Source organism: Bradyrhizobium sp. ORS 285, assembly GCF_900176205.1.
In the GTDB taxonomy this organism is placed as follows: domain Bacteria; phylum Pseudomonadota; class Alphaproteobacteria; order Rhizobiales; family Xanthobacteraceae; genus Bradyrhizobium.
In genome coordinates, this window is the sequence record NZ_LT859959.1 from 402,392 (window position 1) to 460,062 (window position 57,671).

A 57,671-nucleotide genomic window follows, 5' to 3' on the forward strand; every position below is an offset into this window, starting at 1 on the left:
CAATCTCTGGCGCAACTTCGCCTTCACGCCGCTCGCCAATCTCTGCGGCATTCCGGCGATCTCGCTGCCGCTCGCCACCAACGAGCACGGCCTGCCGCTCGGCATCCAGGCGATCGGCAAGCAGGCCGATGACGGCCTGCTGCTGCAACTGGCCGCTCAGATCGAGCGGGCCATTGATGGCCAATGGAACGGCGGCGCCACGCCGGCGGTGCACGTCACCAAGGGCTGACGCTACGCTTCGGCAGGACGGTTAGTTGGTTGCGGGCACCGAGGCCGGTGCCTGCGAGTCAGGCGCGCTGCTCATCGCGGCCATTGCCGGCGCAGCCTGCAGGATCGACAGGCCGGTATCGTCGATGACGAAGCGCGGCTGTATCTGTCGCGCATCGCTGTCCTGGATCATCGCCATGCGCTGATTGTCGAGCAGCAGCCAGTGTCCGTCGAGCCGCGCTGCGGCCACGGCATGATCCTCGTCGCGCGCAGTGTCGCGGACGATGAGGATGCGCAGATCCTGTGGCGCGATCCCGGCCAGTCGGAGCGCCACGAATTTGGCAATCGCATAGTCCTCGCAGTCGCCCGCGAGGCGGCCGAAGGTGGCGAGCGGAGACGCCCAGAGGTCGATCTCGCCATATTGGGCGAGGTCGCTCATCGGCCGGATGGCCAGGTTGATCGCGCGGTTGATCTCGCCGAGCCGGGCGCGACCCGCCTTGGCGCGGGCCTGATCGACGATGGCGAGAAGGCGCAGCGCGGCCGGCGAGACGCAATGCTCGCGGTCGCCGTCGCAGAGTGCGAGCTGCACGCGCTCGTCCTCTAGCTTGTGCGCCAGCGTCAGCCACTTGGCCTGCAGCGGGCCGGCTCCGAGCTCGGCGTGTAGCAGGCCGAACGGCTCCGCATCGCCAATGACGGCCCCGAGCTCCGAGGCCTGCGCGACCGGCGCGGCCTTGACCGGATTGCCCATCAACACAGCGCCGACGGCGGCAGCCGCCAACGATGCGCGGATCAGCGCGAAAATGTTCATTAGACGCCCCGTGCCCGGAGCTCGCCCTGCGCGCTGCCGCGCAGGTGGATCCGGTGCTTGTTGGGGCCAGCATGAGAGCGGGAGCTTTGCCGCTGCTTAAAGCGGCGGTCCCGCCTGAGAAATCGCGGCAGTCAGGCTGAACGTTGTGTTGCCTTGATGCGACAAATCTTAGCGAAAGCTGAGTCGGGGTCGCGAGCCAGACAGTGAAATCCCGTTCAGGTTGTGGTGCCTGGCTGTCCGCAGCTCCGGCATCAATTGATGCAAATTGTAGATTTCTGTCGATCCGATCCCCATCCGCCGTCCGAAATTCCCCTTGGGAGTATGGGGGTGCGGATGTGATGGTCGGAGCATGTAATTGTTGTCAGGCGAATACGTCGATTTTCTTGGATGAGGCCGATTGGTGCCAATGAATACTTATTTATACTCACGTGTTCCTTGCCATGAAGAAGGCGGGAACTTGACGGGATCGAAGCAAACCAGTGGGAGCGGCGGTTTCCAGGCCCTGAGGGCACAAGCTGAAGATGGTTCCTCCAGACACTTGCCAGTGATATGCACGGCTTGAACACGAATTGTTATGTAATAATTAACCATAGTCGGTGGCCCCGTGAATTACGCTGGCAAGTCTGACGCCGCGCTTTTCTCCCACGGCCTGAGCCCGTCCGCGCCGGCACATTTGAAGCTGGACGCGCCGCCTGCCCATGCGCCGGCGGGTGCGATCGTCGTTCCCGACGCGCATTTCCTGTTCAACGCCGATTTCAAGCGGTCGGGCCTCGACCTCGTGCTGTCGTCGGACGGCCGCGAGCTCGTGCTGCCGGATTATTTCAGGGGCGAGAAGCGGGCGGCTCTGGCCTCGCCCGATGGCGCGCACCTGACCGGTGACGTCGTCAACGCGCTCTCCGGCGCGGTCCAGGTCAGTCAGGCCGGCGGCGCGGCCAGCGTCAGCAAGGTGATCGGCCACGTCACCAAGCTGCAGGGCACCGCGACCGTCATCCGCAACGGCGTCTCGATCCTGCTTCACAACGGCGACAATGTCGAAAAGGGCGACGTCGTCCAATCCGGCTCCAATTCGACACTCGGCATCACCTTCATCGACGGCACCGTGTTCGGTCTGTCCTCGAATGCGCGGATGGTGCTGAACGAGATGGTGTACGACCCGAACGGGTCGAACAACTCCTCGCTGATCAGCCTCGTCGCCGGCACCATCTCGTTCGTGGCCGGCGAGACCGCCAAGCATGGCGACATGAAGGTCGATACGCCCGTGGCGACCATGGGCATTCGCGGCACGGCCGTGCTGGTCGAGATCGATTTCTCGGTGCCGGGGCAGGGCGGTCTGCCCGATGCGAAATTCCAGGTGCTGGTCGAGCCCGACGGCCGCACCGGCTCCTACGTGCTGTTCGACAAGACGACGCTACAGCCGATCGCGGTGGTGAACCAGGCCGGCCAGCAGATCCAGATCAGCAACGGCGTGGTGAACCAGAGCGCGGTGCCGCTGACGCCGGACATCCAGAAGCTCATCAACGACGTCTTCACGCTCAAATTCACCGACAACACCAATCCGAAGTCGACGACCCACTTCACCGACATCGGGGTGCCGCAGCCGCTGGCACCGGTGACCCTGCCCAACGGCACCAGCGCAACGCCGATCGTCCGCGTGGTCGATGTGAGCGGCCCGACGACCGGCACGAGCCAGACCGGGGACCAGCTGACGCACGTTCCCGGTGCGCCGGAGGTCAGGATCCTCGACGCCGACGGCCGGCTGACGTCAGCCTTCGGATTTACTGAGCGCGCCGGTCAGACCGGGAACGGCACCGATCTCGACACCGTGCTCAGCCGCGTCAACTTCGTCGATGTCAACGGCATCGATCGGCCGACGGTGTCGGTGAGCTTCAAGTCCTATACCTACAAGAGCGCGCAGCAGACCGATGTCACGACGTCGCTGAACGCCCTGCAGATGCAGGACGTCATGGCGACCGCGGTGCAGATCAAGGTCGCAGCCGATCCCAACAACAAGAATTACGGCACGGCCACGCTGACCTACAGCGTTCCCGACAACTATTTCGACTTTCTCGGGGCGGGCGAGACGCTGACGCTGACCTACCTCGTGCGCGTCGACAACAATTTCGCGCCGTCGAACGAATTCACGGTGGTGCCGATCACGATCACGGTGACGGGCACCAACGACAGGCCCGTGATCACGGCAGTCGTCCAGACCATCGCATTCGCGGGCGGCACCAGCGTGCCCGGCGGACCACTGACATCTAACGATCCGACCTCGGGCACGCTGACGTTCAAGGATGTCGACCTCACCGACACGCATACCGTATCGGCGAAGCTGACCGGCGCAGTTTTGGACGGCGGCGGCAGCATCCCGCCGGCGCCGCTGGCGCTGTTCCAGCAGGCGCTGACGGCACAGCTGGCCGCCGACAGCACCGGCAGCGGCACCGGCAAGATCAATTGGAGCTTCGCCAACCTGCCGGTCTACGTCGCGGATTTCATCCCAGCGGGCCAGAAGGTGACGCTCACCTACACGGTGACCGTGACGGACTCCCAGGGCGCCACGTCGACACAAACGATCACGGTCACGATCACCGGGACGGATGATCCCGCGGTGGTGTGGATCGCGACGACGCAGCCGGGCGACAGCAGCGGCGCGCAGGTGCATTTGTGGAGCGATGGTGCGAACTGGGCGACCGGTCTGGCTCCGACTGCGACCGACGATGTCATCATCATCACCGATCAGCTGCACGGCCTGACGCCCGCCTTCCCCGTGACCATCGACACGGCCGCCTTCGCCAAATCGGTCACGCTAAACCATTTTGGCGGCGGAGCCGTTCCCGAACTCGACAATTACCGCACGCTGTCGATCAGCGGCGCGCTGACTGCCAAGGTCGATTCCCGTATCGCCAATTTCTCGGGCGCGACCATCACGGTGAACGGCTCGGCGCAGATCCTGGACCAGAGCGAGCTGCACAATGCGGGCGCGGTGGTGCTCGCCGGCGGCGGCGTGTTTGGGGTGGCGGCTGGCATCGTCAACACTGGGACGATCGAGCTGTCCGCTGGCACGCTCACCGTGCACGGCGATGTCACGAATGTGGATGAGGCCAGCTCCGGCCTGATCCAGGTCGATGTGGGCGCGACCTTGACCCTCGAGGGCGGTAGCATCGACGGCGGCGCCATCCTGATCCAGGGTGCGCTCGTCATGCAGATGTACGGCACGTTGGGCGAAAGCGGGGATACGCCCCAGCCGGCTCCTGGCCTGCTCGTGTTGAAGGACGGGGCAGCGCTCAGCCATGGTGAGCTGACCAATTTCGGCATGATCGAGGTGTCGGGCAGCGGCAACGTGCTGACCGACGAGACTGTCACGAATGCCGGCCAGATCAATGTCAACGGCCAGCTTGCGCTGGACGGCTATACGAGCATCGACAATGAGGACGGCATCGTCACGGTCGAACAGTCCGCGACGCTGACGCTGGCGCGGGCTGATATCACTGGCGGCACGCTGACCAACATGGCCGGCGGCGCCGTGGCGCTCACGGGCCACGCCGCACTGATCGGCGGGACGCTCGACAATTTCGGCACGGTCACTGTGTCCGGCAGCGGCAATGCGTTCGAAGACGAGACGATCACCAACGCGAACGCGATCACCATTGCCGTCGGCGGTGCGCTGTCGCTGAGCGGTACGAGCATCGCCGGCGGCGCCATCACTAGTGGGGGAACGATCTCCGTCGACGGTGACAGCTCGATCGGCGGCAGCGCCGTCTCGGGCGGCGCTCTGCTGATTGGCGAGACCGGTTCGTTTGCGGAGGGCACGGCCACCCTGACCGTCGAAGGCGGCACCTCGCTGACCGATGTCGACCTCACCATCGGCAACGGATCAACGCTCGAGGTTGCGTCACAAGCCGGTGCGACCCTGGTTGGCGTGACCGTCGACAACTCCGGCACGGTCCAGATCGACCACGACGCGCTGCTGCTGATCGAGGACAGTACGATCAGCGGCGGCGATCTCGTCAACCACGGCATCGTGCATGTCGAGACCGCGGCTCCCACCACTTTCGACAATGTGACGATCGACAACACCGACGGTCAGATCATCATCGACGACGATGGTGACACTCCGGTGGAATCGACTCTGGTCCTGGATGGGAGCACGACGCTCACCGGCGGCACGTTGGAGGTGCGGATCGCCGGGACGCTGGAGATTGCCGGCAATGACGTGACCTTGTACGGCGTGGACGTCCAGAATGCTGGCGTCTTCACTGTCGATCTCCACGCGATCGTCGATCTCGCCGGCACCAAGGTCAGCGGCGACGGCACGCTTTATGTCTACGGCACGATCACGGCGAGCGGCCTGAGCGGCCTCAGCGGCACGATCTTCAACTACGGCACGATCGAGATCACGGCCGGTACGTTCGAGATCACCGGTGACGTGAGTGGCTCGGGGACGATCAAGGTCGATGACGGCGCGTCCCTGACGGTGGATGGCCACGTCGACCAGATCATCGATTTCAGCAGCAAGGGCAGCAGCGAGCTCGTCATCGACGACGCGAGCTTCTCCGCCAAGATCGCCGGCCTCGGCGTCTCCGACGAGATCGACCTGCAGACGATCAAATGGAGCCTCGCCACGACGGCGTCCTACGATGCTGAGACGGGCGTGCTGACGGTCGTCGACGGCCAGGGTCACAGCATCGATCTGACGCTCATCGGCGACTACAGCAATGCGCATTTCGCCGGGAGTGATGACGGCCATGGCGGGACGCTGATCACGCTGATGGCGGATGACGCTGCTCCGGTGGTGACCGATCCCGGCAAGCCGGGTGTGATCACCGAGACGGCGGCGCAGATGGGGGCGTCCGATCCGCACAGCGTCACCGGCAGCATTCAGTTCACCGACGTCGACCTGACCGACCGGCCCTCCGCGTCGATCGGCGCGCAGAGCGTGACCTGGACCGCCGTGGATGGGCAGACCGATTTGACCGCCCACCTGACGCCAGGCCAGATCGCCGCACTTGAGCAGGCGCTGCAGCTCAGTCAGAGCGGCAATGCCAACAACGGCAAGATCGACTGGACCTATGCCATTGCCGATGGCAAGCTGGATTTCCTCGGCGCCGGCCAGACTGTGACGGTCACCACCACGGTGACCCTCGACGATCATCAGGGCGGAAAGACGCCGTCGACGATCGTCATCACCATCGCCGGAACCAATGACCTGCCGGTCATGACGGGCAAGGCGCCGTCGGCTGAGGTCGGCGAGCGCACGGCCCTGTCCGGCTCTGACCTGCTCGACAGCGCGAGCGGCACGATCACGTTTGCGGACGCCGATGTCACCGACATGCATGTGCTGAAGGTGGCCGGCGTCGTGACCTCGGGCAATGATAGTGGCCTGCCGTCGGATCCGTCCGTGCTCAAGAACTGGCTGGCGCTCGGCGCGCTCACCGAGTCCGGCACCGGCACGGGATCGCAGGCTTGGACCTTCTCCGCCCAGGACCGGGTGTTCGACTATCTCGGCGCCGATCAGCACGTGACGCTGACCTACACGGTGTCGATCGACGACGGTCACGGTGGCGTGGTCAACGTGCCCGTCACCATCACGGTCAATGGCGCCAATGATGCGCCCGTGATCACCGGCGAAACCAACCCGACCGTCCAGACCGTCATCCTGGCCGAGCAGGCGAGAGTGCTGGGCAGCACCGCCAGCACCAATGCCGAGGGCATGCCGACCGAGACGTTCGATCACGTGTCGGCCGGCAACATCTCCGACAATGGCCGCGGCCATGGCAGCTTCTATAGCGAGGCGCTGCACGCGACCTTCACGGCCAGCGGCAATGCGGGGGTCGTGCACGGCTCCTCGCCGGTGTCGGCGGCTCCCTACATGGCCGACGGTGCCGACAAGACCAACTATCTCAGCATCGGCAACCACGCGCAGGAGACCATCACCTTCGACAACGTCAAGAACAGCTTCGGGCTGTATTGGGGCTCGGTCGACAGCTACAACAGCATCTCCTTCTACAACGGCACCAAGCTGGTCGCGTCCTACACAGGCAGCGACGTCGCGCCGCTGCTCGCCAATGGCGGCCAGGCGTCGCTGGCGTCGAACGGCTATGTCGAGTTCCTCGGCCTGTCGCCGTTCAACAAGGTCGTCCTCGCCAGCAGCCAGAATGCGTTCGAGATCGACAACGTTTCGGCCGGATATACCGCCGATCAACCGGTGAAGCTGGCGAGCAAGATGTCGGGCACGCTGACCGTGCTCGACAAGGATGTCGGCGACACGCTGACCGCGGCCGTGACCGACAATGGCGTCATCAAGTACAATGGCGCCCCGAGCCTGCCCGCCAATGCCCATGTTCAGGCGCTCGCCGATGCCCACGCCATCACTTTCGATCACGTCGCCTCCGATGGCGGCCCCGACGTCCTGCACTGGACATATCGTCCCGATGCCGTGAACCTGGATTTCCTCAATCCCGGCGACACGCTGACCGTCACCTATCAGGCTGAGGTCAGCGACGGCCATGGCGGAACGGCGACCAAGGCGCTGACCGTCACCTTGGCCGGCAACGGCGCGTCCACGATCAACGGCACGGCGCAGGACGACAATTTCGTCAATGTCGGTGGCGGCGTCACGATCTTCGGCAAGGACGGCAACGACACCTTCGTGTTCAACCCGCATTTCGGCAGCGCCACGATCGGCGATCTCGATCTCACCAAGGATAGCGTCGAGTTCGATTCGTCGCTTTTCGCCAACGGCGATGCGCTCCTGGCCGCGGCACAGTCCGCCAACAACGGCCATGACACCGTCATCACCGATGCCGCTCATGACACGCTGATCCTCAAGGGCGTGACGCTCGACCAGTTCAAGGTGCATCACGACGGCTTCCACCTGGTCTGAGTCCGCGCTCGCCGCCCGCGATGCGGATGGCGGGTTTGCCAAGCGCGACATCCCTTCGGGATGATCAGACGTCTCGGATCGTTGGCCTCGGCGTGATATCGGATTCTTTATGAAGCGGTTGAGAGCAGTCCCACGATGGTTCGCGCGCAGGTTCGGCTATGCGCGCGTGATCTGTCTGTTATTGCTGATCGCCTTCGCGGCGTTGCGTGTCGCAGATCCCGCGTTAGTTCAGGAACTGCGCCTGCGGACGTTCGACAATTTCCAGGCGTTGAGTCCGCGGGTTAAGACCATTCGCCCGGTCACGATCGTGGACATCGACGAGAAGAGCGTTGCCGATCCCAAGCTCGGGCAGTGGCCCTGGCCCCGGACGCGAATTGCCGAGATCGTCGACAGACTGACCGAGCTCGGCGCCCTCGTCATTGCATTCGACGTCGTGTTCGCCGAGCCCGACCGGCTCAATCCCGCCCTCGCCGCGGAGACCTTTCCCAATCTCGACGAGGCAACGCGAGAAAAGCTGAAGGCGCTGCCATCCAACGATCAGGTTTTGGCCGACGCCGTACGGCGGTCGCGCGTCGTTCTCGGGGAGACGGCGAGCCGCGACGTCCGGGCCGAACCCGACAAGACGCTGCCGGAGACCGGCTTTGCAGAATTGGGAGACCCGGTCCCGTTCATGGAGCCGTTCCCCGGGCTGCTGCGCAACGTACCGCTGATCGAGCACGCCGCAGCCGGGCGTGGCCTCTTCACCATCGAGCCGGAGCGCGACGGCATCGTCCGCCGGGTGCCCATGGTGATGCGGGCGCAGGACGTCAAGATGCTGGCGCTGAGCTTCGAGACGCTGCGGGTCGTGGCCGGCGTGGACACGGTTCGGGTCAAGGCCGATACAGGTGGTATCACCAGTATCGGTTTCGGCCCCCTTCAGATTCCGACTGACGGCAACGCCAAGATCTGGGTGCATTACGCCAACCACGATCCGTCGATCTACGTCTCCGCGATCGACGTGCTTGAGGGGCGTGTGCCGCCGGAGAAGATCGCAAGAAAGCTGATCCTGATCGGACCATCCGCGATCGGCCTGAGCGACATCAAGACCACACCGGTCTACGCGGCCATGCCGGGCGTCGAGGTGCATGCCCAGGTGCTTGAGTCGGTGCTCACGGGCTCGATCCTGACCAGGCCGTATTGGGGCATCGTGGTTGAATTCTTCGGCGCCGTGCTGCTCGGCCTGCTCGTCATCGTGTTCGCGCCCCGGCTCGGTGCCGTCACGCTGGTGCTCGTCGGAGCCGTGTTCGCGAGCGCGCTGCTGGGCGTCTCCTGGTACTTCTACAAGCAGCACCGGATCCTGATCGATTTCACCTATCCGATGCTGTCGACGACATCAGTCTATCTGACGCTGATCTTCGCGAGCTTCATCCGCGAGCAGCAGCAGCGCAGGGAAATCCGCGGCTGGTTCGCGCAATACATGTCGCCGGTGCTGGTCGAGCAGCTCGCGCAATCGCCGGAGAAGCTCGTGCTCGGCGGCGAGGAGCGCGAGATGACAATCATGTTCTCGGACGTCCGCGGCTTCACCTCGATCTCGGAAAGCTATAAGCACGATCCGCAAGGATTGACGGCGCTCATGAATCGCTTCCTGACACCGTTGACCGACGCGATCATCGCGCGCAAGGGCTACGTCGACAAATACATGGGCGACGCCATCATGGCGTTCTGGAACGCGCCGCTCGACGATCGGGAGCACCATCTCAATGCGTGCACGGCTGCGCTCGACATGCTGGACAGGATCGACGAGGTCAATCGCGAGCGTGAGCAGGAGGCGGCCCACGGCGGTCATGTCTATATTCCGCTCAACGTCGGCATCGGCCTCAATACCGGCATTGGCGTCGTCGGCAACATGGGCTCGGAGCTGAAGAAGAACTATTCTGTGCTCGGCGACAGCGTGAACCTCGCCTCACGACTGGAGGGCCAGACCAAGGAATACGGCTTCCCGATCATCGTCGGCGCGGCGACCGCGATGGCGGTGAAGGACAGGCTGGCGATCCTCGAGCTCGACTTCATCATGGTCAAAGGCAAGACCGAGCCGGAGGTGATCTATGCCATCACCGGACGCGAGGACGTGATGTATTCCGAGCGCTTCCAGCTGCTGCGCAACCTGACCATCGAGATGCTGGCCGCCTACCGCAGCCGCGACTGGGACGAGGCGCTGGCCGCGATCGCGCGAGGCCGCAAGAAAGATGAGGCGAAGGAGCTGGCGAAGCTGTTCGATCTTTACGAAGAGCGTATCCGCGCCTATCAGCAGAACCCGCCGCCGGACAATTGGAACGGCGCCCACGCGCTGACATCGAAGTAGCGCGATGATCCGTAGGGTGGGCAAAGCGAAGCGTGCCCACCATCTTGCCAAGGAATATTGAGCGAGAACGGTGGGCACGGCGCTGCGCGCCTTTGCCCACCCTACGACGCGTTATTGTGGCGAGGCTGAACGCCACAACGGTGTCATACCGTATCGATTGGCGACGACAGCCTCGCCGCGTCATTGCGAGGAGCGGAGCGATGAAGCAATCCAGAGTCGTTGGCGTGGTCCTGGATTGCGTCGCTTCGCTCGCAATGACGGAAGCGGGGGAGCTAGCGCTACTCCGCCCCGATCGTCGTCAGGTCCTGGAACCAGTGCTGGGCCTGGACGAAGGTCTTCACCTTCGGCGACAGCGCATGCGGGTTGGTGTCGTGCACGACCCAGACCAGCACGGCGTCGTCGACGACCTGCGCGTGGGCCTGCGCGATCAACTCGTCCTGCTTCGCCGGATCGAACGTCTGCTTGGCCTCGGCGATCAGCGCATCCACCTTCGGGCTCTTGTAGCCGCCCCAGTTGACGCCGACAGGCGCGATCTGGTCGGAGGCGAAGAAGCGGACGATGGCGTAGAGCGGATCCGAGGTGACATAGGCGATATTGTTCGCGGTGATACCGGCGTTCATCTCGTCGGCGGCACCCTTGCGCCAGTGCGTGTACAGCGTCTCAAGCTCGACGACCTTGAAGTCGATGTTGATGCCGATCTCTTTGAAGCTCTGCTGCAGGTACTCGTTCATCGGCAGCGACAGCATCTGGCCGGTGCCGCCCTGCGCGATGATGAAGGTCGTCTTCAGCGGCTTGGCGGGCGAGTAGCCGGCTTCCTCGACCAGCTTCTTGGCGGCGGCGAGATCATATTTCAGCTCGAAGCTCGGCTTGCCGAACCACGGGCTCGACGGGTCGACCTGGCCCTTGGCCGGCTTGGCGAGACCGTTCATCAGGCCCACGACCTCGTCGCGATTGATCGCGAGGTTGAGCGCCTTGCGCAGCCGGATGTCGGTCCAGGGCGAGCCTGGAAGAACGCTAAGATGATAGTTCCAGACATGCGGCGTGACGTTGTCGACGAGCTTCATGCCGGCGGCCTTGAGCTGCGGCACGGCGTCCGGCGCCGGAGTTTCGATCAGGTCCACTTGGCCGGCGAGCAGCGCGTTGGTGCGCGTCAGCGCCTCCGGCATCGGCACCAGCACCAGCTTGTCCGTCTTCGGCAGGCGGTCCTTGTTCCAATATTCGGAATTCTTTGATAGCTCCGCAAGTTCACGCGGCACCAGCTTGGTCAGCTTGAACGGGCCGGTGCCCGAGGGCTGGCTGGCAAACTTGTCCCAATCCTTGCCGAGCTTCTCATATTGCGCCGGGCTCGAAATCAGGAACCACAGCATCTGATAGGGGAAGAAGGAATCGACGGTCTTGGTCGTGATCTCCACGGTGGAATCGTCGATCTTGGCGTAGCTCGCCACTGACGGGAGCCTCGTCTTGACCTGCGCGCTCTGCCGCTTGTCGAACTGCGGTGCCTTATCGTTGAGCACCTTGTCCAGATTCCAGATCACCGCATCGGCATTGAAGTCGCTGCCGTCATGGAACTTGACGCCCTTGCGCAGGGTGAAGCGCCATTTGGTCTTGTCGGAATCGTCGACCTTCCATTCGGTGGCAAGGCCGGGGATCAGCTTGCCTGGCTTGTCGGCGACGCTCATATCCCATGCGATCAGCGGATCGTAGATCGTGTAGCCGGTAAACTGATAGGCGCCGGCGCCGCGATCGGGCTGACCTGTCGTCAGCGGGATGTCGGCCATCGAGATGCCGTAACGCAGAACCGTTTCAGCACGCACCGCAACGGTGGAGATGCCGAGCGCAAGCGCAGTCGCGAGCAAGGTTAATTTCTTACGCATCAGGAGGAGACTCCATGGAAATCGGATCAAATTCGACGCGGCAAACCTGCAATCCGGGTGCCAAGCCTCCGGCGGGATCGTTTGAGTACAAACGGTTGTGACCACGCGTCGCAGGTGGACCCTCATGGGGCACTGCTGGCATAGGCGTTGCATAATGCTGCCCAGAATTTAGCCAGCTGATCGGAGATCTTGATCGTGCTTTTGCGTCTAGCGACCTCACTGACGAAACGCGCAGCCATTGCGGGCGCCATGATGACGAGCGCCGCCATCCTCATGCTGCCGGCGCAAGCCGGCGCGGAATCCGTGCTGCGCATCGGCATGACCGCGGCGGACATTCCGCGCACGCTCGGCCAGCCCGACCAGGGGTTCGAGGGCAACCGCTTCACCGGACTGACGATGTACGACGCGCTGACGATGTGGGACCTGTCGTCGGCCGATAAGCCCAGCGTCGTCATTCCCGGCCTCGCCACCGAGTGGAAGGTCGACGATGCCGACAAGACCAAGTGGACGTTCAAGCTGCGTCCCGGCGTCACCTTCCATGACGGCGCGCCGTTCAATGCCGACGCCGTGGTGTGGAACGTCGAGAAGGTCTTGAAGCAGGATGCGCCGCAGTTCGATCCGAGCCAGGTCGGCGTCACCGCGTCACGCATGCCGACACTCGCCTCGGCCCGCAAGATCGACGATGTCACCGTCGAGCTCGTGACCAAGGAGCCGGACAGCTTCCTGCCGATCAACCTCACGAACCTGTTCATGGCGAGCCCGGCGAAGTGGCAGAAACTCTATGAGTCCGCGACCGGCGCCGACGACAAGGCGAAGTCGCAAGCCGCATGGGCCGCGTTCGCCAAGGACGCCTCGGGCACCGGCCCGTGGAAGATGGCGAAGTTCACGCCGCGCGAGCGGCTGGAACTGGTCAAGAACGAGGCCTATTGGGACAAGGCCCGCGTGCCGAAGTCCGACAAGATGATCCTGCTGCCGATGCCGGAAGCGAACGCGCGCACCGCGGCGCTGTTGTCGGGACAGGTCGACTGGGTCGAGGCGCCGGCGCCGGATGCGCTGCCGGAGATCAAGCAGCGCGGCTTCAAGCTCTACGCCAATGAGCAGCCGCATGTCTGGCCGTGGCAGTTCTCGCGCATCGAAGGCTCGCCGTGGAACGACATCCGCGTCCGCAAGGCCGCCAATCTCTGCATCGATCGCGAGGGCCTGCGTGACGGTCTGCTGGCCGGCCTGATGGTGCCGGCGAGCGGCACCTTCGAGAAGGGCCATCCCTGGCGCGGCAACGTGACCTTCGAGATCAAGTACGACAAGGCGGCCGCGCAGAAGCTGATGCAGGAGGCCGGCTACGGTCCGAACAAGAAGCTCGAGGTGAAGACGCAGACCTCGGCGTCGGGCTCGGGCCAGATGCAGCCGCTGCCGATGAACGAGTACCTGCAGCAGGCACTCGCCGAGTGCTATTTCGACGTCAAGCTCGACGTCATCGAGTGGAACACGCTGTTCACCAACTGGCGCCGCGGCGCCAAGGATGCCTCGGCGAACGGTGCGAACGCCACCAACGTGACCTATGCGGCGATGGATCCGTTCTTTGCGCTGGTGCGCTTCCTGCAGTCGTCGATGGCGCCTCCGGTCTCCAACAATTGGGGCTTCATCAACAATTCGAAGTTCGATGAGCTGGTGAAGAAGGCGCGCCAGACCTTCGATCCCACCGAGCGCGACAAGGCGCTGGCGGAACTGCATGCGGCGTCGGTGGATGATGCCGCGTTCCTCTACGTCGCCCACGACGTCGGCCCGCGCGCGATGAGCCCGAAGGTCAAGGGCGTGGTGCAGCCGAAGAGCTGGTTCATCGACTTCTCGCCGATCTCGGTGGAGTAGCGCTCTCGTTCTTGCGCGGATCTCGCCGCTTGCCGCGCTGCGCTCCCTCCCCCCTTGTGGGGGAGGGCTGGGGAGGGGGGGTACTCCGGCGGCAGTCTTCGTGGGGACCCCCACCCCCGACCCCTCCCCGCAAGGGGGAGGGGGGCTTTCTTTGTGCCGTTCCAAATTCGCGACTCTCTACCGACGAAGGAGAGTCAACCGAAGGTGACTCGTGCTCTCTTATGCTGCCCGGCGGATGGTCTACGCGATCCCGATCATCATCGGCGTCGCGCTCGTCTGCTTCATGCTGGTTCACATCACCCCCGGTGATCCCCTGGTCGCCGTGCTGCCGGCCGACGCATCGCAGGAGCTCGCGCAGCAGCTGCGCGTGGCCTATGGCTTCGACAAGCCGCTGCCGGTGCAGTTCGGCCTGTGGCTGTGGCGCGCGGTCAATGGCGATCTCGGCAGCTCGATCGCGACCGGCCGTCCCGTGCTCGCCGAGGTGCTGCGCGCTGTCTCCAACACGGTGACCTTGGCGATCGCTGCCGCCATCATCGGCTTCTCGCTCGGCCTGTTCTTCGGTCTCGTCGCCGGCTATTTCCGCGACACCTGGGTCGACAAGCTCGCGACCTCGATTGCGATCGCCGGCGTGTCGCTGCCGCATTACTGGCTCGGCATGGTGCTGGTCATCATCTTCTCGGTCGAGCTGAACTGGCTGCCCGCCGTCGGCGCCGGTCCGTCCGGCTCGGGCGCGTGGGCGTGGGATTGGGCGCATATCCGCTTCCTCATCCTGCCGGCGATCACGACATCGGTCATTCCGATGGGCATCATCACGCGGACTGTGCGCGCGCTTACCGGCGACATCCTGAGTCAGGATTTCGTCGAGGCGTTGCGGGCGAAAGGTCTCCGCGAGACGCAGGTGTTCCGTCACGTGCTGAAGAACGCCGCGCCGACCGCGCTCGCTGTGATGGGCCTGCAACTCGGCTACATGCTCGGCGGCTCGATCCTGATCGAGACGGTGTTCTCCTGGCCCGGCTCGGGCCTGCTGTTGAACTCCGCGATCTTCCAGCGCGATCTGCCGCTGTTGCAGGGCACGATCCTGGTGCTGGCGATGTTCTTCGTCGTCCTCAACCTGGTGGTCGACATCGCGCAGGCCGCGATCGATCCGCGCATCAAGCGGGGCTAGCGATGAGCGTGAGTTCTTCCAGCGCGGTCGATCAATCCCTGCAGGCTGTACCGGCGGCCAAGGCGCGCGGCTATTGGGCGACCGTCGGCCGCCGCATCGTCCGGGACAAGGTCAGCATGGTCTGCGTCGCGATCCTGCTGCTGATCTTTCTCTCGGCCCTGCTTGCTCCCTATCTTCATCTCGCCGATCCCTATCAGGGCTCGATGATCCGCCGCCTGCGCCACATCGGCACGCCGAACTATCCGCTCGGCACCGACGAGTTGGGGCGCGACATGCTGGCGCGGCTGATCTATGGCGGCCGGCTGTCGCTCTTGATCGGCATTTCGCCGGTGATCCTCGCTTTCGGCATCGGCACGATGCTCGGCCTCGTCGCCGGTTATGTCGGCGGCTGGGTCAATACCATGATCATGCGCACCATTGATGTGTTCTACGCGTTTCCCTCGGTGCTGCTTGCGATCGCGATCTCCGGTGCGCTCGGCGCCGGCATCACCAATTCGATCGTGTCGCTCACCATCGTGTTCGTACCGCAGATCACCCGCGTCGCCGAGAGCGTGACCACGGGCGTGCGTAATCGCGACTTCGTCGAGGCGGCGCGGGCGTCGGGTGCGAATGCGATCACGATCATGCGGGCGCACATGCTCGGGAATGTGCTCGGTCCGATTTTCGTTTACGCGACTGGTTTGATCTCGGTGTCGATGATCCTCGCTGCCGGCCTGTCGTTCCTCGGCCTCGGCACCAAGCCGCCGGAGCCGGAATGGGGCCTGATGCTGAACACCTTGCGGACCGCGATCTACGTCAATCCCTGGGTGGCGGCGCTGCCCGGCGTTATGATCTTCGCGGTGTCGATCTGCTTCAACCTCCTGAGCGACGGCCTGCGCAGCGCGATGGATATCCGGAGCTGATGGGCATGGTAGGTCTGATGAATGGTCGCGCGGCATCGGTAGTGGACCTCTCCCCGCTTGCGGGGAGAGGTCGGATCGCATCGTCAGATGCGATCCGGGTGAGGGGGTACAGGTCTCTCCATTCACACTGCCCGCGCGGCTGCCCCTCACCCCAACCCTCTCCCCGTGAAGAACGGGGAGAGGGAGCGCACCGTCTCTGTCGCGTACGTTCGGGTGCATCATGAGCGAAGTAGCAACCATCACCGGGCTCGCGCCCATCGAAGACCTCGGCGGCAAGGCGCAGCCGTTGCTGCGCGTCGATGGGCTGACCAAGCATTTTCCCGTCCGCGGTGGGCTGTTCGGCGCGCGCAAGACGGTGCGTGCCGTGGATGATGTCTCGTTCAACATCGGCAAGGGCGAGACGGTCGGCATCGTCGGCGAGTCCGGCTGCGGCAAGTCGACGACGGCGCGGCTGTTGATGCATCTGATGGATCGCGATGCCGGCGAGATCATCTTCGACGGCCGGCAGGTCGGTCACGAAATCTCGCTGCGCGAGCTGCGGCGCGGCATGCAGATGGTGTTCCAGGACTCCTATGCCTCGCTCAATCCGCGGCTGACGATCGAGGAATCGATCGCATTCGGGCCGAAGGTGCACGGCATGGCTGACGGCGCGGCGCGCGCGTTGGCGCGCGAGCTGCTCGGCAAAGTGGGCTTGCGGCCCGAGACCTTCGCCAACCGCTACCCGCACGAGATCTCCGGCGGCCAGCGCCAGCGCGTCAACATCGCCCGTGCCCTCGCGCTGTCGCCGCGGCTGGTGATTCTCGACGAGGCGGTCTCGGCGCTCGACAAATCGGTCGAGGCGCAGGTGCTGAACCTCTTGATGGATCTCAAGCGCGAGTTCGGCCTGACCTACCTGTTCATCAGCCACGACCTCAACGTCATCAACTACATCTCCGATCGCGTGCTGGTGATGTATCTCGGCGAGGTGGTCGAGCTCGGGCCGGTCGAGCAGGTCTGGGCCAAGCCGGCGCATCCCTATACGCGCGCGCTGCTCGCGGCGATGCCGTCCTCTGATCCGGACCGGCGCACCGAGACGCCGCCGCTGTCCGGCGATCCGCCGAACCCGATCGATCCGCCGGCCGGCTGCCGCTTCCACACCCGCTGCCCGTTCGCCGAGGCGCTATGCGGGAATGTCGCGCCAAGATTGACGGAGCTGGATACAATGGGCCATCAGGCCGCCTGCCACATGGCGATATCCGGTTCCGGACACAGCCGCGCGCCGGCCGCCTGAGGGCAGACACCAGCAGCGAGACGTCAATGACCAGACCCACGCCCCAGCAAGTCAGTGCCATCGCGGAGGCCTCCGGCCTGCCCGTCGACAAGGAGGTTGCAACCCGCATCGCCGACTCGATCGGACCGGCCTTCGACAATTTCGCCGCCGTCGCCGGCACACTCCCGTTTGACCTGGAACCGGCGAGCTACGTCGTGGCGCAGACGCTGAAGGTGGGCCGATGAGCACCGAACCCGCTCTGATGACGCTGACGCAGGTCGCCAAGGCGATCGCCGACAAGAAGCTCTCCTCCGTCGAGGTGACGCGCTCCTGCCTGCACCGTATCGCGCAGTGGCAGCCGAAGCTGAACGCCTTCATGGCGATCGAGTCCGAACCGGCGCTGAAGGCGGCGGCCGAGGCCGATGCTGCGCTGGCCAAGGACGGCCCAAAGGGGCCGCTGCACGGCGTGCCGCTCGCGCACAAGGACATGTACTACGAAGCCGGCCAAGTCTCGACCTGCGGCTCGCTGATCCGTCGCGACTTCGTTGCGACCACCACCTCGACCGCGGTGCAACGGCTGAAGGATGCCGGCTCGATCCGGCTCGGCACCTTGCAGATGGCGGAGTTCGCCTATGGCCCGACCGGGCACAACGCGCATTACGGTCCGGTGCACAATCCCTGGAAGCTCGGCTATGTCACCGGCGGCTCGTCGTCCGGCTCCGGCTCGGCGGTGGGCGCGCGCCTGACGTTCGCGGCGCTCGGCTCGGACACCGGCGGTTCGATCCGCATGCCCGCAAATTTCTGCGGCGTCACCGGACTGAAAGTGACGTGGGGTCGCGTCAGCCGCGCCGGCGCGATGCCGCTGTCGCAGTCGCTCGACACCGTCGGGCCGCTGGCGCAGACCGCGGAGGATTGCGCGCTGCTGCTCGGCCTGATGGCGGGCCCCGATCCGGAGGATCCGACCGCCAGCGCCGTGCCGGTGCAGGACTACGTCGCGGCCGCGCAAGCCTCGATCAAGGGTCTCAAGATCGGCGTGCCCAAGGCGTTCTATGTCGACGACCTCGATCCCGAAGTGGCGCGCTGTCTCGATGCGACGATCGCGGTGCTGAAGACCGAAGGCGCCGATGTCGTGCAGGTCGATCTGCCCGATCAGCGCCAGCTCACCGCGGCCTGCCAGCTCGTGCTCGCGGTCGAGGCGGCCGGGTTCCACAAGCGCTGGATGATCGAGCGGCCGCAGGACTACGGCCCGCAGGTCCTGATGCGGCTGCAGAACGCGCTGGCCGTCTCCGGCGTCGCTTATCTCGAAGCGCTACGCTGGCGCGGCGCGGCGCTCGCCGCGCATGTCGCGGCGACATCGGGTGTCGATGCCGTGATCGCGCCGGTCTCGCCGCTGGTGACGCCGTCGATCGCCGACAGCGACGTCGGCGGCGCGCCGGGCGCGGAAGCCGTGATCCAGCGCATCACCCGCTTCACGCGGCCCGTGAACTATCTCGGCCTGCCGTCGCTCGCGATCCCGACCGGCTTCACGTCGACCGGGCTCCCGGTCGGCATGCAACTGATCGGCCGCTCCTTCGACGAAGCCACGATCCTCACGATCGGCGCCGCGTTCCAGCGCGCGACTGATTTCCACGCGAGGGTGCCGACGCTGCCATGAACCGTAGCGTTCGCTCCTCACATTCGGTGTCGTCCCGGCCAAGTCTGACGTCGCGCAGCGACGGCAGGCGCCGAGCCGGGGCCCATAGCCACCGGCCGTTGTGTTGCGATGACTCGGAGTGGCGATCGTGCCGCAAACGTCTCCCGGGATTATGGGTCCCGGGTCGGCGCACGACGGCGCGATGCGCCGGCGTGCTTGCCCGGGACGACACCGAGTTTGTGAGGATCGGATTGCAATGACCAACCTCGTCGACATCTCCAACCTCACCATCCGCTTCACCGGCGAGCGCACGGTGCATGCGGTGAACGATGTCAGCCTGTCGCTTGGCGATGGCGAGGTGCTGGGCCTGCTCGGCGAGTCCGGTTCAGGCAAGAGCGTCACCATGCGGGCGCTGATGCGGCTGTTGCCGAAGAAACGTTCCCAGATCTCGGGCCGGGTCCAAGTGATGGGCCGCGACGTGCTCGCGATGAGCGACGAGGAGCTGTCGCAGTTCCGCGGTCGCACGGTGTCGATGATCTTCCAGGAGCCGGGCCTCGCGCTCGATCCCGTCTATACGATCGGCCGGCAGATCGCCGAGACGGTGATGCGCCACGAGGGCAAGAGCTACGCGGAAGGCACCGCGCGGGCGCTGGAGATGCTCGATGTCGTCCGCATTCCCTCGGCCAAGCGACGGCTGGAGTCCTATCCGCACGAGATGTCCGGCGGCATGCGGCAGCGCGCGATGATCGCGCTGGCGCTCGCCTGCCGTCCCAAGGTGCTGCTCGCGGACGAGCCGACCACCGCTCTCGATGCCACCGTGCAGATCCAGATCCTCCTGCTGCTGCGCGAGCTGCAGCGCGAGTTCGGCATGTCCGTCATCTTCGTCACCCACGACATCGGCGTGGCGATCGAGATCTGCGACCGTGTCGCGGTGATGTATGCCGGCCAGATCGTGGAGCAGGGCTCCTTGCGCGACATCGTGCGCCAGCCCGTACATCCCTATGCGCGCGGCCTGCTGGCCTCGACCATCCATGGCGCCAAGCGCGGCGAGCGGCTGCAGACCATCCCGGGCACGCCGCCGTCGCTCGACCAGGCGCCGCAGAGCTGCTCGTTTGCGCCGCGTTGCAGCCACGCCCAGCCGCGCTGCGCGGAGGCGCTGCCGCCCGCCGTTCAGCTCGGGCCGCAGCGGCTGGCGCGCTGCATCCTGGCGGAAGCGCCGGCGAGTGTGGCGGCGACGTAACGGTTCGCGCGAAACCCGCTGGAACCGTGCATCGCGTGTCGAAGCGTCGCTGTCGCCTCGCTAAAGTACCGTGGCGCCGGACCGCTCGTTCGGCGCCACGTTGAGGACACGCCATGCACGTATCGAACGAAGGTATTCTGGTCATCCTGTTCGTCGGCCTGATCGCGGGCTGGCTGGCCGGCAAGATCGTGCGCGGCACTGGCTTCGGCCTGATCGGCGACATCGTCATCGGCGTGCTCGGCGCCCTCGTCGCCAGCGTGATCTTCCCGCGGCTGGGCATCCGGCTCGGAACTGGGCTGGTGTCCGAAATCGTCTATTCCGCGCTCGGCGCGATCATCCTGCTGCTCGTGGCCCGGTTGGTCCGGACGGGCGGGCGTCTGTAGCGCCGCCAACGCCGCGGCTGAACGTTTCCGCAGCCGCGTCAGACAGATCAAGCACAACAGCTGATTCACGCTAAAGCGGGTGTCGTTGGACGCTTGCCGCAGGAATCAGTATATTTTGCCTTGTTCGCCGCCAGTTTGTGGTTTTGATCGGCGGTCGTGCAGCTCATTTGATCAATTGAAGAGATGGTGGTGATGGCGGCCGCACCTCACGCGAGGCAATCCGAGCTCAGCGATGCCTTGCGCGGTTGCCGCAGCGCCTTCATCGGCGTCGGGGTGATGAGCTGCATCATCAACCTGCTGTATCTGACCGGCTCGATCTTCATGCTCGAGGTCTATGACCGGGTGCTGCCGAGCCGCTCGGTGCCGACGCTGATCGGCCTCATCATCATCGCCGGCGGGCTCTATATCGCCCAGGGCGCGCTCGACATGATCCGCAGCCGCATCCTCGGCCGTATCGGCACCGCGCTGGACGAGAGCCTGAATGCGCGGGTGTTCGACACGGTGGTGCGGCTGCCGCTGTCGGTCGGCGGCCGCAACGAGGGCCTGCAGCCGTTGCGCGACCTCGACAACATCAGGAGCTTTCTCGGCAGCCAGGGGCCGGGCGCGTTCTTCGACCTGCCATGGCTGCCGCTGTATCTGGCGATCTGCTTCGCCTTCCACGTCCTGCTCGGCGCCACCGCTCTGGTCGGCGCGATCATTCTGGTGACCCTGACCTTGATCACCGAATTTCTGACGCGCACGCCGGCCAAGGAGGCGATGGGCCTCGCCGCCCGCCGCAACGATCTCGCCACCGCCAGCCGCCGCAATGCCGAGGTGCTGGTCGCGATGGGCATGAGCGGACGCATGCTGTCGCGCTGGAGCGAGACCAACGAGAAATATCTCGCCGGCAACCAGCGTGCCAGCGACGTCGCCGGCGGCCTTGGCGCCATCGCCAAGGTGCTGCGGATGATGCTGCAGTCCGCGGTGCTCGCAGTCGGCGCCTATCTCGTCATCCACCAGGAGGCCACGGCGGGCATCATCATCGCCGGCTCGATCCTGAGCGCGCGGGCTTTGGCGCCGGTCGATCTCGCGATCGCGCATTGGAAGAGCTTCGTCGCCGCACGCCAGAGCTGGCGCCGGCTCAATCAGCTGCTCGAAACGATGCCGCAGCGATCGGCGCCGACCCAGCTGCAGCCGCCGGTCGGCAAGCTCTCGGTCGAGGGCATCTCGATCGTCGCGCCCGGCGACAACAAGGCGATCGTCCAGGACGTGACGTTCGCGCTGTCGGCCGGCAACGGCTTGGGCATCATCGGCCCGAGCGCGTCGGGCAAGTCGTCCCTGGTGCGCGCTCTGGTCGGTGTCTGGCGCCCGGTACGCGGCCATGTGCGGCTCGACGGCGCGGCGCTCGACCAGTGGTCGTCGGACGAACTCGGCCGCCACATCGGCTATCTGCCGCAGGACGTCGAGCTGTTCGCCGGCACTGTGGCGCAGAACATTTCCCGCTTCGATCCGAACGCCACGGCCGACGGCATCATCGCCGCCGCCAAGGAAGCTGGCGTGCACGACATCATCATCAAGATGCGCGACGGCTACGACACCCAGATCGGTGAGCAGGGCACGGCGCTCTCCGCGGGTCAGGCGCAGCGTGTGGCGCTGGCGCGCGCGCTGTATGGCAATCCGTTCCTGATCGTGCTCGACGAGCCGAACTCCAATCTGGACACTGAGGGTGATGAGGCGCTGTCGCGCGCGGTGCGCTCGGCGCGGGCGCGTGGCGCGATCGTCATCGTCGTCGCGCATCGGCCGATCGGCATCGAGGCGGTCGACCAGGTGCTCGTCATGAAGGACGGCCGCGCGCAGGCGTTCGGCCCGAAGGAGACCGTGCTCGCGCAGGTGCTGCAGCCGCGACCGCCGGCGCCGATCAAGATCGTCTCGGAAGCCGGAGTGACGAAGCCATGAGCAGCCAAGTCATCATCGGTCCTGTTCCCGGGCTGCGCAAGCCCGAGAGCGTGCGCGACTCGATCCGCCGTCATTTGCTGGTCGGCATGGGCGTCGTCATTGCCGTGGCCGGCGGCATGGGCGGCTGGGCCGCCACGCAGGAAATCTCCGGCGCGCTGATTGCGCCGGGCCAGATCGTGGTCGAATCCAACGTCAAGAAGGTGCAGCACCCGACCGGCGGCGTGGTCGGCGAACTCCGCGCGCGCGACGGCGACGTGGTCAAATCAGGCGACATCGTGGTGCGGCTCGATGACACCGTGACCAAAGCGTCGCTCGCCATCGTCACCAAGAATCTCGACGCGCTGCAGGCGCGGGCCGCCCGGCTCGAGGCGGAGCAGCGCGGCTGGGCCAAGATCCTGTTTCCGCCGCAGCTGCTGCAGCGCATGGGCGATCCCGAGGTCAAGAGCCTGACAGCGAGCGAGACCAAGCTGTTCGAGGTGCGCGTCAACGGCCGCATCGGCCAGAAGGCGCAACTGCGCGAGCGCGTGGCCCAGCTGACGGAGGAGATCGAGGGCCTGTCGGCGCAGGTCGCCGCCAAGGACCAGGAGATCGCGCTGGTGCAGAAGGAGCTCGACGGCGTGCGTCAGCTCTATGAGCAGCATCTGGTGCAGTTGTCGCGCCTCACCACGCTGGAGCGCGACGCCGCCCGCCTCAATGGCGAGCGCGCGCAATACATCGCCGCGCGCGCCCAGGCCAAGGGCAAGATCAGTGAGACCGAGTTGCAGATCATCCAGGTCGACAAGGACATGGTCAGCGAAGTGTCCAAGGATCTGCGCGAGACCACCGACAAGATCGGCGAGTTCGTCGAGCGCAAGGTCACCGCCGAGGATCAGCTCCGCCGCGTCGACATCCGCGCGCCGCAGGACGGCATGGTGCTGCAATCCTCCGTGCACACCGTCGGCGGCGTCATCACCGCCGGCGACACCATCATGCTGATCGTGCCGCAGAGCGACGACCTGCAGGTCGAAGCCAAGGTCAACCCGCAGGACATCGACAAGCTGCAGGTGGGGCAGAAGACGCTGCTGCGGCTGTCGGCCTTCAACCAGCGCACCACGCCGGAATTGAACGGTGTCGTCAGCCGCGTCTCGCCCGATGTCACCACCGACCAGCGCACGGGGCAGAGCTACTACACCATCCGCGTCTCGATGTCGCCGGAGGAGATCGCGCGCTTGGGCGACGTCAAGCTGATCCCGGGCATGCCGGCCGAAGCCTTCGTCCAGACCGGCGACCGCACCGTGATCTCCTACCTGATGAAGCCGCTGCACGACCAGCTGATGCGGGCGTTCCGGGAGAAGTGAGGGCGGTCACTGCCTCCTTGCGTTGTGAGAGGCCACCGGCAGCGCCTCACATTCACTGTCATCCCGACGAACGCCGGGATCCATAACCACAGGCGGTGGTTGGTTCGCGCGAAGGGTCGACGCGCAGCCTGCCCCAAGACAGATCACGCGGTATGGGTCCCGGATCGGCGCCCGCCGCCGCTTTGCGTCGACGGGCTTGTCCGGGACGACACCATTTTTTCCACGCGAGTTTTGTTCTCGCAGCTAACCACACACTCTGACGTCATCCCGGCGAACGCCGGGATCCATAACCATAGGCGGATATTGGTTTGCGCGGAGGTTCAACGCGCAGCCTGCCCTAAGACAGATCACGCGGTATGGGTCCCGGATCGGCGCCCGCCGCCGCTTCGCGTCGCCGGGCTTGTCCGGGACGACAGCGAGCTACCGATCGAGCTTGGTGAGCAACAGCTCCAGCGCGCTCTTCGCGAACAGCTGCATGTTGGCGGCCCGGTCGCTGCTGCCGCTCTCCAGCGTGACCACCGCAGATTCCGGACCGGCAACGGCAAAACACGCGTGGCCTGCCGCGTCGCCGTAGCGGTTGCCCGTCGGGCCTGCCGCGCCGGTCTCTGACAGGCCCCAATCCGTGGCGAAGCGCGTTCTGATCTGCCGTGCCAGCAATTCCGCATACGGCTCCGACGCCGAGCGGATGCCCTTCATCGCCTCGTCGGGAATGTCCATCAGCACGCGTCGCGCGTCGCGCGTATAGACCACGGCGCCGCCGAGGAAGTAGGCCGAGGCGCCGGGCACTGCGAGCAGCGCCGCCGCGATGAGCCCGCCAGCCGAGGACTCCGCCACCGCAATGGTCTGCTTGCGCGCGATCAGCCGGGCCGCGACCTGCTCGGCAACCGCAATCAGTTCATCCATGACAGACCTCGCCTCCGCTGTCGCCGCAAACAAAAAGGGCGGCATCGGATGATGCCGCCCGCGATGCAAACAGACAACCCGGTCAGGCCGTCGCCGGCTCGCGCGCCGCGACCGCTTGCTGGCCGCCACGATAGACGGTCAGCGCGGCGATGATGCCGAGCACGGCGGCGAACATCAGCCAGAAGCCGGGCGAGGCCTTATCGCCGGTCTTCTCGATCAGCCAGGTGGCCGCGAACGGCGTGAACGTGCCGAACAGCGCCGCGGCCAGCGCGAAGGCCAGCGAGAAGCAGGTGGTGCGGACATGCGCCGGCACGATCTCGACCAGCGCGCCGAGCATGGTGCCGCTATACATGCCGAAGTAGAACGAGAACATCATCTCGACCGCCAGCATCTTGCCGAAGCTCGGCGCCGACACCAGCCAGCTCAGCGCCGGATAGGCCGTGAGCAGCGACAGCACGGCGATCCCGATCAGCACCGGCTTGCGGCCGATCCTGTCGGACAGCGCGCCGCCCACCGGATTCCAGATGAAGTTGGTGACCGCGACCAGGAGCGTGACCAGCAGCGCGTCCGCCGTCGACAGCTTCAGCACGGTCTTGCCGAAGGTCGGCGTGTAGACAGTGACGAAGTAGAACGTCGTCGTCGTCAGGATCGCGATCATCATGCCGAGCAGCACGATGCGCCAGTTGGCGAGCGCGGAAGCGAACACCTCGCTGGTGGTCGGGTGTTTCTTCATCGCCAGGAACGCCGGAGTCTCCTCCAGCGTGCGGCGGAGGAAGAAGATCAGCGGGATGATCAGGCAGCCGACGAAGAACGGGATGCGCCAGCCCCACGCGGTCACGGTCGCCGCCGGCATGCTCTCGCTGAGCAGATAACCCAGGATGGACGCCACGAAGATCGCGACCTGCTGGCTCGACGATTGGAACGAGGTGTAGAAGCCGCGATTGCCGGGCGTGGCAATCTCCGACAGATAGACCGACACGCCGCCGAGTTCGACGCCCGCCGAGAAGCCCTGCAGCAGGCGACCGAGCAGCACGATGATCGGCGCAGCGACGCCGATGGTCTCGTAGGTCGGGCAGAAGGCGATCACGACCGTGCCGGCGGCCATGATGCCGAGCGTCACGATCAGGCCCTGGCGGCGGCCGATCTTGTCGATATAGGCGCCGAGCACGATGGCGCCGACCGGGCGCATCAGCGCGCCGAGCCAGAACACGCCGAACGTGTTGAGCAGTGATGCCGTCTCGTCGGTCGAGGGGAAGAACGCCTTGCCGATCGCGGCGGCATAGAACCCGAACAGGAAGAAGTCGAACTGCTCGAGGAAATTGCCGCTGGTGGCGCGCAGGATCGCGCCGATGCGCGACTTGATGGTGGCCGGCTGCTGGGGTGAGGTCGATGACACGCGAGAAAACTCCTACCGTCGAGTGGCTCGTGCGGAAGTCATTCTGCGCCGGCCGATGGATGAGGTGTGACAATCTGCCACGCGACATCGTGCCGGCCAATAGATTTGAGGCCAAATCCTTAAGGCTGAACAGGAATCGGCGAGACGCCCTTCTGCTGCGCCGCACCCTTGAGCCACTGACGGAACGCCTTCAGTTTCGGCGAATCGGTCCGCCCCTCGGGTGAGACCAGGTAGAAGCCGGCGTCGCTCGGCAGGGTCATCTTGAACGGCACCACCAGCCGCCCCTTGGCGATGTCGTCCTGGACATAGGCCGTGCGTCCGATCGCGACGCCGAGGCCGTCGATCGCGGCCTGAACCGTCATCAGCGACAGGTCGAAGCTCAGCCGGCTCTGCCTGGACATCTCCACCGGCAGGCCCGCTGCCGTCAGCCACAGCCGCCAGTCGTCGTCATAGCCGCCGCTCGCCTGCAGCAGCGTGTGATGGGCGAGGTCCTCCGGACAACGCAGCGGCTTGGGTCCCTGCAGCAGCGCCGGGCTGCACACTGGAAACAGCTCGTCGGCCATCAGCCATTCCGCCCGCACACCCGGCCAGTGGCCACGGCCATAGCGGATCGCGGCGTCGACATCGTCCTTGCGGAAGTCGACCAGCGCGGTCGAGGTGGTGATGCGGACGTCGATGGTGGGATGCGCCTCCTGGAACGCGGTCAGCCGCGGCAGCAGCCATTTGGCGGCCAGCGAGGCGATGGTCGAGACCGTCAGCACCTTGGCGTTGTCCTTGCGCACCAGCCGCTCGGTCGCCAGCCGGAGATCGTCGAACGCGGCGCGGACCAACGGCAGGTAGTCCCGCGCCTGCGGCGTCAGCGTCAGGCTGCGGTTCTGCCGAACGAACAGCCGCAAGCCGAGCTCGTCCTCCAACCGCTTGATCTGATGGCTGATTGCGGTCTGCGTCACGTTCAGCTCCGAGGCCGCGCGGGTGAAGCTGAGATGCCGCGCCGCGGCCTCGAACGCCCGCAATCCATTCAGCGACGGCAGCCGGGTCATCCAGAGCCTCCCTTGGTCCATGAGCTTATTTCATCCGAAACGGTAGTAAATGTCGTTTGTAGATGAAGCGCAAGCCCTCGATAGTGCAGCCTCACTGCTTTCCCAGGAGGCTTTCATGACCCTTTACGTCTCCTCGCCAATGACGAAACATCATGCGCCAGGGTTCTGGTCCGATGTGGCCGAGCTGCTCGCAGCCTGGCGCTTCCGCTACCGCACCCGGCACGAACTGGCGCAATGGTCGGAGCGCGATCTGCACGACCTCGGCCTCTCCCGCAGCGACATCGCCGCCGAGATCGACAAGCCGTTCTGGCGGGGTTGAGCCCCTCACTCATCCCCGCCGCGCCGGCGCCGCTCCGCAAAGGAGGGCGCCGGCAGATCTCTTCTCGAGGAAGCCCGCCATGCCGACGCCTGCTGTTGCCGACCGACTTGCAGTGCCCGACGTCATCCACACGAGGCGTGGCGAGCTCGTCAGGCTCCATTTCGCGACATCGAAGGACGCCGAGGCGCTGCAGGCCTATGTTCGATCTTTGAGCCAGCGCTCGCGCCACAGGCGTTTTCTTGGCGCTCTCAGCGAACTGCCGAAGGCTGTGCTCGAGGATTTCGTCGCGCTCGGCCGCAATGACCGCTACAGCCTCCTCGCAACCATGGAGCAGGACGGTGTCGAAAGCATCGTGGCTGAGGCACGCTACGCATTTGATCGCGAGACCGGCCGCGTCGAGTTTGGTCTGTCGGTACATGACCGCCGGCACGGCCACGGCATCGGCCCGGCCTTGATTGCGGACCTGGAGCGTCGCGCAGCCGCCCTCGGCGGGGTCACGCTGTCAGGCGACGCGCTGCGCACTAACGACGTGATGATCGCGCTCGCCAGAAAGGCCGGCTTCACGATCCAGCCGCATACGGATGATTGGACGCTCGTGCGGTTCGAGAAGGGGGTGCAGCCATGTGGTCCAGAACTGCGTATTGTTTTGCCCTGATGACATGATGAGCGTCATCTCGAACGCGATGCGTAGGGTGGGCAAAGGCGCGTTCTCGACGCATCCGCATGACGCGCTGTCGACGCGCCGTGCCCACCGTCTCTCAGCGAGCACGCGGCGACAATGGTGGGCACGTCGCGCGGCGTGATGCTGCGCATCCCGCGGCACGCCTTTGCCCACCCTACGAAGTAACCCTCTCAAAACGTCTCCACCCACGGCCGCAGCTCCATCTCCCAGCTCCAGGCGCTGCGCGGCTGCTGCAGCACGCTCCAATAGCTTGCTGCGATGGCATCGGGATCGAGCATCGAATCCGGCCGCTCGGCAGGCTCCTGCCGCTCCGCGCTCTTGATGCCGCCGTCGATGACGAAATGCGCGACATGGATGCCCTGCGGCGACAGCTCGCGCGCCATGCTCTGGGCGAGGCCGCGCAGCGCGAACTTGCCCATCGCGAACGCTGACGATTGCGCGTAGCCCTTCACACTGGCCGAGGCGCCGGTGAACAGGATCGCGCCGTGCTTGTTCGGCAGCATGCGCTGCGTCGCCTGCTGCGCCACCAGGAAGCCGCCGAACGCGCTGACGGCGATCGAATTCTGCACATCGGCCGGCACGAGATCGGTGAGCGGTCCGCGCGCCCGGGCGCTGGCATTGTAGACCACGAGATCGGGCTCGCCGATCTCACGCGTCACGAGGCCGAACAATCGCTCGACCTCCTCCGGATTGGTGGCGTCGCAAGGATAGGCGCGGGCGCCGGTCTCGTTGCAGAGCGCGCCGAGCTTCTCGGTCTTGCGCGCGGCGAGCGCCACGCGGATCTTCTCGCGCGCGAACAGCCGCGCCAGCGAGGCGGAGAGCCCTTCGCCGGCGCCGACGATCAGGGCGATCTTGTAGGCTGGGATGTCCATTGGGGTGTCCTCGACATGCGTCCGCTTCCCTCAAGCTAGTGCAGCCAAGGCCAACTTCCCACCATCCATCCCCACAATTCTGCCTGAGATCAGGCCGGACGCGGCTGCAGGCCGACGAGGCAGCCGATCTCCTCCAGCACCACATCGAGCCGGCTGCGATCGTGCAGGAATGCGTATTTCGAGCGCAGCATCGCCAGCGAGCGCGCATGATATTTCTGCGGCTTCTGCGTCCACACGATGTCGCCGAGCCGGACACTGAAGGTGTCGCGGTTGTCCTTGATCGCCTGCTCGTTAGCAAGGGACCAGGGCATGAACAGCCCGCCGACCTGACGCGTCAGGATCGGCATCAAGGTCAGCGACAATTCCGGCCATAGCTCGAACTCGCCTTCGGCGCGCGGCCATAGCATGCGGTGGATCCAGGCCAGCACATGCGGTGCGCGGCCCTCGATCAGCGCGCCGGCTGTTGGATCGGTCCACAGCTCGTAGAACTGGCCCCACAGGCCGAAATCGCCATAGGCGGGACGGCCGCCGAACAGATAGGGCCTGAGCGCGAGATGCCGCTCCAGGAGATCGAGCATCTCGGCGAATCCCTGCTCGATCTGCGGCGCGTTGGCCTCGTTGGAGCCGACATAAGCGAGGCGGTCGACCATCCGCGTGCGGATCTTCTCCGACAGCCTGGCGACATCGGCGTCGGCGGCCTTCGGCGCGACCATGCGGGCGATGCGCCCGGCCGAGGCGCGCTGATCGAGCTCGCCGGCCCAGCGATAATGGAACATCCATTTGTTGCCCCACTCGTCGCCGAACTCCTCGATCAGGGCGGAGATGAAGCTCGTCAGCACGTCGCCGGGATGGACCGACGGCTCGGGGAAATCGAGCTCGAGCGCATCGATGATCGGCGTCGAATCCTGCATCGGCACCTCGTCGGGCGCGACCACCAGCGGAATGATCGGCAGCTTGGCGTGCCGGGTGAACTCGCCCTCGGTTTCCGCGCTGCGCAATATCCACTGATGCGGAATGCCCTTGTAACGCAGATACGATCGCACCTTGACCGAATAGGGCGACATCTCCGCCCCGAAGATGCGATAAACCTCCGTCGGCTGATTGGTCATTGCGCGGCTCCCAGCACCTGCGGATGTCAGACGTAGTGTACCCGATCAGATGCAACCTGAAGAGTCCATCAGAGACTTGTTGAAACGAACGAGGGCTTAACGCTCATGCACCAGTTCCTGAAGCGCGACGACGTCATGACGGGCGGGAGGCGGCCGGGTGTGCTGGCGCCCGATACCACCGGGCTCAACTTCTATCGCGCGGATCCTGCGCTCGCGGACCTCCTTCGCATCCATCTGCCCGACGCGCTGTTTCGCCACCTGGTGCCGCATCTCGACCGGCTCGGCGAGCTTGCCGGCGGCTATCTCGATGAGTGCGCCCGGCTTGCCGACCGCCATGGCCCGGTGCTGCATCAGCGCGACCGCTTCGGCCGCGACGTGCAGTGGATCGAATATCACCCTGCCTATCGCGAGCTGGAGCGCGCGGCCTTCGGCGAGTTCGGCATTCACGCGATGTCGATCCGCAAGGGCATTCTTGGCTGGCCGAGCAAATATCCCGTCACGGCCAAGCACGCCTTCACCTTCCTGTTCAATCAGGCGGAGTTCGGGCTGGGCTGCCCGATCAACGTCACCGACGGCTGCGCAAAATTGCTTTCGAGCTTCGGCAGCGACGCGCTGAAAGCCAGATATCTCGACGGCCTGACGCAGACCGACATGCGCAAGCTGACCCAGGGCGGCCAGTTCATGACCGAGAAGGAGGGCGGCTCCGACGTCGGCACGTTGACGACAATGGCCGTCCCCGAGGGCGACCACTGGCGCCTGCACGGCGAGAAATGGTTCTGCTCCAACGCCGATGCGAAGGTGGTGATGCTGCTGGCGCGGCCCGAAGGCGCCGAGCCCGGCACGCGCGGCGTCGGCCTGTTCCTGATGCCGCGCTTCCTCGATGACGGCACGCAGAACCACTATCGGATCGTCCGCTTGAAGGACAAGCTCGGCACCCGCTCGATGGCCTCGGGCGAGATCAAGCTGGAGGGCGCGATCGCATACGCGGTCGGCCGGCTCGATCGCGGCTTCGTGCAGATGGCCGAGATGGTGAACTCCTCGCGGCTCTCCAACGGCGTCAAGTCGACCGCGCTGATGCGGCGCGCCTGGCACGACGCCATCACCGTCGCGCGCAATCGCGTCGTGTTCGGCAAGCCGATCGTCGACCTGCCATTGGGCCGCCGGCAGTTGCTGAAGATTCTGCTGCCGACCGAGCAGGCGCTGTCGATGAGTTTCCTGACCGCTGATGCGCTGGACCGCGCCGAAGGGGGCAGCCAGGACGCCGCCGCGCTGTTGCGCATCTTGACGCCCACCTTGAAATTCCGCGCCACCCGCGATGCCCGCAAGGTCTGCGGCGATGCGTTGGAGATGCGCGGCGGCATCGGCTATGTCGAGGAGTTCGCCACCTCCAGGCTGCTGCGCGACGCGCATCTCGGCTCGATCTGGGAGGGCACCGGCAACATCGTCGCGCTCGATGCGTTGAAGCGTGCAGTCGGCCGCCACGGCGCCGAGTCGGCGCTCGCAGCCGACCTGCATGCACGGCTCGACGACAGTGCCGCCGTGCCGCAGATCTGGCGCGACCAGCTGCATCGCTTGATCGATCGCGCGATTGGGTTTGCGCGCGAGGTCGCATCGCGCGCCGACAACGAAGCCGAGTCTCGCCGCGCGACCAGTTTGCTGTATCACACGGCCAGCGCCGTCTCCCTCACTTGGGAGAGCGCGCGGATCCACGCCATGCGTGGCGATGCACGCCGGCTGTTGCTAGCCAAGCTCGTCGTCGATCATCGGCTGACGTCGTCCGATCCGTTCCGGCTCGCGGAAAGCGAGGCGGATGATGCGGTGGCGGCGCTGCTGCTCGGCGAGCGCAGCGCGACAATGGATGAGGTTGGCGAACTGATTTCGGCGGCGTAGTCTTTTGCACTGTCACGATGATAAGTCGCGACTTAACGACCAGGCTCATGGTTGATGGTCTGTGCGAGTGATGAGCAACAACGTGCGGCAACGTTGGTGTACCTCGCCCCGCTTGCGGGGGCGCGACGAGCTTCGCTCGCGCTGAGAGGTCGGATGGCATCGTCAGATGCCATCCGGGTGAGGGGGTACAGGTCTCACCACGTACACCACTCGCGCGTCTGCCCCTCACCCCAACCCTCTCCCCGTAAGAACGGGGAGAGGGAGCGCAGTGTCCGCGCCGAAACAGCTGGGTACGAACAAGAAACAAAACAGGGAGAGAACGCCTATGAAAGCCGCCGTGCTGATGGAGGTCAACAAGCCGCTCGTTATCGAGGACATCAGCGTACCCAAGCCGGGGCCGCGCGAGGTGCTGATCCGCACGAGCGTAGCTGGCTTGTGTCATTCCGACCTGCACTTCATCGAAGGTCTGTATCCGCATCCACTGCCCGCGGTGCTCGGGCATGAGTCCGCCGGCATCGTCGAGCAGGTCGGCTCCGACGTCACCTATGTGAAGCCGGGCGATCACGTCGTCACCTGTCTCTCGGTATTCTGCGGCACCTGCGACAATTGCACCACAGGTCGGCCGGTGCTGTGCACCGACACGACGGTGAAGATGCCGCCCGGCGCCTCCAACCGGCTGTCATGGGGACGGAGCGAGAAGTTGCACCAGTTCCTCAATTTGTCGTCCTTCGCCGAGCAGATGCTGGTGCACGAGAACGCGATCGTGAAGATCCGCCAGGACATGCCGCTCGAGCTCGCCGCCTTGATCGGCTGCGGCGTCATCACCGGCTACGGCGCGGTAGTCAATACGGCGCGCGTGACGGCGGGCGAGACCGTGGCGGTGATCGGTTGCGGCGGCGTCGGCATGGCCGCCATCAACGGCGCGGAGATCGCCGGCGCCGGGCGCATCATCGCCATCGACACCAACCCGGCCAAGCTGCAGCTCGCGACCAAGCTCGGCGCCACCGACATCGTCAATCCCGCCGATGGCGACGTCGTGGCGCAGGTGCGCGAGCTCACCAAGGGCGGCGTGCATCACGCCTTCGAGGTGCTGGGCCGCAAGGAGACCGCCGAGCAGGCCTTCGCGATGCTGGCGCCGGGCGGCACCGCGACCATCGTCGGCATGATCCCGTTCGGCCAGAAGATCGAGCTGCACGGCTTCGACTTCCTGCGCGAGCGCCGCATCCAAGGATCGTCGATGGGCTCCAACCATTTCCGCGTCGACATGCCCCGCCTCGTCGAATTCTATTTGCGCGGCAAGCTGCACCTGGAGGACTGGATCTCGGCCAAGCTGAAACTGTCCGAGATCAACGAGGGCTTTGCCAACATGAAGGCCGGCAAGACGCTGCGCAGCGTGATCATGTTCGATGCGTGAGGCGGGCATTTTGCCGCTCCACATACCGCCGTCGTCCCGGCCTTGAGCCGGGACCCATAGCCACCGGCGGTCATGGGACGATGACTGATAGTTGCGCTATACTCGATAGATTCCGCGGTATGGGTCCCGGCTCGAGGCCGGGACGACGGCGATGGGTGTGGCGTGCGACCAAGCCTGCGACGGACGCGAACTAATCCGTGAACATCGGGGGCGGCGTGAAGCCGCCGAACTCGCGCTCGATCAGTTCGGCGAGCTTGAGCGGCGTACGGTCTTCGAGAAAGGGGCCGACGATCTGAGCGCCGACCGGCAGGCCATCAGCGAGCCCGAGCGGGATCTGCGTCGCCGGCAGGCCGGGCAGCGTGGCGATGCCCGGCCAGGCCAACTGATCATTGTAGTCGTGCTCCACGCCATCGATGCTGATGCGGCGCGCCCGCTGATCCGGCGAGTGGTCGTGCGGAAACGCCGGCGTCGGCATGATCGGGCAGATCACCGCATCGAAGCTCTCGAACAATGCCCGCCATTGCGCGCGCAGACCGAAGCGGGCGTTGTTGGCCTGCACCCAGTCGCGATGGCTCAGCGCCATGCCGCGCAGGCGTTCGGCGGCGAGCGTCGTGGCCTCCTTCGGCAGGTGCGCGGCGGCCTGGCTCGCCTCGGCATGGACCTGCGGCGGCATGGTCGCGCCGAGGAAGCCGAGCAGCAGGCGCATGTAGAGCCGGGTGGTCGTGGCGAAATCCGGCAGCAGCGGGCTTTCGCTGACGACATGGACGCCAGCCTTCGCCAGATCGGAAGCGAGCCGCTCGATCGCGCCGCGCACGGCACTGTCGGTCGGCAGCAGCGGATCGCTCGCCACCACCAGCACGCGGAAATCCTGCAGGCGCGTGTGCCGCGCCGGCGGCAGCTCCAGCCGATACGCCTTGCCGGCCTCGATCGGGTCGGGTCCTGCCATCACGTCGAGCAGCAGCGAGAGGTCGGCAGCCGAACGCGCCATCGGGCCGACCACGGCGAGGTCGGCCTCGTTCGGCAGCGGCGGGAACGGCGGCGGCGTGTGGCCGCGCGTCGGCACGAGGCCATAGGTCGGCTTGTGCGCGGTGACGCCGCAATGAAACGCCGGCACGCGCAGCGAGCCGCCGATGTCGGAGCCGAGTGACAGCGAACCGTAGCCCGCCGCGAGCGCCGCCGCCGAGCCGCCGGAGGAGCCGCCCGGCGTGCGGCCGAGATGATACGGATTGTTCGTGGTGCCGTAGATGTCGTTGTAGCTCTGCCAGTCGCCGAGCCCGAGCGGCACGTTGGTCTTGCCGAGCACGATACCGCCGGCCTCCTTCACGCGCGTCACCGTCAGCGCATCCTCAGCTGCGATGAAGTCCTTCTGCTGCGGAAAGCCCCAGGTCGTCGGCAGGCCGGCGACGTTGAAGGACTCCTTCACCGTCAGCGGCAGGCCGAGCAGCGACCCGCGCTCGCCGCGCGCGAGCCGCTCGTCGGCAGCGCGCGCGGCCTGCAGCGCGCGGTCGAAATCGCGCACGCAGACGGCGTTGATCTTGTCGTCATGTCCCGTGATGCGGTCGATGGCGAGCTGCGTCAGCTCGACCGATGAAACCTCGCGATGCGCCAGGGCTTTCACCGTCTCGACGGCGGTTGCAAACGTCCATTGCGATGCGGCCAAGGTCCTGCTCCCTATGTGCGTGCAGGTCCTTTCTACCTCAGGCCGATGGCGGGCGCTTGACTGAAATTGCGCGGTCAGCCGGGCAGCATGCGCTGCATGACGCGGTCGCGGTAGACGAAGATGTGCGCCAGCGCCGCGCCGACATGGACGACGATCAGGATCAGCAGCAGCCACTCAGATGTTTGATGCAGTCCATCAATGGCGCGGTTGCCGGCCGGGTTGCGCGCGGCGAGCATCGGCAGCTGAAACAGATAGAAGTACGACACGGTCCAGCCGCGGAACGACGCGAACAGCCAGCCGGTGATGGTGGTCGCCAGCACCATCACATAGAGCGCCCAGTGCACGGCCTCCGAGCTCAGCCGCTGCCACGGCGGCAGCGAGCTCTCCGGCGCGACGGGATGGGTGAGACGCCAGATGAAGCGCACCACGATCAGGGCCAGGATGGTGAGGCCGAACGAGATGTGCAGGATCATCGGCGTGCCCGGCGGCGTGTTGGCATGCAGGTCGGGCATCAGCCAGCCGATCGGATATTGGATGGCGAGCAGCGCCACCACCAGCCAATGCAGAAGTTTTGCGGGCGTGCCGTAGTGCAGGCGTGGTGTCATGACGTGCCTTCCGTTGTGATCGAGTTGGCGCAATCAGTCTCGCGACTGGAAGTTCCGTTTGCCGCGATGATGCTACGCCGCGCCTATCAATATCCCCACGCCCAGCACGATGATGCCGCCGAGCACGATCTGGAACACCGCCTGCATGAACGGCGTGTCCATGTAGCGCGCGCGGATATAGGCGATCGCCCACAGCTCGAAGAACACGACCAGGCCGGCGATCGCCGTCGCAATCCAGAACGCGTTGGTCCAGGAGTCCGGCACGAGATAGGGCATGGTATGACCAAGCCCGCCGAGCGTCGTCATCGCGCCGCAGACCGCACCGCGTAGCCAGGGCGAGCCGCGGCCGGTCAGCGAGCCGTCGTCCGACAGCGCCTCGGCAAAGCCCATGCTGATGCCGGCGCCGATCGATGCTGCGAGGCCGACCAGGAAGGTCTGGAAGTTCTGATGCGTGGCGAAGGCGGCCGCGAACAACGGCGCGAGCGTCGACACCGAGCCGTCCATCAAGCCGGCGAGGCCGGGCTGCACATATTGCAGCACGAACACGCGCCGCCGCGTCTCGTCTTCCTTGTGGCGCACGTCGGGGCTGAGGATCTCGTCGGTCAGCTTGGCCGCGACCTGCTCGTGGCCCTTCTCGGCCAGCGCGAGATCGCCGAGCAGTCGGCGGACGCCGACGTCCTTGGCCTGCTCGGCGGCCTTGGCGTAGAAGCGCTCGGCCTCGAACTCCATCGTGCCGACCTCCTTGCGGATGGCGTCGAGCGACAGGTTCTTGGTCAGCCAGATCGGCCGGCGTTGCATGAAGCCCTTGACGTTCTCGCGCCGGATCGGCGGCAGGTTCTTGCCGAAGCGCTCCTCATAGAGCTCGAGCAGCATGTGGCGGTGACCCTTTTCCTCCTCGGCCATCTGCTCGAACAGTTTCGCCGAATCCGGATACCGCTCCGCGAGGTCCTCCGCGAAGCTCATGTAGATGCGGCCGTCTTCCTCTTCGGCAGAGATCGCGATCGCCAGGATCTCGCGCTCGGTGAGGTCGGCGAAATTCTTCATTCCAAGGTCCCCGGATTGACGTTCTCAACAGTCGAGTGTTTAGAACGTTTCTAAACTGTATATGGATCTGCCGCAGCGCGGTCAAACTGCCGCCGCGCCATGGCCGCGAAACATTTCGTGAGGTCGCATTCAGGCCCCAGTCAGGGAACTCCTGGGCTAATTCACCGTTCGGGTTTCCGCTCAGCTACCTAAGGAGTTCCAATGACCAGCGTCAAATACAGGCTGAATGATCCAGGACTGGCGCCGCGCCGCACCAGGATGGACATTCCGGGCTGGGCAGGCGAGCGGCAGCCGCGCGCGAATGGCTCGCACGAGCAGGTCTGGCACTGCGTGCCGTTCTCCGAAGGCGCGCAATACGGCATCGAGCTGTTCTACCCCTATGATTTCGAGCTGCAGGTCACGACGCGCGACGGAAAGCTCGAATTGTCGGGGGATTGGGGCGAGCCGCCGAGCCCGAGCCTGCAATGGCCGCCGTTCCGCAATTTCGGTGACGCCTTCTACACCTATCAGATCCTGCTCGACCTCAAGGTGCCCCCGGGCTTTGCGATCCGCACCGAGCCGCATCCGCGCTTCTACACCGATCGCACCGATACGTGCCCGATCGCGGTGCCGGCGCTGATCCGAAATTTTTGGCCGATGCTGTTCTTCTGCGTCTTCAAGGCGCCGGCAGAGGGGCGGACTCACATCTTCCGTCCCGGCGAGCCGTTCGCGCAAGTCATTGTCATCCCCGAGGAGGCGAACTTCACGGTGGAGCCGATGAGCCCCGACGAGGCCGCCGAGCGCGAGCTGCAGTCGCGCCGCATCCACGCCAGCCGTCCCGTGCTCGCCAAGGAGACCGAATGGGTGTCGAGCACCGACACCGTGTTCGACGGCACCTACCGCCACCTGCATCGCGCCGCCAAGGAGAAGGCGCGCAAGTCCTAAGACCCTCGCCAAAGCAAAGCAGGACAACTGTAAATGATCGTCCAAGTTTTTTGCTCACCTCTCTCAGCGTCGTCATGGCCGGGCTTGTCCCGGCCATCCACGCGGTTCTCAGCTTGCCGAACGACGTGGATGCCCGGGCCTTCGCCGCGCCGAAGCGGCTTCGGCCGCGCAGGCGGGACAAGCCCGGGCATGACGGCGTAACAAACTGGAAGCGTTCCCTCGCCGCGGCAACGAATTTCGTCAGCGTGCCCCTCAAACGAAAGGGCGCCGACCTCGCGGCCGGCGCCCTTACGGCTTTCACCTCACGACGATCAATAGCGATCGTAGTACCAGTGGTGATGGTGATGATGGTGGTGGTGATGATAATAGCGCCGCGGCGGCACCACATACACCCGCGGGCCATAGCCGTACCCATAGCCATAGCCGCGCCAGTAGCCATGGTGATGGTGGTGATGATGATGGTGGTGATGGTACCACTGCGCCAACTGCACCTTCGGCTCGGCCGCCGCCGGCGCCTGCTCGTCGAGCGCCTGCAGCACCTCGGCCGCATTGGGGATCGGCTCGAGCAGATCCGCGTAGGAGTTGGCCTTCAGCACGTCGGATGGGGCCGGAGCCGCTGACGCCGGTGCCGTGCCGAGCGCGCCGACAGCGGCAACCGCGCCGAGCAAGCCTGCGATTCTCTTATCCATAAATCTTCTCCTGATGCGCATCGCCCGGATGCCAAAACGTCGCAGCCCGAATTTTCGTTCCTCGATTCGCATGATTAGGTCGCAACGGCGTCCGAAATCAGGCTGTCGATTTGTTCAGGAACGTGAACAGGAGCTCGTTCACTCGTTCATGTTGCTCCTGCTGCACCCAATGACCGGCGCGATCGATCAGCTCGCACAGGATCATGTTGGTGCACACTCGGGATTGCATTGCTTCGATCACGCCGGGCCGTTGGTAGATGCCCCAGTCTTGCAGGCCCGAGATGAATGCAGACGGAACGTCGATGGTGCGGTCCGACCATGTCTGCAATTCCGCGTCGAACAGGCCTGATGTGCCGCAGCGATACCATTGCAGGCCGCCCTGGAAGCCGCTTCGTTCATATTCGGCGGCGTAGACCGCGAGCTCGCTGTCCGGCAGCCAGCGATTGGCGGTGATCGTAGCCGCGTCGGGCATCACCTCGGCGACGGTCTCGGCCATCGTCTTGTCGAGGTCCATCACGTAGTAGGTTGGCAGCTTGGCGAGCTCGCTTGCGGTCCACGCCTGCAGTGGCGTTGGCTTGTTGCCGGGCCAGTCGGCGCTCTTGTGGTGATAGTAGGCGCGCAGGAAGTGATGCAGGCCTTGTGGCGCGCGATGCATGTCCGCGTTGGCCTCTTGCGTCGAGTAGTACCACTGATAGTGCTTGCGTGGCCGCGGCAGCGCGGCGAGATCGCGATGCACGGGATCATCGGGTGGCGCGAGAGAATGGTTGGCGATGTCGAACGGTGCCGCCGGTGGCCCCGGGAACGGCGCGCTCATCATCACGACCGATCGAAACACGTCGGGGCGGATGATGGCGCACCACGCCGCGACCGGGCTGCCGAAATCGTGGCCGATGACGGCCGCGACATGGCGGTGGCCGAACGCATAGACAACGCCGAGCGCATCGCGCACGAGATTGGTGAAGCGGAACGGCGCGAGGTCGCCGTCATAGTCCGCGCTCCATCCGGTGGTGCGGCCATAGCCGCGCTGGTCCGGCGCCAGCACGTGATAGCCCGCCGCCGCAAGAGCCGGCATCACCTTGCGCCAGCTATAGGCGAGCTCCGGGAAGCCGTGCAGCAGCAGCACGCAGGGCCGGTCGGGCGTTTCGAACCCGGCTTCGAGCACGTGCATGCGCAGGCCGTTGATGCCGTCGACGTAGCGCGAGCGGATGGTGGGAGGAAGAGGGAGAGGGGGAAGAGCTGGAAGTGGGGAGGAGGAGGTCATCGCGGCCCTCATCAGTGTCGTCCCGGCCTTGAGCCGGGACCCATAACCACAGAGCGGTGTGGTGAGGTTGACTGGCAGCTCCAGCCTTCGCAAAACAAAAGACGGTGGCTATGGGTCCCGGCTCAAGGCCGGGACGACAGCTTGCGTGGAGTGGCGCCCGCGCCTCTCTTACGCCGCACCCTTCTTCGGCCAGTAGCGCTCGCGCAGATGCCGCTTCACCAGCTTGCCGGTGGGCGTGCGCGGCAGCTCCGGCTCGAAGTCGATCGAGCGCGGGCATTTGATCGGCGACAGATGCTGACGGCAGAACAGCATCAGCTGCTCCTCGAGCTGCTTGCCGGCGCGGGACATGTCGTGCGGCTGCACCACAGCCTTGACCTCCTCGCCCATCTCCTCGTTGGGCACGCCGAACACGGCGACGTCGGCGACATCAGGATGCGTGATCAGGACGTCCTCGGTCTCCTGCGGATAGATGTTCACGCCGCCGGAGATGATCATGTAGGATTTGCGGTCGGTCAGATACAGGAAGCCGTCGGCATCGAGATAGCCGACGTCGCCGAGCGTCGACCAGCCCTTGGCGTTGTAGGCGCGCTTCGTCTTCTCCGGATCGTTGTGATAGGAGAATTGAGGCGCATCGGCGAAATACACCGTCCCGATCTCGCCGGTCGGCATCTCCTGGTCGTCCTCGCCGAGGATCTTGATCTTGCCAACCACGGCGCGACCGACGCTGCCGCGATGCTCCAGCCATTGCTTGGAGGTGCAGACGGTGACGCCGTTGCCCTCGGAGCCGGCATAGTACTCGATCAGGATCGGGCCCCACCAGTCGATCATCCTGGCCTTGACGTCGACCGGGCAGGGCGCCGCCGCATGGATCGCGCCCTTCAAAGTCGAAACGTCATAGCGTTTGCGGACATCTTCCGGCAGCTTCAGCATGCGCACGAACATCGTCGGCACCAGCTGCGACTGCGTGACCTTGTACTTCTCGACGAGCCGCAAAAAGTCCTCGGCGTCGAAATGCTCCATGATGATCGAGGTGCCGCCGAGCGTGATCGCCATCATGTTGAAGCGCAAGGGAGCCGCATGATACAGCGGCGCCGGCGACAAATAGATGCTCTCGGCGTTCATGCCGCACATGTCGGCGCACAGCACGCGCAGAAACTGGTTCGGCTGATCGATCGGATTGCCTTCGAAATCCTTCTTGATGCCCTTCGGCCGTCCCGTCGTCCCCGATGAATACAGCATGTCGTAGCCGGCGACCTGGTCGGCGATCGGCGTCTTGGGCTGGGCGCCGGCCTCCTTGTCCCAGGAGCGAAAACCCGGCTCGGGCTCGTCGACCATGAAGAACAGCGGGCCATCCGGCGTCACGAGGTCGCGCACCTGCTCGGCGCATTTCGGCGAGGTGATGAAGACCTTGGCGCCGCAATCCCTTATGATGTAGGCGATCTCGTCCTTGGTGAGATATCGGCTGATCGCGGTGTAGTAGAGACCGGAGCGCTGCGCGGCCCAGGCGATTTCCATGAAGGCGAGCCGGTTCTCCATCAGGAAAGCGATGTGGTCGCCGGCCTTCAGCCCCAGCGCCCGGAACAGCTGAGCGCCCTGGTTGGAAAGCTCGTCGAGTTCGCGATAGGTGATGGCCTTGCCGGTGCCCGCCATCTGATAGGCGATCTTGTCGGGATGGCTCTGGGCGTAAATGGACGGGTGGGTCATGATGGGCTCACCGCTAAATCAGGAAAATGGTGTCGTCCCGGCCTTGAGCCGGGACCCATAACCACAGGCGCCTGTGGTGAGAGCGAGCTGTGGCTCCAGCTCGCTCGATATTCCAATTCGGTGGTTATGGGTCCCGGCTCAAGGCCGGGACGACACCGGTGGTGTTGCGAGGGCTACAGCCGCTCGACGATGGTGACGTTCGCCATGCCGCCGCCTTCGCACATGGTCTGCAGGCCGTAGCGCTTGTTGCGCTGCTTCAGCGCATGCAGCAGCGTCGTCATCAGCTTGGTGCCGGAGCCGCCGAGCGGATGGCCGAGCGCAATCGCGCCGCCATTGACGTTCAGACGGCTCGGATCGGCGCCGGTGGTCTTGAGCCAAGCGGTCGGCACCGAGGCGAAGGCCTCGTTGACCTCGTAGAGGTCGATGTCGTCGATCGACATGCCGGCCTTCTGCAGTGCGCGCTGGGTCGCCGGCAGCGGCGCCTCCAGCATGATCACGGGATCGCCGCCCATCATGGTCATGTGGTGCACGCGCGCCAGCGGCTTGACGCCAAGCGACTTCAGGCCGCGCTCGTTGACGACCATCACGCCCGAGGCGCCGTCGCAGATCTGGCTGGCGGAAGCCGCCGTCAGCTTGCCGTTCTCGGCGATCAGCTTGACGCCCTTGATGCCGTCGAGGCTGACGTCGAAACGGATGCCCTCGTCGATGTGATGCGTGTCGGTCGAGCCGTCCGCGCGGGTGATCTGCAGCGGGATGATTTCATCCTTGAAGTGCCCTCCTTGCGTCGCGGCAATCGCGCGCTGGTGGCTCTGATAGGCGTATTCGTCGAGCTCGTCCTTGGAGAGCCCGTATTTCTCCGCCATCATCTCCGCGCCGGTGAACTGGCTGAACTGGATGTCCGGATAACGGCTCTCCATGCTCGGGCTCTTGTAATGTCCGAAGCCGTTCTTGGCCGGCAAGGTCGAGGACAGGCCCATCGGCACGCGGGTCATCGACTCCACGCCGGCGGCGATCACGACGTCCATCGCGCCCGACATCACCGCCTGGGCGGCGAAATGCAGCGCCTGCTGCGACGAGCCGCACTGACGGTCGATCGAGGTGCCCGGGACGCTCTCCGGCAGCTTCGAGGCCAGCACCGCGTTGCGGGCGATGTTGGTCGACTGCTCGCCGGTCTGCATGACGCAGCCCATGATGACGTCCTCGACCTGGTCCGGCGCGGCGCCGGAGCGCTCGACCAGCGCGTCCAACACCTTTGCCGCCAGATCAGCCGGATGCCAGCCGGCCAGACGACCGCCCTTGCGACCGCCGGCCGTGCGCGCAGCCGCGACGATATAGGCTTCCGCCATGAGGTTTCCTCCCTAGACTTGGTTCGTTGATTGGGAGGGATTTAAATGCGCGATTGAGCTTTAGTCAATCGATCAATTAACTCTTGAGATCGACTCCGGCTTCGGCTTATCTGGACCCAACAATCAGGTGGGAAACGTCCAGGGTGGGCACCGTTTTGGGACCTCAGCTGCAGAATAGCGCGCCGGAGAAGCTTGCCGTAGGGCGGAATGCCACCGCGGAAAAGCTGCTGGACGCTGCCAGCGAGCTGATGATCCAGCGGTCCTCGATCGAGATCTCGCTCAGCGACATCGCCCAGAAGTCCGGCTCGAATGCCGCGCTGGTCAAATACCATTTCGGCAACAAGGACGGCCTGCTGCTGGCGCTGCTCGCCCGTGACGCGGCCACCGAAGTCGCCAATCTCGAATATCTGCTGGCGCAGCCGCTGCCACCGACGGCCAAGCTGAAGCTGCACATCAGCGGCATCATCCGCGCCTATCACCGGTTTCCCTACATGAACCGGCTGATCCATTATCTCCTGCACGAGAGCAGCGCCGAGGCCGCCGACGAAGTGTCGAAATTCTTCGTCGCGCCCCTGCTGGAATTCCATCGCCGGCTGATCGAGGAGGGCATCGCCAAGTGCGAGTTTCGCGATGTCGATCCCGTGCTGTTCTACACCAGCCTGATCGGCGCCTGCGATCACCTGTTCTTCGGCCGCCACGCCATGTCGCGCGCGATTGGCGTCGGCCCGGTCACCGACGAGGTTTGCCGCCAGTACATCGCCCATATGGAGGCGCTGATCTGCGGCGGGATATTGAAACGGGCAACAAACGACTAGGTCCGCTGCGCGCTCGTTGCCATCAACAAGAAACATCCAGGGAGGAAACTTAACCATGCAGTTGAACAACGTTGCCGTTCTCATCACCGGCGGTGGCTCGGGTCTCGGCGCCGCCACGGCGCGCGCCATGGCGGCCAAGGGCGCCAAGATCGCCGTGCTCGATCAGAGCCTGGAGAATGCCGAGAAGGTCGCGGCCGAGCTCAACGGCGTCGCTGTCCATGCCGACGTCACCAATGAGGAGCAGGTCAAGGCCGGCATCGCCAAGGCGGAAGCAGCGCATGGCATCGCCCGCGTGCTGGTGAACTGCGCCGGCATCGGCGGCTCGCAGCGTATCGTCGGCAAGGACGGCGTCTATCCGCTGGCGAAGTTCGCGCGCATCATCAACGTCAACCTGATCGGCACCTTCAACGTGCTGCGGCTGTTCGCCGAGCGCCTGGTCACGGCGGAGCCGATCGGCGAGGAGCGCGGCGTCGCCATCAACACCGCCAGCGTCGCGGCCTATGAAGGCCAGATCGGCCAGATCGCCTATTCGGCCTCGAAGGGCGGCGTCGTCGGCCTCACCTTGCCGGCTGCGCGCGATCTCGCCAGCCAGAAGATCCGCGTCAACACCATCGCGCCCGGCCTGTTCCTGACGCCGCTGCTGATGGGTCTGAACGAGGAGGCGCGCAAGAGCCTTGGCGCCCAGGTGCCGCATCCGGCCCGTCTCGGCGACGCCTCGGAATATGGCAACCTCGCCGTCCACATCGTCGAGAACCCGATGCTGAACGGCGAAACCATCCGCCTCGACGGCGCCATCCGCATGGCCCCGCGGTAACGCGCATTCGGCTGTCGTCCCGGCCTTGAGCCGGGACCCATACTCCGCGGCGTCTGTGAGAGGCACTCTGGCAGACGCCGCGCTCTAACCAATCAAGCCGGTGGCTATGGATCCCGGCGTTCGCCGGGATGACGGTGAGGAAAGAGCGCGCCATGTCCCAACCGCTGCTGATCGAGCATGACAACGGCGTCGACCGGGTGACGCTCAATCGCCCGGAGAGCCTGAATGCGCTCGACCCCGCGCTGATCGATGCGCTCAACACCTATTTCGAAAGCCTGCAGCGCAACCGCACAACGCGCGTCGTCGTGCTCAGGGGCGCCGGCAAGAACTTCTGCGCCGGCCTCGACCTCAAGGCCGCCATGCAGCGCCGCGGCGGCGTCAATGAGCCGCCCAGCGTGACGGAATCCTTGGACTCGCAGCGCCGCATCGCCGACATCGTGATGCTGATGCGGCGCTGCCCGCAGCCGATCATTGCGCTGGTGCAGGGCGCGGCCGCCGGCGGCGGCTTCGCGTTGGCGCTCGCCGCCGACATTCGCATCGCCACGCGCTCGGCGCGGATGAACTGCGCGTTCATCAAGCTCGGCCTTGGCGGCTGTGACATCGGCACCAGCTACTTTTTGCCGCGCCTGGTCGGCGTCTCCGTCGCCTCCGAACTGATTCTCACCGGACGTTTCATCGGCGCCGAGCGCGCGCTGATGGTCGGACTGGTATCGGAGATCGTCGAGGAGGATGCGCTGGAGAGCGCGGCCGCCCCCTTCATCGATGCGATGATGACGGCATCGCCGGTCGGTCTGCGGCTGTCGAAGGAATGCCTCAACATGAGCGTCGATGCGTCGTCGATCGAAGCCGTCATCGCGATGGAAGATCGCAACCAGGTGCTGTGCAGCCGCTCCGAGGATTTCAAGGAAGGCATTGAAGCCTTCCTCCAGATGCGCAAGCCGGTCTATACCAACCGCTAGATATCAAGATCCGCAAAGGACGATATTTCGGGAGACGCAAAATGGACGGGACGGCAGCGAAGGTGTTGGAGAAGCCGGCATTCCGCAAGGTCAATTGGCTGGCGCGCGACATCGATGTCGACAGGCGCGACGATGGCACGATCATCATCAAGTCGCGCATTCCGCTGCAGGCCTATGAGCCGCATCTCGCCGCGCCGCTCGCGCGCTGGGCCAAGGAAGCGCCGACGCGAACCTGGCTCGCGCAGCGCACCGGCCCCGAGCGGCAGTGGCGCAAGCTGTCCTATGCGGAGGCCAAGCGCACTGTCGACGGGCTGACGCAGGGCCTGCTCAATCTGAAGCTCGACGGCCGCCCGGTCGCGATCCTCTCGGGCAATTCGATCGAGCATGCGCTGATGACGTTCGCCGCGATGCAGGCCCGCTCCCCCGCGGCGCCGGTATCGCCGGCCTATTCGCTGATGAGCCACGATCACCTCAAGCTGAAATATCTGTTCGGGCTGGTGAAGCCCGGCGTCGTGATGGTGCAGGATGGCCCGACGTTCGAGAAGGCGCTCAGGGCGATCGATCTCGACGGCGTCACCGTCGTTCATGTCGCGCGTCCCTGCGAGGGCATTCCGAGCGTCAGCTTCACCGATCTCGCCGCGACGCCCGTCACCGCCGACGTTGATGCCTCCATCGCGCAGATCACGCCTGAAACCGTGGGCAAGCTTCTGTTCACCTCCGGCTCGACCGGCATGCCCAAGGCGGTCATCAACACCCAGCGGATGATGTGCGCCAACGCGGCGATGATGATGCAGACGCGTCCGCGTGCGCCGGATGCGCCGGTCTCCACGGTGCTGGACTGGATGCCGTGGAATCATACGATGGGTGGCAATGCGGCGTTCAATCCGCTGCTGATCGACGGTGGCACGCTGTACATCGACGACGGCCGGCCGATGCCCGGCATGTTCGACGAGACCATCAAGAATCTGCGCGAGGTGTCGCCGACCTACTACGCCAACGTTCCCGCCGGCTACGCCGCGCTGGCCGCGGCGATGGAGAAGGACGACGCACTGTGCCGCTCCTTCTTCAAGGATCTCGGCATCATGGCCTATGGCGGGGCGCGGCTGCCGGACGATCTCTACGAGCGCATGCAGGCGCTGGCCGTGAAAACCACCGGCGAGCGCATCGTGTTCTACACCGGCTGGGGCTCGACCGAGACCGCGCCGACCTCCACCGGCACCTATTGGAACACCGAGCGCGTCGGCCTGATCGGCCTGCCATTCCCCGGCGTCGAGCTGAAGATGGTGCCGACCGGCGACAAATATGAGCTGCGGCTGCGTGGCATCAACGTGATGCCCGGCTATCTCGGTCAGCCCGAGCTGACGAAGAAGGCGTTCGACGAGGAAGGCTTCTACTGCATCGGCGATGCCGGCGTGTTCGTCGACGCCGACGATCCCGCGCAGGGCATCATCTTCGCCGGCCGCGTGGTCGAGGATTTCAAGCTGACCACCGGCACCTTCGTGCATGTCGGCTCGCTGCGCACCGATGTGATTGCCGCGGCGACGCCGGCGATCCATGATGCGCTGGTGGCCGGGCAGGATCGCGAATATGTCGGCCTGCTCGCCTGGCCGAACCTGCACGCCTGCCGGCAACTGGTCGGCAATCCCGAGGCGACCTTCGAGGATGTGGTGAAGCATCCCGCGGTCATCGATTGCGTCCGCCGCGGTCTCCAGGCCCACAACAAGGAGTGCGAAGGCGCCAGCAGCCGGCGCATCGGCCGCGCAATGCTGATGGCCGAGCCGCCGTCGATCGATGGCCACGAGCTGACCGACAAGGGCTACATCAACCAGCGCGCCGGCCTGGAGCGCCGCGCCGCGCTTGTCGAGCGACTCTATGCCGCCACGCCCGACAGCGACGTGATCGTGCTGTGATGACGTCCGTGCCACTTGCTCCGTGTCGTCCCCGCCTAGTGCGCAATTGCGCACGCGGCGCGGGGACCCATACTCCCAGGCTTATCCGTATCCTCCGGAGCTCGTTCCGGGTCATCGAATCGCCGGTGGTTATGGGTCCCGACTTTCGCCGGGACGACCACCCAAACCCTTTCCAACAATAGAGTAACGGCCATGAACTTCGATTTCTCCGACGATCAGAAACAGCTGCGGGACCAAGCGCGGAAATTCCTGGCCGAGAAGTGCCCGCCGAAAGCGGTGCGCGTCGTGCTCGACGGCAAGGAGGCCTATGACCGCGCGCTGTGGAAGGGCTTTGCCGAGATGGGCTTCCTCGGCGTCGCCATCCCCGAGGAGTATGGCGGCGCGGGCGCCGGCCATCTCGAACTCTGCGTGATCGCCGAGGAAGTCGGCCGCGCGCTGGCGCCGGTGCCGTTCTCGTCGACGGTCTATTTGGCTGCGGAAGCGCTGATGCTCGCCGGCAGCGATGCGCAGAAGCAGGCCTGGCTGCCGAAGATCGCGAGCGGCGAGACGATCGGCACGCTCGCGCTGTTCGAGGGCACCGGCAATCCGTCGCCGAAGGCGATCAAGCTCGCCGCTGCCAATGGCGTGCTCAATGGCACCAAGAAGCCGGTCGCCGACGGCGCCATCGCCGACCTCATCATCGTCGCCGCGCGCACGGCCTCGACCGGCCGCGACAGCGACATCTCGCTGTTCCTGGTCGATGCCAAGGCCGGCGGCGTCGAGGCCAAGGCGCTGACCAATCTCGATCCGACCCGCGGCCAGGCCGAGCTCACCTTCACGAATTGCAAGGCCGAGCCGCTCGGCGCGGCCGGCGAGGGCTGGAGCATCATCAGCCAGGTGCTCGACCGCGCCGCGGTGCTGACGGCGTTCGAGCAGGTCGGCGGCTCCGATCGCGCGCTGGAGATGGGCCGCGACTACGCGCTCGACCGTATCGCCTTCGGTCGGCCGATCGGCTCGTTCCAGGCGGTCAAGCACATGCTGGCGGATATGTATGTCTCGGCGACGCTCGCGCGCTCCAACGCCTATTACGGCGCCTGGGCGCTTTCGACTAATGCGCCGGAATTGCCGGAAGCGGCGGCCTCGGCGCGCATCAGCGCGACGCAGGCCTATCAGCATTGCGGCAAGAACAACATCCAGGTCCACGGCGGCATGGGCTTCACCTGGGAGTTCGACTGCCACATGTACTACCGCCGCGCCAACGCGCTCGCGCTCGGCCTCGGCAGCCTGTCCTATTGGGAGGATCAGCTGATCGACCGCATGCGCAAGCGCAACGCGGCGTGAGGTTCGGTGAGTTCGTAGGGTGGGCAAAGCGAAGCGTGCCCACCGCAAGTGTCGCGGTTTGGATCGGTGGGTACGGCGCGTCGCGCCTTTGCCCACCCTACGAGATGAGAGGCTGGAGCCATGAACTTCGATGACACCCCGCAGGAGGCGGCGTTTCGCGCCGAGGCGCGTGCGTGGATTTCGGCCAATGCGCCGAAGCAGTATGAAGACGAGCTGCGCGCCTCTTCGCTCGGCCGCACCATGCTGAAGAACGCTAACATTCTCGAGGTCGCCAAGGCCTGGCAGAAGAAGAAGGCCGATGCCGGCTGGGCCTGCCTGCACTGGCCGAGGGAGTATGGCGGCCGCGGCGCCTCGCCGATCGAGCGCGTGATCTGGCAGCAGGAGGAGGGGCCGTTCGGCAAGCTCTCCGCAATGTTCATCATCGGCCACGGCATGTGCGGCCCGACCGTGATGGCCTACGCCTCCGAGGAGCACAAGCGGCAGTATCTGCCGCCGCTCGCGTCGGGCGAGAAGGTGTGGTGCCAGCTGTTCTCCGAGCCGGCGGGCGGTTCCGACGTCGCCGGCCTGCGCACCCGCGCGGAGAAGCGCGGCGACGAGTGGGTGATAAACGGCCAGAAGATCTGGACCTCGGGCGCGCATTATTCCGACTACGGCATCCTGCTGACGCGCACCGATCCGACCGTGCCGAAGCACAAGGGCCTCACCATGTTCTTCCTGGACATGAAGAGCCCGGGTGTCGAGGTCCGCCCGATCAAGCAGGCCAGCGGCCACTCGGACTTCAACGAGGTCTATTTCACCGATGTCGTGATCCCGGACTCGCAGCAACTCGGTGCGGTCAATGACGGCTGGAACGTCGCGCTCACCACTTTGATGAACGAGCGCATGTCGATCGGCGCCGGCGTCGCGACCGGCTTCCCGGAGCTGTTCGACTTCTGCTCCAACATCATGCTCGACGACCGTCCCGCGATCGAGGACCGCAACGTGCGCTCGAAGCTGGCGAACTGGGCAGTGAAGGCGAGCGGGCTGAAATACACCAGCATGCGCGCCATCTCCGCGCTGTCGAAGGGCGAGCGTCCCGGACCGGAGAACTCGATCGGCAAGCTCGTCGCGGGCTCGATGGTGCAGGACGTCGCGACCTACGCGCTCGATCTGCAAGGTGCTGCGGGCGTGCTCAGCGGCCCCGAGGCCGACGTCGCCGGAAAATTCCAGGCGATGCTGCTGCGCGCGCCCGGCACCCGCGTCGAAGGCGGCACCGACGAGATCATGCGCAACATCATCGCCGAGCGCGTGCTCGGCCTCCCCGGCGACATCCGCGTCGACAAGGATTTGCCGTTCAACCAGGTGCCGACCAAGGGCCGGGCGTAGACCCTCATCCTGAGGAGCTGCGCAGCAGCGTCTCGAAGGATGCGGCCGAGATGGGGGCCTCATGGTTCGAGACGGCGCCAAGAAGCGCCTCCTCACCATGAGGAGCAGCGAATGGAGCCGTAGGGCGGGCTAGCGCAGCGTAACCCGCCGATGGCTTGAACGAAGCCAGGGAGGTGGCGGGTTACGCCTTCGGCTAACCCGCCCTACGCATATCAAGTGAGGGTCAGGGCATGAACTTCGACGACACCCCGCAGGAAGCCGCCTTTCGCGAGACCGCGCGCGCCTGGGTCGCCGCCAACGCGCCCAGGGAGTTGGAGGAAGAGCTCGCGAGCTCCTCGCTCGGGCGCATCCGGCTGAAGCACGCCGACATCGTCGAGGTCGGCAAGGCCTGGCAGAAGAAGAAGTCCGATGCCGGCTGGGCGTGTTTGCACTGGCCGAAGGAGTATGGCGGCCGCGGCGCCACGCCGATCGAGCGCGTGATCTGGCAGCAGGAAGAGGGCGTCTACGGCAAGCTGACACAGCCGTTCCAGATCGGCGAAGGCATGTGCGGCCCGACCGTGATGGCCTATGGCAGCGAGGAGCATAAGCGCCGCTACCTGCCGAAGCTCGCCTCCGGCGAGGAGATCTGGTGCCAGCTGTTCTCCGAGCCCGCCGGCGGCTCGGATGTCGCGGGCCTGCGCACCCGCGCGGAGAAGCGCGGTGACGACTGGGTCATCAACGGCCAGAAGATCTGGACCTCCGGCGCGCACTACTCTGACTACGGCCTGTTGATCACGCGCACCGATCCCAATGTGCCCAAGCACAAGGGGCTCACGATGTTCTTCCTGGATATGAAGAGCCCGGGTGTCGAAGTCCGTCCGATCAAGCAGGCCAACGGCATGCAGGAGTTCAACGAGGTCTATTTCACGGATGTCGTGATCCCTGACTCGCAGCGGCTCGGCGCGGTCGGCGACGGCTGGAACGTGTCGCTGACGACCTTGATGAACGAGCGCATGTCGATCGGCGCGCGGCTCGCGACCGGCTTCCCTGAGATGTTCGAGTTCTGCGCCAACCTGATGACCGACAACGGTCTGGCGATCGATGATCGCGCCACGCGCGCCAAGCTTGCGTCCTGGGCCGTCAAGGCGAGCGGGCTGAAGTACACCAGCTACCGCGCGATCTCGGCGCTCTCCAAGGGCGATCGGCCGGGTCCGGAGAACTCGATCGGCAAGCTCGTCGCCGGCGTCATGCTGCAGGACATCGCGACCTACGCCATGGACCTCGAAGGCGCGGCAGGCGTGCTCACCGGCGCGGACGAGGCGGAGACCCAGGGCCAGTTCCAGCAGATGCTGCTGACGGCGCCCTCGATGCGCATCGCTGGCGGCACCGACGAGATCCTGCGCAACATCATCGCCGAGCGCGTGCTCGGCCTGCCGGGTGACATTCGCGTGGACAAGGACGTGCCGTTCAACAAGGTCCCGACCAAGGGACGTAGTTAGACCCTCATCCTGAGGGGCCGCAGCGTCTCGAAGGATGAGGCCCGTGATGGGGCCTCATGGTTCGAGACGGCGCTGCGCGCCTCCTCACCATGAGGGGACGCACTTGCTACGAATTGAAAGTGATCTCATGACCACAGCATCGGGCTCTGCCCAGAGCGACCCCATCACCGTCCTCGAAAACCTGATGGCGGCGCGCTTCTCCTGCCGCAGCTTTCGCGCTGATCCCGTGCCGCGTGCGACCATCGAGCGTATCCTGATAGCTGCGCAGAAGACCGCGTCCTGGTGCAACAGCCAGCCGTGGCGCGTCGAGATCACCTCGGGTGCGGCGACCGAAGCCTTCCGCAAAGTTATGTATGCTGCGGCGTCGAGCGGCAAGCCGGCCTCCGGCGATTTTCCGTTTCCGCGTGAATACAAGGGCGTCTATCTCGACCGTCGGCGCGAGAGCGGCTTCCAGCTCTACAACGCGCTTGGGATCGAACGTGGCGACAAGGCCGGCTACGCCCGGCAGGCGCTGGAGAACTACAACCTGTTCGGCGCGCCGCATGTGGCCATCATCCACAGCGACGAGGCGCTCGGCACTTACGGCGCGATCGACTGCGGCGGCTATGTCACGAGCTTCATGCTGGCGGCGCAGGCGCTGGGTGTCGCTACCGTACCGCAGGCCGCGCTGGCCTTTCACGCCGATGTGGTGCGGCAGCATTTCGGCCTCGGTGACGACCGCAAGGTCGTCTGCGGCATCTCGTTCGGCTATGCTGATCTCGGCCACAAGGCCAATTCCTATCGCACCACTCGCGCCGCCATCGCCGACACCGTCCGCTTCGTGGACGAGTAGGTGGGGAAGCCTCAGGCGATCGAAATTCAGATAACGGAACTTTGAGTTCCAGATTGTTGATCGATGTTGCCGCGGCCGACCCGCCTGTGACGCCGGCTTGACGTGGGATCAGGCGCCGCCGGAAGCGGTGGCGGCGCGCCTCAGTGCAACCTCGACATCAAAGCTGCTCTGGAAATCAAGGCCTTGGATCTGCTGCCGGGGTTGCAGCGAATGTCCAGGCGTAACCACGTGCGGGACGTCTGCCATCTCCGTCACTAGTGGCTGCCATTGGGCGATTTGGGCGTGCACTTTTCCTTGAGCTCGTGGGCTTCGAGCAATGATATTGACAAAATCCTCTCTAACATTTTGAGTTGCATTGCCCGAGCGTCGACGATGCAGAATTGCAGACGCTCGATGATCTTCTCGATTGAAGGTTCAGTCACGGTTCAAAACCCGAAGTGTCAGCGATGGATTCCATGAACACGCCGTCCAACCTCTACGCCCTCGAGGTGGATGAGGCGACGCTCCTTGGTCACCGCCTCCTGAAGGCGTTCCACAGGCTGAGGCTGACGCGGCACCGGGAGCAGCTCATTGCGCTGGCTGAACGGCTGGTGGAAGATGAAGAAAGATATCCGGCAGGGCCTGGCGGCTGACCTCTTCGAGTCCCTGCCAGGTCAGCGTCGGGCGCGTCAGGCCGATCTGAGCGCAAAGCGACTTCCACGTCGTCTCGTCACAATCGACCAGGACCGCCATCACCGCCATTCCGTCCATCATATGCGGGACCCCCAGCGGCCGCGCCTTCCAGCCGCATTTTTCAAACCGCGGCAGCCACCAGGTTTCGAGCACGATCGAGAAGCCGGTCAGTCCGATCGAGATGCCGTACTCCATGATGGCGGTCAGCAGCAGCAGGTCGACGCGCGGACCCGCGTGCTCGCCGCGGCGCTCGGGGATTACGAAGATGCGTGACAGCTCGTAGACGTCCGGCCGCTGAATCGGCCCGCGCAGATTGAGGTAGGGAAAGATCTCGCTCATCAGCGTCGGCAGCAGCGTGGGCACCGCGCGCATCGCGCCGATCAATTGGCCGTTATCGATGCAGAACAGGTAGACCGCATCCTCTGTATCGAACTGGTCGATCTCGCGCCCGTCCGGGCGGTCGAGGTCCATCCACTTGCGCTGCTTGACGTAGATATCGTGACGCAGCCGGTAATAAGGATCGAAATATTTCTCGTAGAGCGCGCGATTATCTTTTCGAACGACATGAATCTCAGGCATCGAAACCCCCGGTCGTCTGAAGCAACTTGGGGTTTGCAGATTGCTGATGTGCTCGACTTGATCCAGTGGCAAAAAAGCCAGATCAGATCGAGATCTCGCCGTTGACAAGAGCCGTCGCAACCGTCGCAGTCTTGTTCTTGGTGGCGAGCTTGCGTTGGGCCTCTTCGAGGTGCCAACGCACGTTGCGTTCGGAGACGCCCAGGATGCGCGCGGTCTCCCAGGCGGTCTTGCCGCGCGCGGCCCAGCACAACACCTCGGCCTCCATCCGCGACAGGCGTCGACCCTGGCCGCCCGCCGCCGCGCGCGCCAAGGCGCGCAGCCTCGAATGGGTGAAGATGCTGATGAGATGCAGCGCACCGCGGGCATCGGGCGCGAGATTGGGCTCTTCGCCGGCCAGGCTGACGGCGCCGACCGCATCGTCGTAATGGATTGGCACGCAGAAGCCTTCGCGCAATCGGAAATCGCGCGCCCGCGTCATCACCCGATGAGCACCCGGCTCCTCGTTCCGATCATAGGGCACCTCCGACCAGGCGAATGGATTCAAAGTCGACAGGCAATGCCGCGGAATTGGATCGTAGCGGTGAAACTGCTCCCGCGCATACATGTCGAACCACTCCCGAGGCCAGCCATTGGCCAGGATGGTCTGCTGCAGCGATTGGCCCGCCGCCGGTACGCCGGCCATGATGTAGGCATGGAAGCCCAGATCACCGATCATCTTCTCGAATTGGGAGAGCACGCTGGCGCTGGTCTCCGACGCTTCGATCGCGTCGACGTAGTCCAGAGCCCGGCGTCCCCAATACGCGTCTATCACTTGCATGTGAAAGTCTCCGCCCAAAGCCAAGCTAGCTACGGACAAAAGGCTGTCAACCGCAAATTGGAGGTTTAAGTCGATAGTTCGTTCAACGTGTGTCGGAACACCGGCTGCATACAGCGGGATGTATGCAAAATAACGCTGAAAAAACCACTCATTGCGCTCAAAACCGCGGGGCTCGCTTTTCTGCAAACGATCTCATGCCTTCGCGGATCTCGTCGCCGCTCAAGCTGTCCTGATGTCTGCGGCGAGCTGCCGCATCATCGAGCGCGCCGTGGGCAAACTCGTTGATCGCGCGCTTCATGCCGCGCATGGCGGCGGGGGCATTGCCCGCGAGCTGCGTTGCTAATCGGTCCACCTCGGCATCGAGCGAGTCGGCCGCGACCATGCTGGTCAGATAGCCGATGCGCAGCATCTCGGCCGCGCCGATCTTCTCTGCGGTGAGGAACAGGCGCTTGGCGTTGTCGACGCCGAGCCGGGAGACATACCGCTTGATGCCGCTGGGGTAGTAATGGAGGCCGAGGCGCGCGGCGGGCATGAACATCTCGGCCGTGTCGACGCCGATGCGGAAATCGCACGCCAGCGCGAGGTCGGTCGAGCCGCCATAGACCCCGCCATTGATCCGGCAGATCGTCGGCAGGGCCAGGTCTTCGAGCCGGTCCGCGACCGCTTCGAACGACGGCCCCGCGCCGCCGGCCGGGCTCGTCTCTGCCCCGCCGATCGAGCCGAGATCATAGCCGGCGCTGAAGGCTCGGCCTGTTCCGGTCAGGATCAGCACACGCAAACTGGCGTCGGCCTCGACGCGATCGAACAAGCCAATCAGTGTGCCCAGATCTTCCGGCTGCAGCCGGTTGAGATGGCGCGGACGGTTGAGCCGGATGGTGGCGCGCGAGCCCTCGATGCTGAGAAGCGGCGGGGTCGGCGCGTCGTCGGCGGGGGTGATCCGGTTTGTCATGTCCTGTTCTCGTTCTCCAAGGCGCGGCGCTGCGCTTCGGCATCGATGCTCTGCACCAGGTCGGGGTGTCGTGCCATCAGCACGCGAAAATCGACGAGGTCGAGCACCAGCAGCTTGGACAGCGTGGTCGTGGTGATGTTGGCCGAGCGCAGGCTGTTGCCGAGCAGCGCCATCTCGCCGAAGAACGCGCCTTCGCCGAGCCGGACCTTCTTCCCGGGCAGCTCGACCTCGACCTCGCCGGCGGCGATGAAATACATGCAGTCGCCCGGCGTTCCCTTGCGGATGATGGTGATGCGGGGCGGCAGGTCGATGGCGCGAAGCGTCTCGGTGACGTCGGCGATCGTCGCCGGTCCGAGGGTGGCGAAGAACGGCACCCGTCCGACCAATTCCCATGTCTTCAGGAAGTTCTCGCGGCGGGTCTCGGCGGCGAAGCTGGTGGCCAGGATACCGGTCCACAGGCCGAACACGCCGAGTCCCGAGATCATCACCATGGCGGCCACCAGCCGCCCCAGCGGCGTGATCGGCACGACGTCGCCGTAGCCGGTGGTGGTGAGGGTGACTACGGCCCACCACATCGCCGAGGGAATGGTGCCGAAGGTGGCCGGCTGCGCATCATGCTCGAGCGCATATTCGGCGACCGAGCCGAGAAACAACACCAGGAGGAACAGCACCAGCACCGACAGCAACGGCCGCGCTTCGACCACCATCACCCGGCGCAGCCGGCGGAGGCCTGGGATACCCGGAATGACCTTGAGCACCCACGCAGCTCCCCACAGCCAGGCCGTCCGCGCCGGGACTCCGGTGAGCAGTGCGACCGGGACGGCCAGGGCGCAGACCGTGTCGAGCAGGCCGCCGCCCAAGATGAGGTAGCCGGCAAGCCGGCGCATTCGGGCCGCCCGCTGAACCCGAATGGTCCATTCGACGACGAAGAAGCCAAGGCAGGCCCATAACAGGGCGAGGATCCAAACGCCTCCGGCCGCAAAGACCGGATCGACCGTCGACAACACGACGCCGCTCATGCCGAGCAGCACGGCCATATTGGCGGCCGGGGTCATGTTTCGTCCGGCCGTCGCCTCGATGAATGCGGCCAGGGCGGGCATGGGCTGCGGTTTGATCATCGGAGGCGGGAGCCCGTCACTGTTTCCAAGCCGCTGGGAGTGCGGCGGCGCCAAACTGCCCCGAGCGGGGAACACGCGTCAACGATGCCGCGGGCGCGGCGGCGAAAGCCCGCGAACGGGCGCGCATGGGGGGCGGCTCGATCTGGGAATTTTCAGGTCGCGGCTCGAATACCGGTTCAAACGTCGTCTGTTGGCCGTATAGCAGAAGGCGGCGTAGACACGCTAAACTAGCCGATGCAAGAAACTAGCCGATGCGAGGCTCGGACCTCGGCGTCCGCTTTACCTCGCATCCCCAAAGTCTGGTTGATCCCGATGGATACCTCACACCTGGTCGAACATGCAGGCGCCGCCGGCAGCCTCTTCGCATCGATCTTCGTGGTCGCCACGTTGTCGATGCGGACGATGATTCCGCTGCGGGTGTTCGCCATCCTCACCAACATCGTGCTGATCGCGACCGCGATCCCGATGCACAATTACCCCGTTCTCATCCTGCACGGCGTGCTGCTGCCGCTCAACAGCTACCGCCTGCACCAGATGCTGCAGCTGGTCCGCGACGTGAAGCAGTCGGTCAACAGCGATCTCTCGATGGAATGGCTGAAGCCGTTCATGACCGAGCGCAAATGCGGTGCCGGCGAGGTGCTGTTCTACAAGGACGAGAAGGCCGACAGCATGTACTACATCGTCAGCGGCCGCTTCCGCCTGGTCGAATCAGGCATCGAGCTGCCGGTCGGCGCCATCGTCGGCGAATTCGGCATGATCTCGCCGTCCAATACGCGAACGCAGACGCTGGAATGCGTGGAGGGCGGGCTGATCCTGTCGGTGTCCTACGACCAGGTCGAGCAGCTCTACGTCCAGAATCCCGCCTTCGCGTTCTACTTCCTGCGGCTGGCCAGCGCCCGGCTGTTCCAGAATATCGAGACGCTCGAGCGGCGGCTGGCGCAGCAGACTGCCGCCGCGCCCGTCGCCAAATCAGCCTGACCGGGAGCCTTGAGCCCAGTGGAAAGCGTCCGCTCCTCGCTGCGATATCTGCTCGCCGACTTCATCGGCGAGGCCGAGGGCGAGCCGCCTTTTCTACCCGAAGGCCTGCCGGACGCGGCAGCGCCGGCCGTGAGTGAGGGTATCCATCTCCTGATGGACTATCAGGGCGCGAGCTACGCGCAGCTTTATGTCGATCGCATCAAGCGGTTCGTGCGCAGATCGGACGTCGATGCCGCCATGCTGGGCGAGATCGCGCAGCACCTGGCGGCGCGCATGGCCTATGAGGACCTGATCCGGATCGCGCAGCTGCGATTGATGAGCCTCGAGACGGGGCGCCGGCCGGGCGGACGGGACACCGACGACGTCAGGCGGTTTCGGCTCGAC

General features: G+C 65.2%; 46 protein-coding genes (2 of these 46 running past the window's edge). 28 read left to right on the plus strand and 18 right to left on the minus strand.

Going from position 1 to position 57,671, the window contains the following annotated elements; genetic code table 11:
* A protein-coding gene (locus BRAD285_RS01795) for an amidase (RefSeq protein WP_006611520.1) crosses the window boundary here: on the plus strand, positions 1-229 show its end. The gene continues 1,247 nt to the left of window position 1, outside the view; only the last 229 of its 1,476 coding nucleotides appear in the window; its start codon lies beyond the left edge, outside the window; its stop codon occupies positions 227-229.
* Positions 230-250: 21 nt separating this feature from the next.
* Here the strand turns inward: BRAD285_RS01795 and BRAD285_RS01800 are convergent, their stop codons facing one another.
* On the minus strand, positions 251-1,015 hold the full coding sequence (locus BRAD285_RS01800) for a transglutaminase-like cysteine peptidase (protein ID WP_006611519.1): 765 nt from the start codon (positions 1,013-1,015) through the stop codon (positions 251-253).
* A gap of 604 nt (positions 1,016-1,619) precedes the next feature.
* Between BRAD285_RS01800 and BRAD285_RS01805 the strand changes: the two genes are divergently transcribed.
* Both BRAD285_RS01805 and BRAD285_RS01810 read left to right on the plus strand, forming a co-directional pair.
* Entirely contained in the window at positions 1,620-7,898 is a 6,279-nt protein-coding gene (locus BRAD285_RS01805; RefSeq protein ID WP_006611518.1) for a VCBS domain-containing protein, read from the plus strand.
* A gap of 109 nt (positions 7,899-8,007) precedes the next feature.
* Positions 8,008-10,239: a CHASE2 domain-containing protein gene (locus tag BRAD285_RS01810; protein ID WP_006611517.1), complete on the plus strand. Its 2,232-nt coding sequence runs from the start codon at positions 8,008-8,010 to the stop codon at positions 10,237-10,239.
* Between the two features lie 278 nt (positions 10,240-10,517).
* Here the strand turns inward: BRAD285_RS01810 and BRAD285_RS01815 are convergent, their stop codons facing one another.
* A complete protein-coding gene (locus BRAD285_RS01815) occupies positions 10,518-12,113 on the minus strand; it encodes an ABC transporter substrate-binding protein (RefSeq protein ID WP_006611516.1) in 1,596 nt (531 codons plus the stop codon).
* Positions 12,114-12,362: 249 nt separating this feature from the next.
* Between BRAD285_RS01815 and BRAD285_RS01820 the strand changes: the two genes are divergently transcribed.
* From BRAD285_RS01820 to BRAD285_RS01865, 10 genes are all read left to right on the plus strand, one after another.
* The gene (locus tag BRAD285_RS01820; RefSeq protein ID WP_172889729.1) at positions 12,363-13,979 is read left to right on the plus strand and encodes an ABC transporter substrate-binding protein; all 1,617 of its coding nucleotides are present in this window, start codon (positions 12,363-12,365) and stop codon (positions 13,977-13,979) included.
* Between the two features lie 211 nt (positions 13,980-14,190).
* Positions 14,191-15,144, plus strand: coding sequence for an ABC transporter permease (locus tag BRAD285_RS01825; protein ID WP_006611294.1), 954 nt, complete (start codon positions 14,191-14,193; stop codon positions 15,142-15,144).
* Between the two features lie 2 nt (positions 15,145-15,146).
* Complete coding sequence (locus BRAD285_RS01830; RefSeq protein ID WP_006611295.1) at positions 15,147-16,046, plus strand: ABC transporter permease; 900 nt, start codon at positions 15,147-15,149, stop codon at positions 16,044-16,046.
* Between the two features lie 220 nt (positions 16,047-16,266).
* A complete protein-coding gene (locus BRAD285_RS01835; protein WP_006611296.1) occupies positions 16,267-17,316 on the plus strand; it encodes an ABC transporter ATP-binding protein in 1,050 nt (349 codons plus the stop codon).
* Between the two features lie 26 nt (positions 17,317-17,342).
* Entirely contained in the window at positions 17,343-17,540 is a 198-nt protein-coding gene (locus BRAD285_RS01840) for a hypothetical protein (RefSeq protein WP_006611297.1), read from the plus strand.
* Complete coding sequence (locus BRAD285_RS01845) at positions 17,537-18,949, plus strand: Asp-tRNA(Asn)/Glu-tRNA(Gln) amidotransferase GatCAB subunit A (RefSeq protein ID WP_006611298.1); 1,413 nt, start codon at positions 17,537-17,539, stop codon at positions 18,947-18,949. The genes BRAD285_RS01840 and BRAD285_RS01845 overlap by 4 nt, the downstream gene beginning before the upstream one ends.
* Before the next feature lie 235 nt (positions 18,950-19,184).
* Positions 19,185-20,168 (plus strand): ABC transporter ATP-binding protein, encoded by a 984-nt coding sequence (locus BRAD285_RS01850; protein ID WP_006611299.1) that lies wholly within the window; start codon positions 19,185-19,187, stop codon positions 20,166-20,168.
* Between the two features lie 113 nt (positions 20,169-20,281).
* Positions 20,282-20,551: a GlsB/YeaQ/YmgE family stress response membrane protein gene (locus BRAD285_RS01855; RefSeq protein WP_006611300.1), complete on the plus strand. Its 270-nt coding sequence runs from the start codon at positions 20,282-20,284 to the stop codon at positions 20,549-20,551.
* 192 nt (positions 20,552-20,743) lie between these two features.
* The gene (locus BRAD285_RS01860; protein WP_035645880.1) at positions 20,744-22,486 is read left to right on the plus strand and encodes a type I secretion system permease/ATPase; all 1,743 of its coding nucleotides are present in this window, start codon (positions 20,744-20,746) and stop codon (positions 22,484-22,486) included.
* Positions 22,483-23,823 (plus strand): HlyD family type I secretion periplasmic adaptor subunit, encoded by a 1,341-nt coding sequence (locus BRAD285_RS01865; protein ID WP_006611302.1) that lies wholly within the window; start codon positions 22,483-22,485, stop codon positions 23,821-23,823. Before BRAD285_RS01860 ends, BRAD285_RS01865 begins: the two co-directional genes overlap by 4 nt.
* 420 nt (positions 23,824-24,243) lie before the next feature.
* Here the strand turns inward: BRAD285_RS01865 and BRAD285_RS01870 are convergent, their stop codons facing one another.
* From BRAD285_RS01870 to BRAD285_RS01880, 3 genes are all read right to left on the minus strand, one after another.
* Positions 24,244-24,726, minus strand: coding sequence for a CinA family protein (locus BRAD285_RS01870; protein ID WP_006611303.1), 483 nt, complete (start codon positions 24,724-24,726; stop codon positions 24,244-24,246).
* An 82-nt stretch (positions 24,727-24,808) separates the two neighbouring features.
* On the minus strand, positions 24,809-26,122 hold the full coding sequence (locus tag BRAD285_RS01875) for an MFS transporter (protein WP_006611304.1): 1,314 nt from the start codon (positions 26,120-26,122) through the stop codon (positions 24,809-24,811).
* A 119-nt stretch (positions 26,123-26,241) separates the two neighbouring features.
* Complete coding sequence (locus BRAD285_RS01880) at positions 26,242-27,162, minus strand: transcriptional regulator GcvA (protein ID WP_006611305.1); 921 nt, start codon at positions 27,160-27,162, stop codon at positions 26,242-26,244.
* Between the two features lie 115 nt (positions 27,163-27,277).
* Here BRAD285_RS01880 and BRAD285_RS01885 point away from each other — a divergent pair, with 115 nt between their 5' ends.
* Complete coding sequence (locus tag BRAD285_RS01885) at positions 27,278-27,481, plus strand: DUF1127 domain-containing protein (protein WP_006611306.1); 204 nt, start codon at positions 27,278-27,280, stop codon at positions 27,479-27,481.
* Between the two features lie 79 nt (positions 27,482-27,560).
* Entirely contained in the window at positions 27,561-28,136 is a 576-nt protein-coding gene (locus BRAD285_RS01890; RefSeq protein WP_006611307.1) for a GNAT family N-acetyltransferase, read from the plus strand.
* 197 nt (positions 28,137-28,333) lie between these two features.
* Here BRAD285_RS01890 and BRAD285_RS01895 read toward each other — a convergent pair whose 3' ends face one another.
* Positions 28,334-29,035 carry an SDR family NAD(P)-dependent oxidoreductase gene (locus BRAD285_RS01895; protein WP_006611308.1) on the minus strand — a complete coding sequence of 234 codons (702 nt, stop codon included), beginning with the start codon at positions 29,033-29,035 and terminating at the stop codon, positions 28,334-28,336.
* Between the two features lie 89 nt (positions 29,036-29,124).
* On the minus strand, positions 29,125-30,144 hold the full coding sequence (locus tag BRAD285_RS01900; RefSeq protein WP_006611309.1) for a glutathione S-transferase family protein: 1,020 nt from the start codon (positions 30,142-30,144) through the stop codon (positions 29,125-29,127).
* Positions 30,145-30,249: 105 nt separating this feature from the next.
* On the opposite strand from BRAD285_RS01900, the gene BRAD285_RS01905 reads away from it, so the two are divergent.
* Positions 30,250-32,034 carry an acyl-CoA dehydrogenase family protein gene (locus BRAD285_RS01905; protein WP_006611310.1) on the plus strand — a complete coding sequence of 595 codons (1,785 nt, stop codon included), beginning with the start codon at positions 30,250-30,252 and terminating at the stop codon, positions 32,032-32,034.
* 325 nt (positions 32,035-32,359) lie between these two features.
* Positions 32,360-33,448 (plus strand): Zn-dependent alcohol dehydrogenase, encoded by a 1,089-nt coding sequence (locus BRAD285_RS01910; protein ID WP_006611311.1) that lies wholly within the window; start codon positions 32,360-32,362, stop codon positions 33,446-33,448.
* A 190-nt stretch (positions 33,449-33,638) separates the two neighbouring features.
* On the opposite strand, the gene BRAD285_RS01915 is transcribed toward BRAD285_RS01910, so the two are convergent.
* The 3 genes from BRAD285_RS01915 to mbfA all read right to left on the minus strand — a co-directional run bounded on the left by BRAD285_RS01915 (position 33,639) and on the right by mbfA (position 36,757).
* Complete coding sequence (locus BRAD285_RS01915) at positions 33,639-35,108, minus strand: amidase (protein WP_006611312.1); 1,470 nt, start codon at positions 35,106-35,108, stop codon at positions 33,639-33,641.
* Positions 35,109-35,182: 74 nt separating this feature from the next.
* Complete coding sequence (locus tag BRAD285_RS01920; protein WP_006611313.1) at positions 35,183-35,713, minus strand: cytochrome b; 531 nt, start codon at positions 35,711-35,713, stop codon at positions 35,183-35,185.
* A 72-nt stretch (positions 35,714-35,785) separates the two neighbouring features.
* Entirely contained in the window at positions 35,786-36,757 is a 972-nt protein-coding gene (gene mbfA, locus BRAD285_RS01925) for an iron exporter MbfA (RefSeq protein WP_006611314.1), read from the minus strand.
* Positions 36,758-36,958: 201 nt separating this feature from the next.
* Between mbfA and BRAD285_RS01930 the strand changes: the two genes are divergently transcribed.
* Entirely contained in the window at positions 36,959-37,681 is a 723-nt protein-coding gene (locus BRAD285_RS01930; protein ID WP_006611315.1) for a hypothetical protein, read from the plus strand.
* Positions 37,682-37,992: 311 nt separating this feature from the next.
* On the opposite strand, the gene BRAD285_RS01940 is transcribed toward BRAD285_RS01930, so the two are convergent.
* The 4 genes from BRAD285_RS01940 to BRAD285_RS01955 all read right to left on the minus strand — a co-directional run bounded on the left by BRAD285_RS01940 (position 37,993) and on the right by BRAD285_RS01955 (position 42,681).
* Positions 37,993-38,370: a hypothetical protein gene (locus BRAD285_RS01940; protein WP_006611316.1), complete on the minus strand. Its 378-nt coding sequence runs from the start codon at positions 38,368-38,370 to the stop codon at positions 37,993-37,995.
* A gap of 97 nt (positions 38,371-38,467) precedes the next feature.
* Positions 38,468-39,538 carry an alpha/beta fold hydrolase gene (locus tag BRAD285_RS01945; protein ID WP_006611317.1) on the minus strand — a complete coding sequence of 357 codons (1,071 nt, stop codon included), beginning with the start codon at positions 39,536-39,538 and terminating at the stop codon, positions 38,468-38,470.
* Positions 39,539-39,799: 261 nt separating this feature from the next.
* Positions 39,800-41,335 (minus strand): acyl-CoA synthetase, encoded by a 1,536-nt coding sequence (locus BRAD285_RS01950; protein WP_006611318.1) that lies wholly within the window; start codon positions 41,333-41,335, stop codon positions 39,800-39,802.
* Between the two features lie 173 nt (positions 41,336-41,508).
* Positions 41,509-42,681 carry an acetyl-CoA C-acetyltransferase gene (locus BRAD285_RS01955; protein ID WP_006611319.1) on the minus strand — a complete coding sequence of 391 codons (1,173 nt, stop codon included), beginning with the start codon at positions 42,679-42,681 and terminating at the stop codon, positions 41,509-41,511.
* A 155-nt stretch (positions 42,682-42,836) separates the two neighbouring features.
* Between BRAD285_RS01955 and BRAD285_RS01960 the strand changes: the two genes are divergently transcribed.
* The 8 genes from BRAD285_RS01960 (at position 42,837) to BRAD285_RS01995 (ending at position 52,174) form a co-directional block, all read left to right on the plus strand.
* Positions 42,837-43,496, plus strand: a complete 660-nt coding sequence (locus tag BRAD285_RS01960; RefSeq protein WP_006611320.1) for a TetR family transcriptional regulator — start codon at positions 42,837-42,839, stop codon at positions 43,494-43,496.
* Between the two features lie 55 nt (positions 43,497-43,551).
* Positions 43,552-44,310, plus strand: coding sequence for an SDR family NAD(P)-dependent oxidoreductase (locus tag BRAD285_RS01965; RefSeq protein ID WP_006611321.1), 759 nt, complete (start codon positions 43,552-43,554; stop codon positions 44,308-44,310).
* A 152-nt stretch (positions 44,311-44,462) separates the two neighbouring features.
* A complete protein-coding gene (locus BRAD285_RS01970; RefSeq protein ID WP_035645869.1) occupies positions 44,463-45,269 on the plus strand; it encodes an enoyl-CoA hydratase/isomerase family protein in 807 nt (268 codons plus the stop codon).
* 41 nt (positions 45,270-45,310) lie between these two features.
* Entirely contained in the window at positions 45,311-47,179 is a 1,869-nt protein-coding gene (locus tag BRAD285_RS01975; RefSeq protein WP_006611323.1) for an AMP-binding protein, read from the plus strand.
* 192 nt (positions 47,180-47,371) lie between these two features.
* Entirely contained in the window at positions 47,372-48,499 is a 1,128-nt protein-coding gene (locus BRAD285_RS01980) for an acyl-CoA dehydrogenase family protein (RefSeq protein ID WP_006611324.1), read from the plus strand.
* Between the two features lie 120 nt (positions 48,500-48,619).
* Complete coding sequence (locus tag BRAD285_RS01985) at positions 48,620-49,864, plus strand: acyl-CoA dehydrogenase (RefSeq protein ID WP_006611325.1); 1,245 nt, start codon at positions 48,620-48,622, stop codon at positions 49,862-49,864.
* Positions 49,865-50,094: 230 nt separating this feature from the next.
* A complete protein-coding gene (locus tag BRAD285_RS01990; protein ID WP_006611326.1) occupies positions 50,095-51,342 on the plus strand; it encodes an acyl-CoA dehydrogenase in 1,248 nt (415 codons plus the stop codon).
* 184 nt (positions 51,343-51,526) lie between these two features.
* The gene (locus BRAD285_RS01995; RefSeq protein WP_006611327.1) at positions 51,527-52,174 is read left to right on the plus strand and encodes a nitroreductase; all 648 of its coding nucleotides are present in this window, start codon (positions 51,527-51,529) and stop codon (positions 52,172-52,174) included.
* Positions 52,175-52,741: 567 nt separating this feature from the next.
* Here the strand turns inward: BRAD285_RS01995 and BRAD285_RS02005 are convergent.
* From BRAD285_RS02005 to BRAD285_RS02020, 4 genes are all read right to left on the minus strand, one after another.
* Positions 52,742-53,425, minus strand: a complete 684-nt coding sequence (locus tag BRAD285_RS02005; protein ID WP_006611329.1) for an acyl-homoserine-lactone synthase — start codon at positions 53,423-53,425, stop codon at positions 52,742-52,744.
* Positions 53,426-53,507: 82 nt separating this feature from the next.
* Positions 53,508-54,242 carry a LuxR family transcriptional regulator gene (locus BRAD285_RS02010; protein ID WP_006611330.1) on the minus strand — a complete coding sequence of 245 codons (735 nt, stop codon included), beginning with the start codon at positions 54,240-54,242 and terminating at the stop codon, positions 53,508-53,510.
* 157 nt (positions 54,243-54,399) lie between these two features.
* Positions 54,400-55,191, minus strand: a complete 792-nt coding sequence (locus tag BRAD285_RS02015; protein ID WP_006611331.1) for an enoyl-CoA hydratase/isomerase family protein — start codon at positions 55,189-55,191, stop codon at positions 54,400-54,402.
* Entirely contained in the window at positions 55,188-56,309 is a 1,122-nt protein-coding gene (locus BRAD285_RS02020; protein ID WP_006611332.1) for a cyclic nucleotide-gated ion channel, read from the minus strand. Before BRAD285_RS02020 ends, BRAD285_RS02015 begins: the two co-directional genes overlap by 4 nt.
* Before the next feature lie 312 nt (positions 56,310-56,621).
* Here BRAD285_RS02020 and BRAD285_RS02025 point away from each other — a divergent pair, with 312 nt between their 5' ends.
* Both BRAD285_RS02025 and BRAD285_RS02030 read left to right on the plus strand, forming a co-directional pair.
* Entirely contained in the window at positions 56,622-57,287 is a 666-nt protein-coding gene (locus tag BRAD285_RS02025) for a Crp/Fnr family transcriptional regulator (RefSeq protein ID WP_006611333.1), read from the plus strand.
* 18 nt (positions 57,288-57,305) lie between these two features.
* Positions 57,306-57,671, plus strand: partial view of a DUF6537 domain-containing protein gene (locus BRAD285_RS02030; protein WP_006611334.1) — the 5' portion only. It continues 516 nt past the right edge of the window; the window shows 366 of its 882 coding nt (coding positions 1-366); the start codon lies at positions 57,306-57,308; its stop codon lies off the right edge, out of view.

What these genes read in the sequence shown, in the direction of transcription:
- BRAD285_RS01885 (WP_006611306.1), top strand. Translation starts at nt 27,278, where the DNA reads ATGACCCTTTACGTCTCCTCGCCAATGACGAAACATCATGCGCCAGGG.
- BRAD285_RS01895 (WP_006611308.1), bottom strand. Translation starts at nt 29,035, where the DNA reads ATGGACATCCCAGCCTACAAGATCGCCCTGATCGTCGGCGCCGGCGAA.
- BRAD285_RS01860 (WP_035645880.1), top strand. Translation starts at nt 20,744, where the DNA reads ATGGCGGCCGCACCTCACGCGAGGCAATCCGAGCTCAGCGATGCCTTG.
- BRAD285_RS01800 (WP_006611519.1), bottom strand. Translation starts at nt 1,015, where the DNA reads ATGAACATTTTCGCGCTGATCCGCGCATCGTTGGCGGCTGCCGCCGTC.
- BRAD285_RS01865 (WP_006611302.1), top strand. Translation starts at nt 22,483, where the DNA reads ATGAGCAGCCAAGTCATCATCGGTCCTGTTCCCGGGCTGCGCAAGCCC.
- BRAD285_RS01845 (WP_006611298.1), top strand. Translation starts at nt 17,537, where the DNA reads ATGAGCACCGAACCCGCTCTGATGACGCTGACGCAGGTCGCCAAGGCG.
- BRAD285_RS01850 (WP_006611299.1), top strand. Translation starts at nt 19,185, where the DNA reads ATGACCAACCTCGTCGACATCTCCAACCTCACCATCCGCTTCACCGGC.
- BRAD285_RS01870 (WP_006611303.1), bottom strand. Translation starts at nt 24,726, where the DNA reads ATGGATGAACTGATTGCGGTTGCCGAGCAGGTCGCGGCCCGGCTGATC.
- BRAD285_RS01880 (WP_006611305.1), bottom strand. Translation starts at nt 27,162, where the DNA reads ATGACCCGGCTGCCGTCGCTGAATGGATTGCGGGCGTTCGAGGCCGCG.
- BRAD285_RS01965 (WP_006611321.1), top strand. Translation starts at nt 43,552, where the DNA reads ATGCAGTTGAACAACGTTGCCGTTCTCATCACCGGCGGTGGCTCGGGT.
- BRAD285_RS02005 (WP_006611329.1), bottom strand. Translation starts at nt 53,425, where the DNA reads ATGCCTGAGATTCATGTCGTTCGAAAAGATAATCGCGCGCTCTACGAG.
- BRAD285_RS01970 (WP_035645869.1), top strand. Translation starts at nt 44,463, where the DNA reads ATGTCCCAACCGCTGCTGATCGAGCATGACAACGGCGTCGACCGGGTG.
- BRAD285_RS01830 (WP_006611295.1), top strand. Translation starts at nt 15,147, where the DNA reads ATGAGCGTGAGTTCTTCCAGCGCGGTCGATCAATCCCTGCAGGCTGTA.
- BRAD285_RS02025 (WP_006611333.1), top strand. Translation starts at nt 56,622, where the DNA reads ATGGATACCTCACACCTGGTCGAACATGCAGGCGCCGCCGGCAGCCTC.
- BRAD285_RS01840 (WP_006611297.1), top strand. Translation starts at nt 17,343, where the DNA reads ATGACCAGACCCACGCCCCAGCAAGTCAGTGCCATCGCGGAGGCCTCC.
- BRAD285_RS02020 (WP_006611332.1), bottom strand. Translation starts at nt 56,309, where the DNA reads ATGATCAAACCGCAGCCCATGCCCGCCCTGGCCGCATTCATCGAGGCG.
- BRAD285_RS01910 (WP_006611311.1), top strand. Translation starts at nt 32,360, where the DNA reads ATGAAAGCCGCCGTGCTGATGGAGGTCAACAAGCCGCTCGTTATCGAG.
- BRAD285_RS01815 (WP_006611516.1), bottom strand. Translation starts at nt 12,113, where the DNA reads ATGCGTAAGAAATTAACCTTGCTCGCGACTGCGCTTGCGCTCGGCATC.
- BRAD285_RS01950 (WP_006611318.1), bottom strand. Translation starts at nt 41,335, where the DNA reads ATGACCCACCCGTCCATTTACGCCCAGAGCCATCCCGACAAGATCGCC.
- BRAD285_RS01900 (WP_006611309.1), bottom strand. Translation starts at nt 30,144, where the DNA reads ATGACCAATCAGCCGACGGAGGTTTATCGCATCTTCGGGGCGGAGATG.
- BRAD285_RS01980 (WP_006611324.1), top strand. Translation starts at nt 47,372, where the DNA reads ATGAACTTCGATTTCTCCGACGATCAGAAACAGCTGCGGGACCAAGCG.
- BRAD285_RS01835 (WP_006611296.1), top strand. Translation starts at nt 16,267, where the DNA reads ATGAGCGAAGTAGCAACCATCACCGGGCTCGCGCCCATCGAAGACCTC.
- BRAD285_RS01955 (WP_006611319.1), bottom strand. Translation starts at nt 42,681, where the DNA reads ATGGCGGAAGCCTATATCGTCGCGGCTGCGCGCACGGCCGGCGGTCGC.
- BRAD285_RS01940 (WP_006611316.1), bottom strand. Translation starts at nt 38,370, where the DNA reads ATGGATAAGAGAATCGCAGGCTTGCTCGGCGCGGTTGCCGCTGTCGGC.
- BRAD285_RS01810 (WP_006611517.1), top strand. Translation starts at nt 8,008, where the DNA reads ATGAAGCGGTTGAGAGCAGTCCCACGATGGTTCGCGCGCAGGTTCGGC.
- BRAD285_RS01890 (WP_006611307.1), top strand. Translation starts at nt 27,561, where the DNA reads ATGCCGACGCCTGCTGTTGCCGACCGACTTGCAGTGCCCGACGTCATC.
- BRAD285_RS01945 (WP_006611317.1), bottom strand. Translation starts at nt 39,538, where the DNA reads ATGCACGTGCTCGAAGCCGGGTTCGAAACGCCCGACCGGCCCTGCGTG.
- BRAD285_RS01975 (WP_006611323.1), top strand. Translation starts at nt 45,311, where the DNA reads ATGGACGGGACGGCAGCGAAGGTGTTGGAGAAGCCGGCATTCCGCAAG.
- mbfA (WP_006611314.1), bottom strand. Translation starts at nt 36,757, where the DNA reads ATGAAGAATTTCGCCGACCTCACCGAGCGCGAGATCCTGGCGATCGCG.
- BRAD285_RS01990 (WP_006611326.1), top strand. Translation starts at nt 50,095, where the DNA reads ATGAACTTCGACGACACCCCGCAGGAAGCCGCCTTTCGCGAGACCGCG.
- BRAD285_RS02015 (WP_006611331.1), bottom strand. Translation starts at nt 55,191, where the DNA reads ATGACAAACCGGATCACCCCCGCCGACGACGCGCCGACCCCGCCGCTT.
- BRAD285_RS02010 (WP_006611330.1), bottom strand. Translation starts at nt 54,242, where the DNA reads ATGCAAGTGATAGACGCGTATTGGGGACGCCGGGCTCTGGACTACGTC.
- BRAD285_RS01995 (WP_006611327.1), top strand. Translation starts at nt 51,527, where the DNA reads ATGGCGGCGCGCTTCTCCTGCCGCAGCTTTCGCGCTGATCCCGTGCCG.
- BRAD285_RS01820 (WP_172889729.1), top strand. Translation starts at nt 12,363, where the DNA reads ATGATGACGAGCGCCGCCATCCTCATGCTGCCGGCGCAAGCCGGCGCG.
- BRAD285_RS01930 (WP_006611315.1), top strand. Translation starts at nt 36,959, where the DNA reads ATGACCAGCGTCAAATACAGGCTGAATGATCCAGGACTGGCGCCGCGC.
- BRAD285_RS01985 (WP_006611325.1), top strand. Translation starts at nt 48,620, where the DNA reads ATGAACTTCGATGACACCCCGCAGGAGGCGGCGTTTCGCGCCGAGGCG.
- BRAD285_RS01920 (WP_006611313.1), bottom strand. Translation starts at nt 35,713, where the DNA reads ATGACACCACGCCTGCACTACGGCACGCCCGCAAAACTTCTGCATTGG.
- BRAD285_RS01905 (WP_006611310.1), top strand. Translation starts at nt 30,250, where the DNA reads ATGCACCAGTTCCTGAAGCGCGACGACGTCATGACGGGCGGGAGGCGG.
- BRAD285_RS01855 (WP_006611300.1), top strand. Translation starts at nt 20,282, where the DNA reads ATGCACGTATCGAACGAAGGTATTCTGGTCATCCTGTTCGTCGGCCTG.